This window comes from Arcobacter pernae (assembly GCF_049472135.1).
Taxonomy (GTDB): domain Bacteria; phylum Campylobacterota; class Campylobacteria; order Campylobacterales; family Arcobacteraceae; genus Arcobacter_B.
This window is the reverse complement of record NZ_JBMOVV010000007.1, coordinates 115,344-173,014: the sequence shown is the minus strand read 5'-3', so window position 1 is coordinate 173,014 and position 57,671 is coordinate 115,344. Positions and strand designations below refer to the sequence as shown.

The following is a 57,671-nucleotide window of genomic DNA, read 5'->3' as shown; positions in this document are numbered from 1 at the left end:
TGGATATACAAACTATGAAGATACTTTAAGAGATACTATAGATACATATGATACTTCATCTGATCCAAAACCATCATCTGATCAAGATATTTTCTATATGTTATCAGATGGTAACCCAACAAGAGGTGATGCAAATGGTGATGATGATATCTCTGGATTAATTCCTGAGTGGAAAAATTTTGCTGAGTCAAACTTTGATGATGTATACTCTATAGGTATTGGAACAAATGTTGATTTAGATGGAAACTATAGAGGTAGTTTAGATCAAATTGCAGATGTAGCAAATGGTCATGATACTTTCATTGTTGAGAATGTAAATGACTTAACAGATGAGATGTTAGCAACTATTGTAAATATCAATGGTGTACTAGTTATCAATAATGGTGGAAATGAACTTAACTTTAGTTTTGGTGCAGATGGCGCAGCAGATGGAAATGGACCTAAACTAGATGGAGGAAAAATCTCATTTACTTGGGGAGATGGTGATTTAAGTGATGGCACTGGTGTGGTTGTTAATAACAATGATGGAACAGGACCAAATATAGAATGGCTTGTTTATAATAATGGGAAAGTTTTATTAGGAAAAGATGTTAATACAGGTGAAATTTTAGTAAAACTTGAAGCAAATAATGTAAACAGTGATAACCCAACATATGAAGTAACACAATTTGTTCCAAATACAGGGATTAATAAACTTGAAGTTCCATTCCATGTAGTAGATGGAGATGGAGATGGTGCAACTGGATGTTTAAATATCGACATTGATGCAAATTTCCAAGCCTTTATTAAATTAACTGGTGATTCATCTGCTACAGAAGCAAATGGTGCACAGTTAGTGCATAATTTAGAGTTAGTAGACCAAAATGGTGACCCTATTAAATTAAGAGAAGGGCAAAAAGTAACTGTAGAGTTAGAATATACAAATGATTCAACTAGTGATGAAGACTTTACAGCTGCAAAAACAGTGCAAGTTGAAATAGTTGGTACGGTTGACGGTGCTAATAGTGTACAAGTTATCAATGAAGTAGTAAACGACTTATTTAAAGAAGGAACTGAGTCTTATACTCTTAGTATAAAATCTGTTAATACTAATGTAAATGGTTTAGGTAATATTGGGATTGACTCAGCAAATAATAGTGTGACAGGAACAATAGTAGATAATACTGATGTTGTAACTGCAAGTATTACAGGGGACTCGTCAGTAAATGAAGGTGAAAAGTCTTCTTACAAAGTTGAGTTAAAAGATGAAAATGACAATCCAGTAATTGCAAAAGAAGACATGGTGGTAACTTTAGAATACACATATGTAGATACAACTACAAATGAAGATATTACTGAAATTGCTACAGTTACTATACCAAAAGATTCAAGTAGTGTGGAGTTTGATATTCAAACTATTGCTGATACTTTATTTGAAGGAAATGAAGTATTTAAAGTAAGTATCTTATCTATTAGTAATACAGAAGATTATGAGCAGTTTGATATTAATAATACTCCTGTAACTACAGAGATTATTGATGATGAGACATTAAGTATGAATATAGATAGAGCATTAGTTGATGAAGATGCTCTTGTAAATACAAGTGATAATGATGGTTATAATACTGTTAAGACGTTTACTGGTTCTTATAATTTTAATACAAACCTTGATGTTGATGTTGCATTTAAAGCAGGACAAACAACAAACTTAACATCTAAAGGTGAAGTTATAACTCTTGAGTTATCAGCCGATAAAAACACATTAGTTGGAAAATCAGGAACAAGAGAAATCTTCGAGATTACATTAGATGAAGCAAATAATGAATATACAGTTATGCTAAAAGATGTAATTGATCATGGAGATATTACAAGTGAAGATTTAGAAACTTTATCTGTTTTACTTGAAGGAACAACTGTAGTTGGAAATGTTGAAGCTACTTTAAACATTGATATTGCAGATGATATTGTAACTGTTGATAATACAAATGCAGAAACTGTAAGTATTGATAATTCACAGTTTACAAATATGATTATAAATGGAAGTTTCGAAAATATTACAGGATTTAAAACTTCTGGAAGTGATGCTTTTGTAGAAAATAAAGACTTATCAAGTGGTTCATGGATTGGTCTTCAAGCTATGGAAGGATGGGAGTTATTAAGTAAATCATCGATGTGGATGGAACCACATGAACAAGCTCACGCAAGTATAGGTGCTGATGATGGTGAAAATTATATGGATTTAGGTGAAACAAACTCTAACGATTCAGATGTAGAAAACACTCATATTGGTCAAATTATAAGTGGTGTACAAGATGGTGTAACTTATGATTTAAGTTTTGCATTTAGAGATAAAGCATTTACTCAAGCAAATGAAGCTGATTCTGGAAAAATGCAAGTTATTTGGAATGGTGAAGTAATTGCTACAATTGATGGAGATAATAGTTCTTGGGAAACTATGAATCTTCAAGTAGTTGGTGGTTCAGGCGATAACTCTAATAGATTAGAGTTTAAAGAAATAGGTGAAGGTAATGATAACTGGGGTATGGCTTTAGATGATATTCAAATGTCAGCAACATCTATTCATTATACAGGAAGCCTTTCAGATAACTCTGGTTTAGAGGTAAACTTTGGAGCAGATGGAAAAGGTTCATATGAATTAGCTTCTAAAACTGGGTGGACATTAAGTTCTGATAAATCAACTTTAATAAAAGATGATGGTTCATTAAAAGTTTGGATGAATAGTTCAAATGGTGAGTATTTTGTTCAACAGTTAAAACCAACTACAATTGGAGATATTTCAGTTCCTGTAAAAATAACAGATGGTGACGGTGATAGTGTAACTACTAATATTAATATATCAGTAGAAAATAAAACACCTGAATTACCAGATTCAATTACTGTAAAATTACTTGATAGTGATAGTGTATTAGAAGGTGAAACTTTAGCTCATAGAGTTAAGTTATATGATGCAAATGGTAATGAAGTTGCAGTTCCAGAGGGTGAATATGTAGAAGTAACATTAACTTATACTGCAAGTGGTTCAAATGGAGCAGTTGAAGATGTAGATTACACTTCTCAAAATACTGTTAGAATTTATGGTGGAACTAGTGGAACTTATGTATTTAATGATACATTAACAGATAACTCATATGAAGGTAGTGAATCATATACTGTATCAGTATCTAATGTTACTTCTTCTAGTAGTGAAATAGAAAGTAAATTAAACGTAAGTAATCAAACAGTTACAGGAACAATAGTTGATGGAAACACACCTCCTGAAGCTGATGATAGACATATTGAAATTGAATGTAATAATAAAACATATTCAAGTGGTTTAGAGTCAGAATATTATGGAGTTAATGTACAAATTAGTAATTTAGAACAATTTAAATCAATTGTATCTTCAAATAATCCAGATGCAACATTTACAGCAACGACTATTAATTATGGTCAAGGTTCAGGAAGTGTTAGTCAAGGTACTAATTTACAAGAGTTCTTGAAATCTGATGCTTCATCTTTAAGTAATGATCCAGGAAATACATCTGATGGTGGTATTTTCATGGCAGGAAAAGTTTATTTAGAAGCAGGAACTTATAACTTTAAAGTACTAGGTGATGATGGTTATGATATTATAATAAATGGTCAAAGTGTTGCTACTTATGATGTTAATCAACCACCTCAAGAAAGAGTACATGGAGAATTTACAATTTCAGAGTCAGGTTACCATGATATTGAAATGTTCTGGTGGGATCAAGGTGGAGAATATGTATTTAAACCTGAAATTTCTTCAGATGGTGGAACTACATATGAGATTCTTGATTCATCTATGTTATTTACAGAACAAAGTACAACTCCTACTGCTCAAACAGTTGAGTTTACATTAGAAGATTTTGTTTCAGATATTGAAGATGATGCAAACTCTACTACTGTAAAAATTAAAATTGTTTCTTTACCTGAAGATGGTGTATTAACTGTAAATGGAAATGCAGTAGAAATTGGAGATATTTATGACGAAACAGCTCAAATAGTTTATACTCCAAATGCTAATCAAGAGGATACACTTTATGGTACGACAGCAAATAGTGGAACATTAGATGAGTGGGGAACTATTAGTAATGGTGTTCTTACAACAGATGATGGAAATGCGGTAATTAAAGCTTACAGTGATGGTATTTTAAGTGAAGTTGGTTTTGCAAGTCAAAATAATAATTACCACCATGATGGTTTAGGTTTAGGTGTTGTTGGTTCAACTGATAATGATCAAATAGAATTAAATGGAAATGAAAAGTTAGTAATTGAGTTTAAAGAAACAGTTACAAATGCTGAGTTTGGATTAGCAAGTTTAGGAAATAATTTTGCACCAGGTGATTCAGCAGATGCTAAAGCTCATTGGATTGCATATAAAAATGGTGTAAAAGTAGATGAAGGTTATGTAAAACAAAGTACTGATGATTCAAATCCTACAACTAATTCATTTGAAGTAAAAGTAGAGTTTGATTCTATTGAATTTACAACAATAGCAAATGTAAATTCTAATTTCTCTGTACAATATATGAATGTAGACTATAAAGTAGATGATTCATTTGATTATATAGCAATTGATTCTAATGGAGTTGAATCAAATGAAGCAACTGTAACATTTGATATGAATACAAAAGCTTGTACTTTAAAAAATATTGCTCCAGATGCAGTTGATGATACGAAGTCATTAAATGAAAATAGTGCAATTAATATAAATGTATTAAGTAATGATACAGATGTAGATGGTGATGTTTTAACAGTAACATCAGTTACTCAGCCAGCTTATGGAACAGTTGTAATTAATAGTGATGGAACAGTTAAATATACACCAACAGCTGATTATGTAGGAAATGATAGTTTCACATATACTATTGTTGATGAACATGGTGCAACTGATACTGCAACAGTAACACTTACAGTAAATAAAGTTAATGAAGCACCAACTATTACAAATGGGTATGCAGTAGTTTCTGAAGAGGCATTAGTTGATGGAATTAAAGATACACAAGGAAATCCAGATAGTACAAATTCAAAAGTTTATACTGGAAAACTTTCTGTAAATGATGTAAATATTGAAGATAGTTTAAGTCTTACATTAAGAGCACCAATTGAAGTATTAAAAGCAACAAATGGACAGGCTATTTCTTGGTATGGTGAAGGTACGAATACATTAATTGGAAAAGTAGGAACTCAAGATGTCCTAAAAGTTACTATTGATGATGCTGGTAACTATAAAGTAGAGTTATTTGAGAATGTTAAACACCCTGTACAAAATGTTGAAGATGTATTATCATTAAACTTTAAAGTTGATGTAACTGATGGTTCTTTAACTACAACAGGAAATTTAAGAGTTGATATTGAAGATGATTCAGGTGTTGCAAATATGTCAGAACAAACTATTATTGTTGAAAAAGACACTGTATTTATTAAAAATTTAGATGCAGGATTTGTAAATTCACAATTCCATAATGGAACAAGTCAAGTTTCAACACATAATACAGATTCTGATAACTATGTAGACTCTATGTATTGGGGTAGTCCAGTTAATGGTTCTCAAAAGTCAGGTTATACTTTAGTAGATAATAGTTTATATACATCAAGTACAGGTTCTCAAGTAGATACAAATGGTATCTTTAAACTTGCAGACTTTTCACATGAAAATTGGGCTATTTATGCAAATTCATCTACTTTAGATAAAACAACAGTTACTATGAGTATGGATGTAATAATAAATGGTAAATCAGTTTCAGTTAGCTTTGATGTTTTACTTGAACATACAGAAACACCAAATTCAAATGATGTAATGGCATCAAGAGATATTATTACACTACCAGATGGTGATATTCATGTAAATGTAGATGGAAAAGATTTTGCCTTTACTGTAGAAGGGTTTAGAAACTCAAATGGTGAGTATGTAAAAGAGATTTACACAAATGAAGCAGCAAGTAATAATTTTGAAATTTATGCAAGTATTAAGCCTGCTACAGCTCTTCCAGAAGTATCAGGAACTATAAATTATGCAGCAGGTGCAGATGGATTAGAGTCAATTACTTGGGGAGATTTAACAAGTCAATATGGTACTATGACTGTAGATGCAAATGGAAATTATAAATTTGTTGTTAACCAAAATACAAAAGATAATATTGCTGCTAACCAAAATATAGTTGAAGAGTTTACATATACAATAACTGACAAAGATGGAGATACTTCAACAAGTAGTGTTAAAATAAATATCAGTGGAACGCAATCTTCAAATACAATACCAGATGCAGTTGATGATAGATTAGCTGTATGGGAGAGTATAGCAACAAATATTGATGTGTTAGCAAATGATACTGATGCAGATGGAGATACATTAAGAATTACAAATGTTGACTCAAATGTAATGTTAAATGGAAAAGTTGTAGGAACAGCAGAAATTGTAACTATAAATGGCGTAGATAAAGTAAGATTTACTCCAAACCAAAACTTTGATTTAGTAAAAGATGAAAGAGAAACTATAGAAATTAACTATCAAATTACAGATGGAAATGGCGGTTATGATAGTGCAACTGCTTTAGTTGATGTTGTAGGAGTTGATGATGAAGCTGATAGTCCAAATCTTTCAATGCAAGTTTGTTATGTAGAGACTATTAAATATGGTTCAAATTCTTCAGGATACTATGTAATGGGATCATACAGTAGTGATGGTTCTTGGTATGGAGATGACTCTTATAATAGTGGTAGTTATTCATATGGTGATGATAGTTATGGTGGAGGTTACTTCTCATGGGGTGGAAACACTGGATATTGTTATAATACATACAAATATAAAATATCAGTTCAGAGTTCATTAAATGATACTGATGGAAGTGAAACACTTTCACAAGTAACATTATCAAATATTCCAAATGGAATGAATCTTTATATAAATAATGTTCAAATTCATCCAAATGCAGATGGAACATATACTGTTCCAAATAATGTAGATGTTTATGGACTTATAAATAGAGTTCCATCAACTTATGAATTTAACTCTATTAGAGCATCTGTTACTGCTCATGAGACGAATGATGGAATTTACAGAGGTTCTATTGATGGTGAAGATATGACAATTACTGTTGATAGATTTGCTAATAAAACAGCACAATTAATTGATGGTGTGGTTGAGGGAGTTGAATATGAAACTTCATCAGGAGTGAAAGGTATCACTGATAAAGATGGTAACTTCAGTTATAAAGAAGGTGATTCAATCACATTTAAAATTGGTGGTGTTATCTTAGGTGTAGCAACAGCCGAAGATGTAGCAAGTGGAAAAACTTTCTTACAAGACATTGCAGATGTTGAAAGAACTGATTTAAATGATGAGTACTTAGAAAATTTAGCAACTTTCTTACAGTCATTAGATGTAAATGCTGATGCTTATGATGGTATTGTAATTACAGAAGAAATTAGAACTGCTTTAGAAAATGTTTCTATTGATTTAAGAACAGCTTCTGAAGAAGAAGTAAAAGCATTAGTTGAATCTGTTGGAAAAGAGTATGTAAGTGAAAAAGATGCAATGCAACACGTAAAAGATATGCTTGTTGAATATACTGATTTAACAGAGGAAGAGTTTGAAGAACATATTTCAGATGATTTAACACTTGCAGTTCTTGGAAATAAACCTTTAAGCAATATAGAGTATGTTACTACATCAGGAATCAAAGGTATGACAAATGATAAAGGTGAGTTTGTATTCAATGAAGAAGATGATATTACATTTATTAAAGATGGAGAAGTATTAGCAACTGTTGAAACATCTGTAATTGGAGAAGATAATTTAATTACTGTTGAAGAGTTAAATGAATTTAATATAGCTTCAAATACAGAATTATTAGGTCAAGATATTGATTTAGAAGTTTTAGTACCAGTAGGAGATAACTCTGATAATGAAATCTCTTCAAATATCAATGATGTAGATATTGACATTGATGAAGTAATTGAAAGTGCAAGTGAAGAATTAAAAATCTTTAAAGAAGGTGATAATAGTATATCTCTTGAAAATAGTGATGAATTATGGTCAAATGAAGGAACTAAAGAGATTGATGGAGAGAAATATAGTGTGTACAAAGGTACAAGTACATCTACATCTAATATCAAAGTTCTAATTGATGAAGATGTTTCTATTGAACCTGATTTATAGAAAATAAAGGAAAAGCAGAAATGCTTTTCCTTTAATCTTTTAAATAAAAACCTTCAAATTTTATATCTATTTTTAAATCAATAAATTTTTTTACTGCTAGTTCAAAGCCATTAAAAGCGGCTTGTTTATACCAATATATATAATCATTTTCGTTTTCACATAATTTTTTTTCAATCATAAGTGCTATAAAATATTGAGATTTGGGATAATCTTTTGATTGAATAAATAGTTCGTATGCTTTTTTGTAGTTTTGTCTAACACCTTTTCCTTTAAAGTATAAAACACCTAAACTAGAAATTGATGGAGCATATTTTTTTGTTGCAGTTTTTTTATAGGTTAAATATGATTTAACCATATCTTGTTTTGTTAAAACTCCATCTTCATAAAAAAGAGCTAATGTTTCATTTGCATAATAGTTCATGGAAGATAGTTCAAAACAGAGCTTAAAATCATTTATCTCTTTATTGTTTATAGTAAAGTATTTGCAAACATATTTATAATCGTTAGGTACTTTAAAATCATCTGATAGAATAGTTTTTATTTCGTTAATAGTAGCTCTTTTTTGATAGTCTTTTTCAAGCATACGTAAAATTAGATATTTATATTTAGTATTTTTAACATTAGAAATATTTGGGAAAACAAATTCATGACAGTAAATCTTTCTTATTAAACTATCCTCATTTTTGAGATTAAAAATATTTTGTTTTGTAAGAACAAAATATAAACAACAAGCTAAAGAGTATATCTCAGAGTATAAACCTCTTAATCCTTTATAAACTTCAGGGGCAGTATAGATTTTGTGCCCCTTGTGAACTACAGAACTATTTAATGATAAATTATTACTTATTCCCCAGTCAATTAAAAAAAAGTTTTTATCCTTTTCAAGTATATTAAAAGGAGTGATATCATTATGAAGACGATTGTTTTTATACATAAACTCTATTTGATCTAAAATATTTAATAGAAATTTCTTAATTTCTTCTTCTGAAAAAATTCTATTGTTTAAAACTTGGTAGTTTAAATCAGGATTTTCTATATAATCAAAAACAAAATAAATATACTCCTTCTCTTTTTTTGCTTCATAGAATTTGATAGCATTTTTATAATTATTCATAATTTTTAAAGACTCTATTTCATTTTTGATTTTATTAAAATTTTCGATATATCTTGATATCTTTTTTATTGCATAAAGTTTTTCATCTTTTTTTACAAGATACACATCACTAAAGGCACCTTTAGCAATCTGTTTTATTATTGAATAGTTGGATATTTTCATGTGAAGTCTTTAAAATATATTTTTTATTTATTAATATTAGGATATTCTAAATTATCTTAAAAATTATCATTAAAGAAGTAAAATGAGACAAACAAAGCTAGAAGATTTTTTAGAATTAGAAGAACACAATAAAGAGCTTGAAAAAAGAATAAAAGTAGAACTTGAAAAAAATAGAAAAAAAGATGAACTACTTTTTAGGCAAGCAAAAATGGCTTCTATGGGAGAGATGTTAGCTAATATTTCTCATCAATGGAGACAACCTCTTATGGAAATATCTTCTTTATTTATACCATTAGAAGCAAAATTAAAAATGAATTTGCCAATTGATAATAAAGAACTTCAACACTCAATAACACAACTAAATGAAATAACAAAATATATGTCATCAACTATCGATGATTTTAAAAACTTTTTCTCAAAAGATAAAGAAAAAATGAAGTTTGAGATACTTCAACAAATCAACTCAACTATAAATATAATAAATGGTGGACTTAAATCACATAATATAAATCTTGATATTATTATTAAAAAGAACCCAACTATACTTGCATATAAAAATGAGTATTCACAAGCTTTAATAAATATAATAAATAATGCAAAAGATGCTTTAGTTCAAAGAAAAATTAAAAATCCAAAAATTGATATTATTATAGAAGAAAAAGAAGGTCTTGTAGTTACTTCAATTCATGATAATGCCGGTGGAATAAATGTAAGACCAATTGAAAAAGTATTTGATCCTTTTTTTACTTATGAAAAGACAAATGGCTCTGGAATAGGGCTTTTTATGTCTAAACTTATAATCGAAAATAACATGAATGGAAAGTTAGAAGTTGAAAATAAAAAAGATGGGGCTTTGTTTATTATTTCCATTCCAAAGCTATAGAAATATTGCTTCAAATTCTATTTAAATAAATTTAGATATAATCACGACTTACAAGAAAACTTCATTTTACAAAATAGGATAATTATGTCAAAACAACTATTGCAAAAACAAGCTGATACGATTAGATTCTTAGCTGCTGATATGGTTCAAAAAGCAAACTCAGGACACCCAGGTGCACCAATGGGTCTAGCTGATATTGCTACAGTTTTAAGTAATCACTTAAATTTAAATCCAGCGAACGAAAAATGGTTAAACAGAGATAGATTAGTATTCTCTGGTGGTCACGCAACTGGATTAGTATACTCTTTATTACATTTATGGGGATTTGATGTATCTGTAAATGATATGAAAAACTTCAGACAAACTCACTCTAAAACACCTGGTCACCCAGAGTATGGTCACACTCATGGTGTTGAAATTACAACTGGTCCTTTAGGTCAAGGTATTGCAAATGCTGTTGGTTTTGCAATGGCTGCTAAATATGCACAAAACACTTTAGGAAAAGAAGTAATTAATCATAAAGTTTACTGTTTATGTGGAGATGGAGATTTACAAGAAGGTATTTCTTACGAAGCGTGTTCAACTGCAGGTCACTTAAACTTAGATAACTTAGTAATCATTTATGATTCAAACTCAATTACAATTGAAGGTGATACTTCTATTGCTTGGTCTGAAAATGTTAAAAAGAGATTCCAAGGTATTGATTTTGAAGTAATCGAGATTGATGGACATAACTTTGATCAAATCGATAAAGCTTTAGTTACTGCAAAAGATGCTACTAAACCTGTATTAGTTATTGCTAAAACTGCAATTGCTAAGGGATCTGCAACTATGGAAGGTTCACACCATTCTCATGGAGCTCCATTAGGTCATGATGATATTAAAGCATCAAAAGAAAAAGCTGGGTTTGATCCAGAAGAGACATTCTTTGTTCCTGCTGATGTAAAAGGTGCATTTGATAAATTAATTAAAGGTTCTATTGCTGAGAATGAGTGGAATGACTCTTTATCTGCTGAAGCAAAAGCTAAAATTGAAGAATTACAAAACCCTAATTTTGATGCAGTTGAATACCCAACTTTTGAAGCTGACTCAAGTGTTGCTACAAGAGATTCAAATGGTAAAATCTTAAATGCAATTGCAAAAGCAGTTCCAGGATTCTTAGGTGGTTCAGCAGACTTAGGACCATCAAATAAAACTGAATTAAAAGATATGGGTGATTTCCCAATGGGTAGAAACATTCACTTTGGTATTAGAGAGCATGCAATGGCAGCAATTTCAAATGCTATGAATTTATACGGATTATTTAGAGTTTACTCTGCAACATTCTTTGTATTCTCAGATTACTTAAAACCAAGTGCAAGAATTGCAGCATTAGCTGGTATTCCTCAACACTTTATTTGGACACATGACTCTATTGGAGTAGGTGAAGATGGACCAACTCACCAACCAATTGAGCATTTATCACAGTTTAGAGCATTACCTAACTTCTATACATTCAGACCTGCTGATGCAACTGAAAATGTAGATGCTTGGAAAACAGCTTTAAAAATGTCAGCTCCAACTGCATTTGTTTGTTCAAGACAAGGATTAAGAGTATTAAAAGACGAGAAAGCATTTGGTGAAGTTTCAAATGGTGCTTACTTACTTAAGAAAAGAGATAATGCAAACATTACAATCATGGCTTCTGGTTCTGAGGTTATGTTAGCATTACAAACTGCTTGTAAATTAGAAGAAGAAGGAATTTTTGCAAATGTTGTTTCTGTTCCTTGTTATGACTTATTTGTAGAGCAAGATAAAGAGTATATTGATCAAGTTATTGATAAAAATACTAAAGTATATGCTGTTGAAGCTGCAAGAGGATTAGAGTACTACAGATTTGCTGATGTTGTATTTGGAATGGATACATTCGGTGCATCAGGACCTGCTGGTGACTTATTCGAAGAGTTTGGATTTACAATTGACAAACTAAAAGCTAACATCGTAGCTGACTTTAAAAACTAATTTTATAAGATGGGCAGAATGCCCATCTTACTTTCTTTAAACTTCCCTTTTTTATTATTGTTATTTTATTGCTAGATATTACTTGTAAAATATATGAAATTTTACAAAAGGATTTTTCATGCCTCATTTACAGTTTGAAATCAACAAAAAAGTTTGTAAAGAAACAAAAGAAGAGTTTGCCCAGCAAATAAGAGATACTTTTAGTGATGTTATGGATACAGGGCAAGACCATATTGCTATTTCTTTAAGAGAGTATGAAAAATACGCTTTAACAATAGGAAGAGCAAATCCAAAAGATGATATTTGTTTGATGAATTTAGATATAAGAGAAGGTCGAACAATAGAGCAAAGAAGGGAACTAGCTCTTCGATTTATGGAGATTGTTAAAGTAAACTTTCAAGTAGATACAAAAAATCAGTACATCACTTTTACTGAACATAAAGGGGAAGATTTTCATTTAGTTGAAAAGTTTTTAGCTTCTTGGGAGAGTGGAGAAGACCCCTTAGTTTAAAAGAGCATTACTGCTCTTTTGATAAGATATTTATTATTTCAAAAGGTGATATTTTATTTTTTAAAGCTAACTCTTTTATAGACTTATTAGCTTCATAATTTATACTAGCATCCTCTAATTTCTTTTTCGCACTCTCAAAGTTATTTGTAAATAGTACAGAAGTTTTTTCTATTGGTTTATTAAAGACAGAATCAAATACTATTCTTTTTGGGCTTGGCTCATTTGATGTTGTAAGAATAAATCCTAAAACAATTATAGAAATAATTCCACCTACTGTAAAAAAAACTTTATTTGAAAAATAGTTTTTCATAGATTTCCAGTTAAATAAAACATGAAAAAATACAATGGCTACAAAAACTAATCCTAAAATTTCATGCATTGATTTTGTGTAGTTATCTAAAATATGAAAATACATCATTACACCTGTTGTTCCTATTACTAAAAACAAAAAAGTTGTAAAAGATGTTGCTAATTCTCTTTTCTTATGGGTTTTCATTTATGCTCCTTTTAAAAATGATTATAAAGTAGCTTTTTTAATAGTGTTTAAATTTTAGTTTAACACAGGATTAATAAAATACAAAATGTCTATATATTGACTAAAAGTCTATATTTTTATATAATCATCTAAAAAAATAAGGGATATTAATGGCAATAGGATTTATAGGACTTGGTAATTTAGGTCAAGCAATTGCTACAAGACTTACGCAAATGGGTGAAGAACTTGTAGTTTATAATAGAACAAAATCAAAAGTTGAAGATTTAGGATATGAAGTAGTTGATACTCCAAAAGATATTTTAAAAAAATGTGATGTAGTTTTTTTATGTCTTTTTGATTCTCCTGCTGTTGATAATATTTTAAATGGAGAAAATGGACTTTTATGTGATGAAGTAAAAGGTAAAACAATTATTGATTTATCAACAAATCACTATGAAGATGTTCTAAAATTTCATGATGATGTACAAAATGCAGGTGGAAAATATCTTGAAAATCCAGTATTTGGAAGTGTAGCACCAGCACTTGCAGGAGCTTTAACTTTAGTAGCTTCAGGAAAAGAAGAAGTGTTTAATGAAGTAAAACCACTTTTAGAAAAGTTTGGAAAAGAGATTTTCTTTTTAGGTAAACCAGCAGCTGCTACAAAAATGAAACTTATTAATAACCTTTGTTTAGGTTCGTTTATGGCAACAATTGCTGAGTGTACATCTTTAGCTCAGGATTGTGATATAGATAAATCAAAAGCTTTAGATATTTTAGGTGTAGGTGGTGGAACATCACTTGTTTTAAATGCTAAAAAACAAAAATTAATAGATGAAGATTTTTCAGCACATTTCTCAAATGATGCTATAAATAAAGATTTACATTTATTACAAGATTTAGCATACTCAATGAAAAAACCACTTTATAGTGCAGCTATGCCAAAAGAGTTATTTTCAAAAATGAAAATGATGGGTAAAGGTGATGAAGATTTCTCTTCAATCTATCAACTTTTTAAATCATAATAGTAAAGCCTAAGCTTTACTATTTATCTTCTTTTAGCCACTTATAAATTGTAGCTCTTGAAATATCTAAAACTTCACAAAGGTAGCTTACTACATTTCTAATAGAGAAAATACCTTCTTTATTTAAATAGATAATCAACTCTTTTTTCTCTTTTATTTTTAAATCACTAAGTTGCAAATCATACTTTTTTAAAAACTTGTTGATTGTATTGTGAGTGTGTTCTTTCCAGTCTTGTGAAAAAATAGCTTGAGGTTGAGTATTTTTATCTTCTATATTTAGAAGCATTTTTAACGAGTCATACATTTTTTCAAAAACTTCTACTTTAAAGTTTATACAAATTATACCTATTGGTTTATTGTTTATGTCCCTTAGTAAAGTTGAGACACTTTTTAATTTTGTTCCATCAATATTTGTTTTATTATATGGTCCCACAATATCTTCTTTTATACACTCAAAATCTTTTACATCATTTAGCATATTATCACCAATTTCTCTTTTTGAAAAAGGGTTTACAATATGTACTAATTTTTGAGTTTCTAAATCATGAAGTACAACTTCTACATTTGGATAAAAAAGCTTTCCAATTGAATCACATAAAGGGGTAAATGTCTCTAAAATTTTATTCATAAAATTATAATACTATAAAGATGTTTAAAATACAAAGTGTCTATATTGTAATTTAAATTGACAAAGTGTCTACAATAAAGTATAATTTCATTTTTTAAGGAATTATAATGTTAAAAGGAATTATTACACTATTAGTTTTTCAATTTTTAGGTGAGTGTATTGCAAAGTTATTTGATTTATTAGTACCAGGACCTGTTATAGGAATGGTTTTATTACTTATTTTTTTAATTATAAGAAAAAGCAGTTTTCCTAGTTTAGATAATGCTGTTTTTATTCATTTAAGATACTTACCAATGCTTTTTATACCTGCTGCTATGGGTATCATAACTCAGATTGATATTATTTCAAAAGAGTTTTGGGCTATTAGTATTGCACTATTTTTAGGAACAATTATAGCATTAGCATTTTGTGCTAAGCTAATGGATTATTTAACAATCAGACAAGAGAGTAAAAAATGAATATAGATGCTTTAATAGAATATATTTCAAACTCAACGCTTATTTGGTTGATTTTAACACTTGGGTCTTTTAAATTAGGAATTATTATCTATGAAAAGTTTAATAAACACACTTTACTTCAACCAATAATTATTTCGTATATTGTTATTATGAGTGTTTTATTTATAACTGGCGTTTCATATGAAGAGTATTTTAGAGGTGTTGAGATAATTCACTTCTTTTTAGGACCAGCAACTGTTGCTTTAGCTTTACCTTTATATAATAATTTAAAATATATAAAGTCTTTGTTTTTACCAATTATGATAACACTTATAGTAGCAGGTGTTTTTTCAATATTAATTGCTGTTTTATTATTGTGGGTATTAGATGCAAATATGCCAACTATTTTATCAATGACAACTAAGTCAATTACAGCACCAATTGCTATTATTACAAGTGAACAAATAGGTGCTATTCCATCACTTGCTGTTGGCTTTGTGATTATTACAGGAATTATAGGAGCACTTTTAGGAACTTTTATTTTTAAGATTATAAAGATAAAACATGATACTTCAAAAGGTTTTGCTCTTGGAGTTGTATCTCATGGAATAGGAACTGCAAGAGCAGTTGAGATAAGCCAAAAAGCAGCAGCCTTCTCAGCTTTAGCGATGGGGTTAAGTGGAATATTCACAGCAGTATTTTTACCACTTATAATTCAGTTCTTAAAGGGATAAATTATGTTGAACTTAAAAATAAAAGATATTTATATAGGCTGTGAAAAAGAGTATAAAAGAAAAAATAAAACATATAAAAGTTCGTATGAAAAAGAACCAATATTTAATAGTACTTATGTAAATATTTTGGGATTAGAAGATGATATGCAAAGTGATAAGCAAAGTCATGGTGGCCAAGATAAGGCTTTGTGTATTTTCACCCAAGGTTCTTATGATTTCTTTAAAGAAAAGTATAATATTGCTTTAAGTACATGTGCTTTGGGAGAGAATATTACCCTATTTGATTGTGAAGATAAAGATTTTTGTATTGGTGATAGATTCTCTTGTGGTGAGGCTATTTTTGAGATTACTCAACCAAGAGAGCCTTGTTGGAAAATATCACATATTTTAGGAATAAAAGAGTTAACAGCTTTAATTGCAAAAGAAGGACGAACAGGTTTTTATTTAAGAGTAATAAAAGAGGGCGAAATAAATAAAAATGATGAGTTCAAACTAGTTAGTAGAAAACACGAAAATATGAATATTGAGTTTGTAAATAAGTGTTATTATAATACAAAAGAGAATCAAGAAAATATAAAAGATATTTTAGAGTGTGAAGAATTATCTTCATCTTATAAAAAAGCATTAGAAAAAAGGTATAAAAATAAAGAGCATGGTTTAGAAAATTATCAGAAAGATAAAGAGTAAACTCTTACTCTTTACTTGCTATCTTAACACAGTTTCTTCCTGATTCTTTTGCTTCATATAAAGCGTTATCAACATATGATAAGGATTTATTGATTGAGTCATTTTTTACTTCATAAATACCAAAACTTGAAGTAACTTTGATGTCATTGTGGAATTTATGATTTTCTATTTTTTCTCTTAATTTCTCAGCTAAAACAACTGCTTCTTCTTCCGAAGTAAAAGGAACAATTACTAAGAACTCTTCACCACCCCATCTTCCAATAAAGTCAGTCTCTCTTATATTGGTTTTAAGTAGCTGTGAGAACTCTTTAAGTATCTCATCTCCACATAAGTGACCATGAGTGTCATTTATCTTTTTAAAGAAGTCTATATCAATTAAAATTAAAGATAAAGGTTTTTTATATCTCTTTTTATTTTTAAACTCCATATCTAAAATCATATCTAGTTTTGTTCTATTATATAAAGAAGTTAATTTGTCTGTTTGAGAAATTTTTTCAAGCCTTTTATTCATATTTTTTAATTTCATATTAGCTCTATATATGATTAGAAGGATTATTATTAAAGCAACGGCAACAACATATAAAACAATTTTTACTAATAGTTGCATGTTTAATTTATCTTCTTTAATAATAGTTAGCCATCTATTTAATAAAGCCTCTTTTTCATGTGGTTTTACAGAGTTTATAGCTTTATTTAAAATAGTTTGTAAATGTGGCTCACCTTTTCTAATTGCAATTCTTGAATTACTTGTAAGGCTTATTTTTCCAGAGATTTTTACATCATTTATTCCTGAATTTTGAAGATTATAAGCAAGAGCTGGAAAAGAGTCTATAAAAGCATAAACTTTGTCACTCTTAACTTTTTCAATTCCTTCTAAACTAGTATTTACTTGAACTAGTTTAATTTGTGGGTATCTATATCTTATTAATTCCCAAATAGAGTGTTCTTTTATTACAGCAACAGTTTTACCATTTAATGACTCAATAGAATCAATAAACATTTCATTCTGTTTTGTTGCAATTACATTTGAAAACTCAAAATACTCTTGTGTAAAGATAAGATATTTATCTCTACTTTTTGTTTGAACAGTATTTGGGATAATATCACATTGCCCTTTTTGTATAAAACTTAAAGACTCACTCCATGATGAAGTTTCAACTAGTTCAAAACTAATTCCACTATTTTTTGAAAGTTCATCTAAGAAGTTTGCAATGATTCCAACAAATTTACCATTATGGTCTATATATTCATATGGTAAATAGTTAGGATCAACACACATTTTAATTTTTTCTTTTTTATTTAAATAAGCAATTTCTTCTTGTGTAAATAAATAGCCTTTACTTTTTATCTTCTCTAGTTTTGCTTTTTTAAACCATTTTTTTTCTAGTTTCTCTATCTCTTCAGGAGGAATTTGTTTTTGAACTTTTTCAATAATACTTTTTAAAATATCATTTTCTTTATTTACAGTTATATAAAAACTAAGCTCTTTATCATCATGATTTTCCATAGTTTTTAAGTTTGTAAATAGGTGTCTATTTATATTGTAATCAAGTACAGTTTTTAAACCATATGAAGCATCAGCTTTTTTCATGGCAACTGCTTCAATCATACTATAAGTATTAGTTGTAGGGTAAATATTGATTTTAGGATAGTTGTTTTTTACTCTATCGTAACTATGGTAGCCTTTAACCAAAGCCATAGTTTCACCTTCAAGCTCTTTGAAAGTATGTACTTCTTTATGATCTAACCTTGTAACCATAGCAAGTGGTGAACTAGCATAAGGATTTGAAGTAAAAAGAAATCTTTCTTCTCTTTTTTTTGATTTTAGAACATTTAGCATTAAATCAAGTTCATTATTTTCAAGCATATTTAAAAAGTTGTCCCAATTTCCTTGAACATATTGAATTTCAATTGCAAGCTTATTAGCAATTAAATTCATATAATCAATAGAAAAACCTTTTTCTAATCCATTTTCATTAAAATTGTATGGAGGAAGATTTGAATCGTTTTGAACTTTTAAAACTTTTTTATTTTGTAAATAGGCTAGTTCTTCTTTTGTAAAACTAATATCTTCTTTAAAATATACAATTAATTCACCAGTTTTTTTATTGTTTACATCTAAAATATCTTTTTTATAGTATTGTTTAGTTGGTTGAATATGATTTGATAAAGGGCTATTTTTTAACAAATACATCTGTTCATTTTTTTTATATGAACTATAAAGATATCTTCTATCTTGTTTTATTTCAAAGGCAACAATATTTTCATAGTTTTCAAAATATAGTTTAAATAAATCTTTAATCTGATTTTCATTTTTTTGATAATTTGAAGTTAAAAAATTTAGTTGATAAGCAAGAGTATCAATATTTTCTTTTGTATTGTTTTTTAATAATGTTAGGTTATTAGCATAAGCAAATGTAAAAAATGTAAGAAATATAATTAGTAAGTTTCGAAGTTTTTTCACTTTTGTTGCTTTCCTTAATTTTATTATATTTTAGTAAATCGTTACTTAAATTTCATATAATTATAAATGACATATCAAGATATATTGATATGTTAAGAAAAAAATGTTATAGTTTCAAAAATCAAAGGAGAGAAAATGGATGTTTTTTTAAAATCTGTTTCAGCATTAAATGATGAAACAAGAGTTAAATTAATTAAGTTTATAAATATTCATGGTTCTTGCTGTGTATGTGACTTAGAACACTCTTTTGATATGATTCAATCAAGATTATCTAGGCATTTAAAAATTTTAAAAGAGGCAGGTTTTTTAAGGGTTGATAGAAAAGGTAGATGGGCTTATTATTCAGTTCGAACACCTTTAGATGAATTTAGAAAACATGCAATAAAAGAGATTATGACTTTAGATATTCAATTACCAAATTTAGTAAAGGCTTGTAGTTAATGAAAGAAACACTTTTTGTTTATGGAACACTTATGCCAAACTGTCCAAATGGTCATGTTTTAGAAAATATAGTAGGTAAATTTGTTCCAGCAACTGTAAAAGGAAAACTAATAGATGCAGGTTGGTCAGCATCAATGGGTTATCCAGGAATTAATTTAGAAGCTGGAAATGATACTATTCATGGATACTTATTTTACTCAGATAATCTAATAGATAATTGGGATTATTTAGATGAGTTTGAAGGTGATGAGTTTTTAAGAAAAGAAGTAACGGTTGAAAGATATGATGAGTTAGAAGTAGATACTTACATCTATACTTTAAAACCAGAAGTTGAGGAAATGGAAGAGTAACCAAGGTGTTACTCTTTTTTTATAGAATAATATATCAATATATCTTGATATATGAAAGTAAATAGTTTAGGATTTATATGTTTTTAGCAAGTAGTATATTTATAATTACACTTATTTTTGTAATATGGCAACCAAAAAATCTTCAAATTGGAACAACTGCTGTTATTGGTGCAATAGTTGCACTTTTATTAGGTGTTGTTTCACTCTCTGATGTTTGGGTTGTAACTGATATAGTTTGGGATGCAACTTTATCTTTTATTGGTATTATTATTTTATCTATGGTTTTAGATGAGATTGGTTTCTTTGAATGGTGTGCATTAAAAATGGCAAAGTTCTCAAATGGTAGTGGAATAAAGATGTTTGTTTATTCTATTTTACTTGGAGCTTTTGTTTCAGCACTTTTTGCAAATGATGGGGCGGCACTTATTTTAACTCCTATTTTATTAGCTAAGATGAGAATTTTGCAGTTAAATATGAAATCAATTATTGCATTTTTATTAGCAGGTGGATTTATTTCTGATAGTGCTTCTTTACCTCTTGTTTTCTCAAACCTTACAAATATCGTAACTGCAAACTATTTTGATATAGGTTTTGCTGATTATATGGCAAATATGATTATTCCTTATATTGTAAGTATTATTGCTTCAATTTTATTTTTATGGTTGATTTTAAGAAAAGATATTCCAAAGCAAGTTGATATTTCACTTTTAAAAGAACCTAGTTCTGCTATAAAAGATGAAAGAATGTTTAAACTTTCATGGGTATTTTTAGCTTTACTTTTAGTTGGATATTTTATAGGAGATGCTTATGATTTACCAGTGGCTGTTTTTGCTCTTGGTGGGGGAGTTATATTTTTACTTATAGCAACTGCTTTAAAATCAGTAGAGCCAAAACATATTATTAAAGAAGCGCCTTGGCAAGTTGTATGGTTTAGTATAGGTTTATATATTGTTGTTTATGGACTTAAAAATGAAGGTTTAACTGACTATTTAACAGTTCTTCTTCATGACTTTGCCACAAGAGGTGATACTTTTGCTATTGTATCAACAGGGTTTTTATCAGCATTTTTAAGTGCTATTATGAACAATATGCCAACAGTTATGATTATGGATATAGCTTTAGATAACATGGGTGAAAATGTTAATCATGCTTTAGCTTATGCAAATATTATTGGTTGTAACTTAGGGCCTAAAATGACACCTTTTGGTTCACTAGCAACTCTTCTTTGGCTTCATGTTTTAGCTAAAAAAGGTGTGAATATCTCGTTTGCTCAATATAGTAAGTTTGGTCTAATCATAACACCACCTGTGTTATTGATAGTATTATTAGCACTAGCTATTTTTTAAATTTTAATATAAAGGAAGATAAATATTATGGAAAAAAAAGTTTTAATTTTATGTACAGGAAATTCGTGTAGAAGTATTATTGCAGAAGCATTAATTAACGCAAAGTTAGATGGTATTAGTTCTGATTCAAGTGGTGTAAGAGCAAGTGGAAGAGTAAACCCAAATGCACAAGAGTTATTAACTCAAAAAGGAATTTGGAAAGATGAGTATCACTCAAAAACTATTGATAAAGTAATTGACAATGATTATGATTTAGTAGTAACTGTTTGTGACCATGCAAATGAGACTTGTCCAATGTTCCCAAAGGCTACTAAAGTTATTCATGTTGGATTTGAAGACCCAGATGGAAAAGGTTTTGACGCATTTGAAGATACATATGCTGAAATTGAGAAAGTGCTATTACCAAAAGTTGTTGAGGCTTTAAAATAATGAAAACATTAAAAATATACGACCCTGCTATGTGTTGTCCTACAGGAGTTTGTGGTACTGATGTGGATACAAAGTTAGTTCAACTAGCAAATTTTTTAAAATCACTTGATAAATCAAAATTTGATGTACAAAGGTATGGGTTAACAACTGAACCAGCAGAATATGTAAGCAATAAAGAAGTTGCTAGAATTCTAAATGAAGAGGGTGTTGATAAGTTGCCTTTATTTTTTATTGATGATGAATTAGTTTTCAAAGGTGAGTATCCACAAATTCCAGAACTAAGTTCAAAACTAGGCCTTGCTTCTTTTGTAGCAAAATTCTAAGATAGTCAAAAATGGAAAAATTAATAAATAAAATACCAAAATTCCTTTTCTTTACAGGAAAAGGAGGGGTTGGTAAAACTTCAATGTCTTGTACTATTAGTGTTAGTTTAGCTCTTAAGGGAAAAAAAGTACTTTTAATCTCAACTGACCCTGCATCAAATCTTGATGAGGTTTTAGAAACACCTTTAAACTCAAGTGCTACAAAAGTAAAAAGTATTGAAAATCTTTATGCTATGAACATAAACCCAGTAATTGCTGCAAAAGAGTATAAAGAGAAAATCGTAGGACCTTATAGAGGAATTTTACCAAAAGAAGCAATACAGCAAATGGAAGAGCAGTTAAGTGGTGCTTGTACTGTTGAGATTGCAGGCTTTAATGAGTTTTCTAAATATGTTGGAGATGAAAGTATTATAAATGAGTACGACCATATAGTTTTAGATACAGCACCAACAGGACATACTTTAAGACTTTTAGAACTTCCAAGTGCTTGGAATGATTTTATTGAGCATAATAGTAGTGGTAGTTCTTGTTTAGGTCCTGTTTCTGGTCTTAGTGATTATAAAGATTTATATGATAGTGTGGTTGAAAATCTAAAAGATGAGAGTAAAACTCTACTTATTTTAGTTTCAAGAGCTGAGAGATTATCTTTTATTGAGGCTTCAAATGCAAGTGTTGAGCTAAAAAATCAAGGCTTAACAAATCAACATCTAATCATAAATGGAGTGTTTACTTCAAATGATAATGATGAGATTGCAAAGGCTTTTGAGGAAAAATCTAAAAAAGCTTTAGAGTCTTTACCAACTAATCTTAAAAATTTAGAAAAAACACAAATAGGTTTTTACCCAAATGGTGTAGTTGGAATACAAAGCTTAAAAGCAATAGGTCAAAATGAAGTAGCAAAAGAGTTTGAAAACACATGTAAAGAGTTAAATGAACACTTAAAAACAACACTTGATAATACTTTAGAGTTTAATGAGCTTTTAGAAAATATTGAGGCTGATAAAAAAGGTTTAATTATGACTATGGGTAAAGGTGGAGTTGGAAAAACTACAATGGCTTCATTAATAGCTTCTCAACTAGCTAAAAGAGGGCATAAAGTAACTTTATCTACAACAGACCCAGCAGCTCACTTAGAGTATATAAACCAAGAAAATGAAAATCTTAAAATTGAGAGGATTGATCCAAAAGTTGAAATAAAAAGGCATGTTGATAATGTAATAGCTAAAAATGAAGGTATTTTAAGCGATGATGATATGAATCTTTTAAAAGAAGAGTTAAGCTCGCCTTGTATTGAAGAGATTGCAGTGTTTGAAGCCTTTGCAAATACAGTTGATAGGGCAAAAGATAGATTTATTGTTTTAGATACAGCACCTACTGGACATACTTTACTTTTATTAGATGCTTCAAAAGCTTATCATCAAGAAGTACTAAAAAACACAAAAGATGATATGAGTGACGCTCTTAAAAATCTACTTCCTAGAATAAAAGATGAAAAGTTTACTAAGATTTTACTAACAAGTTTAGCAGAAGCTACACCAACACATGAAGCACAAGATTTACAAGAGGATTTACAAAGAGCCCAAATAAAACCTTATGCTTGGCTTGTAAATAGATGTTTTAGTCTAACAAACAGTTCAAATAATCTTATTTGTCAAAAAGGTTTAAATGAATTAACTTATATAAATAAGATTAAAAATGAACTCTCAAATAAAACAGTTCTAATTCCTTGGGTTAAAGAGGAAATTACAAGTACACAAGACTTAGAAAATCTTATAAAAATCAAAAAGTAAAGAGTTGTACTCTTGACTTTTTGATTTGATTTATCTATACTTTCAAAATAAAATTAAAAGTGCAGAGTTTAACTCTTTACTTTAAGGAATAAAAATGAAAGTTATAGATGATAAAAACTACTATAAAATGAGTGAACTTGTAAACCAAACAGGTTTAAGTAATCACACAATCTCTTTTTATCACAAAAAGGGTTTACTTCCAAATACTTTAAATACTTCTAAAAATATGAAGTATTATCCAGAAATCACAATTACAGTTTTAAATATGATTAAATATTTCAAAGATAACCTTAGCTTTTCAATAGATTATATAAAAGAGCTATTTGATTACTATAATATAAACTTTGATGATAGAGCAGATTTAATACTTCAATCTATTCAAATGATTTCAAGTGAGATAAAAAATCCAGTTTCACAAAAAGACTTAGAAGAGTTTAGTTTAGAAGAAGCGATAGCTTTAGATTTAGTAGATAAAAAAGATATTTATTTTAAAACAGAAGTTGAAGTAATCAAGACTTTTAATGAGTTAAGAAAATATGATATTTCAACTCAGCTTATAAATGAGTATGTAACTACAAGCAAAAAACTTGCACTACTAGAAAGAGAACTTAGTTCTAAGGTTTTAGAGAAAACTGGGTTTTTACCTGAGATTTTAGTTTTGGATATTTTAAATTCATTTAAACCATATATCTTCAATAGGTCAACTATTGAAGAGTTTAAAAAGGATGCATAATGGCAAATTTATCAAAAGGAATTAGCAATTTAATACTGATTAAATTTGCTTTTTTATTCGTGGTTTTTGGCAATGTAATTGTTGATGTTTCTCATAAAGTTCTACTTCAAAATATTGCTTTTAAGATATTTGATGGAAGTTTACAAGTTGTTTGGATTTCAATTATTAATGCTTTAATTTTAATACCTTTTTTACTTTTATTTACAGTAAGTGGTTTTTTATCTGATAAGTATAATAAGAAAAATATCCTAATTTATGGGGCTATTTCATCTTTTACTTTATCTGTTCTTATGATTTTTTCTTATCTTAGCGGTAACTTTTATTTAGCTATGGTAAATCTAGTTTTATTAGCTGCACAAAGTGCTATTTATTCTCCTGCAAAATTTGGAATTATTATTGATATTTGGGGTAAAAAGAACCTAGCACGTGGAAACTCAGCATTACAAGCAGTTTCAATTATTGCTATTTTATTTGCAATTGCAAGTGGCTCATATGTTTTTGAATCATATTATGTAAGTAATGCCTTAGATACTTTACAAACAAAAGAAGAGCTTTTAAGAGCTACATTGACTCTTACTTATTATATAGCTCCTGTGGCATTTTTAGAAATGCTTGTATCTTTACTAATTTTAAGAAGATTAAACACTTCTCATAAAAGTAATGAGAGTTTAACTTTAGATAAAACAGAACTTTTAAAAGGAAAACTTTTAGCAAAAAATATAAAAGCAATTACATCAAATAAAGTAATCTTTTTATCAGTAATTGGACTATCAGTTTTTTGGGGAGTTTCACAAGCTTTAATGGCAGTTTTCCCTTCATATGCTAAACAGTATTTAGATGTAACAGATGTGTTTGTAATAAATGGAGTTTTAGCAGCATCAGGAATTGGTATAGCAATTGGGTCAATTGTTTACTCAAAAATATCAAAGCATTATATTGAAGTTGGGACTATTCCTCTAGCTGCCTTTGGTATGGCTTTTATGATTTATATTTCAACTATTGTTGAATCACCTTTTATGTTAAGTATGGCATTTTTAGTATTTGGTATTTTTGGTGGTATGTTTGTAGTTCCTTTAAATGCCTTGATTCAATTTAACGCAAGAAAAAGAGTTTTAGGAACTATATTAGCAGGTAATAACTGGTTTCATTCAGTTGCAATGTTCTTAATGCTTTGTTTAACAACTGTTGTATCTTTATATGATTTAGACCCTTTAAATACAATCTTTTTAATTCTTTTAATAACAATTATAGGAACTGTATATACTGTAGTTAAGTTACCACAATCAATGCTTCTTTTATTTGTAAAAGGTGTGGTTGGTTTAAAATATAAACTTGAAGTAAATGGGGTTAAAAACATCCCTTCAAATGGTGGAGTATTACTTCTTGGAAACCATGTTTCATGGATTGATTGGGCTGTTATTTTAATGTCAGCACCAAGGGAAGTTAGATTTGTAATGCACAAACCAATATATGATAAGTGGTATCTAAACTGGTTACTTAAAATATTTAATGCAATCCCAATTTCAAATGCTTCTAGTAAATCTACAATGCAAGAAATTGCAAAACAGTTAGATGAAGGACATGTTGTTGTTTTATTTCCAGAAGGAGCTATTACTAGAAATGGTCACTTAGGAGAGTTTAAAAAAGGTTTTGAAAAAATCTTAGAAATGACTCAAAGTGATGTAAATGTAATCTCTTTTTACATTAGAGGTCTTTGGGAGTCTATGTTCAGCAGAGCTAGTAAAAAATATAAGAAGTCATATAAAACAAAGAGTGTGACGGTATCTTTTTCAAAACCAATAAAAAAAGATAAAGCAAATGTAATAAGAATAAAAAATGAAGTAATAGCTTTATCTACAAAAGCATGGGATGAACATATCCAAAACCTAGATACTATTAGTGAAACTATTTTTGATAGATTAAAACAAGTTGGAAGTGATTTTATTTTTGCTGATTCAACTGGTTTAGAGTTAAGCGGTAATAAGTTTTTGACTGTATCTATTTTATTTAAAGATTTACTAAAACCAAGACTTAAAGAACAAAATATAGGTCTTTTACTTCCTTCAACAGCAGCAGGTGCTTTTATAAATACATCAATTTTAATGATGGGTAAAACAGCTGTAAATTTAAACTATACAGCTCAAATAGACTCACTTAAAAAAGCTGTTTTAAAAGCAGAAGTTAAAACTGTTGTTGCTTCAAAGAAGTTTGTGGAAAAACTTGAAGGAAAAGGTATAGATTTAAAAGAGCTTTTAGAGCAAGTAGAAGTGATTTACGTGGAAGATTTAAAACCTCAAATCTCAAAAGTAAAAGCACTGAGTACTCTTCTTAGTGTGAAGTTTTTACCAAGCTTTATTTTAAAAGCTTTACATGTAAAAAAGATAAAAAAAGATGATACTGTAGTTATATTATTCTCTTCTGGAAGTGAAGGAGAGCCAAAAGGAATTGAACTTACAAGTGATAATATTTTAGGAAATTCACAACAAATTGCATCAATTTTAAATTCAGATGAAGAAGATATTATAGTTGGTTCTCTTCCAATTTTCCATGCTTTTGGTATTACCGTTACTACATTTTTACCATTGATTGAGGGAATTAAATGTGTTGCCCATCCAGATCCAACAGATGGTTTAGGTATAGGAAAACTTGTATCTAAATATAATGCAACAATTATGACAGGAACATCTACATTTTTTAGATTATATACAAAGAATACAAAGGTTCATCCTTTGATGTTTAATAGTCTAAGATTAGTTGTTGCAGGTGCTGAGAAGTTAAGAGCTGATGTTAGAGAAGATTTTAAGAAGAAGTTTGGAAAAGATATTTTAGAAGGGTATGGAGTTACTGAAACAACACCTGTTGCTTCTTGTAATTTACCAAATGTTTTAGCTCCTGATTATAGTGTTCAAGTTGGTCAAAAAACTGGAAGTGTTGGTATGCCAATTCCTGGGACTAGTATAAAAATAGTTGACCCTGATACCTATGCTGAACTTGAAGTTGGAAGTGAAGGAATGATTGTAATTTCTGGTATTCAAGTAATGAAAGGTTACTTAAAAGATGAAAAGAAAACTTCAGAAGTTTTAATAAAAATTGGAAAAAGAACATACTATGTTACAGGAGATAAAGGAAGACTTGATGAACATGGTTTCTTAACTATTGTGGATAGATACTCAAGATTTGCAAAGCTTGGTGGAGAGATGGTAAGTATGGGTGCAATAGAAGAGGGTATATCTTCTATTATTGATTTACCTGAAGATAGTTTAGTTGACTATATTGCAACATCTATTGAAGATGAGAAAAAGGGTGAGAAGATTGTTTTACTTATCTCAGATGTAGATGAAGAGTTTGTAAATGAGTTAAAACAAAAAATAAATAGCTCTTTTGATAATAAACTTATGGTTCCAAGTGTGATTAAAATAGTTGATGATATTCCAAAACTAGGAACAGGGAAAAAAGACTTTAAAAAGGCTAAGAGTTTAGCAAAAAGTTTAGTTTAGAATAAAGCAGATTTCTGCTTTATTCTTTTATACACATAAGATTTAAAATCTCATCTTGTTGAGAACAAAAATTTCCATTTTTTTCAATAAGAATTAAATCCCTAGCAAGGTTTTTGTGAGTATGAATTTTTGCACTCTCAATATCAATACCAAAATCGTCAAAGATTTTAGCAATATATGCGAAAAGTCCTTTTTGGTCTTTTGCAATTAGTTGCATAGAGGCTAAATAAGCTGTATGATTACAGTTTACTGTAACATCATCTTTTTTAATAACAGGAGTTAAAAGCTTAGTTGTTTTAGACATATCAAAAGAGTCTTCTATGATTTTTTCTATATATGGAATATCCTCATCATCAACTCTTTCACTAAATGAAATATAGAAAGCTTTTTTATCATCAAAAAGTTTAAAGATATTCATTGATGCAATATTTAAAAACTCTAATTTACCAAGTAAATAACCTAGATTTAAAGGCACTTTCCTAATAATCCTAATCGTTAGATGTGTTGGTTTATTTACTACTTTATACGTATAATCTTTTACATTTAAAGCATGTAGAGCAATATCTAAAATATCTTCAGCTTTTAGTCTTAAGAACATTTGGTTTGAAGAGATATAGTTGATTTTCTTTTTCTTCATATTTGGAAGATTTTTATATCTATCAAGCTTTTTAATTGTATTTAATTTAGCAACTCTTCTTGCCCCTTCATTTAATAAATCTTCATTTTCAAAAGCTGGTAAAGATTGTAAATATAATTGTTTTAACAAAGATGATGTTGAGTTATTGAAAATATTTTTACCAACAGCTGAAATATCACAGTATGTAACTACATATAACATCTTTAGTGCAACTTCTGTTTTTACTAAACCTGTAAAGTTTAAGATAGTCTTTTCTGAATAGATATCTTCATGTGTAGCTACAAATGACATCATATTATGGTATCTAACTAGTCTTGCTCCTAACTGAGTTAACTTATCATCAAAACCAAACTCTTGTCCCATCTCTTTAAAAATTCTTTCACCTACTATATGATGATCTTGCGTTCTACCTTTTCCTATATCATGAAATAGTGCAACAAGTCTTACAATAGCTTTTTGAGCAGCACTAAGTGAATTAAAAATTGATTTTATATATTTATCTTCAATATTATGTGCAAACTTTAAAGTTTTTAGTGAGTGAACATCTGTTGGATGTTGATGATAACCATCAAATTGTGGTTGGTCAATTATTGTTTTTGTCCAAGGAATAACAACTTCAAAAAGTCCAGCATTATATAGAAGTTTCATAACTGGATAAAGGCTTGGTTTAAACAAAATAGTTTTGATATTCTTTTTTAACTCTTTAGATTGAGTCTTTGGTAGTTTTGTTTTACTTGCATAGTAAATATAAGATCTATCAAATCTAGTAACTTCATCAGGTAGTGAGATTAACTCTTTGATTAGTCCATTTAAAGTTTTAGGCTTTGCACTAAATGAAGTATATAAAGTATTACCTACAATATAAAGATTTTTTTTAAATCTACACTCTTTTAGTTTTGCAATATTCTCTTTTTTGAAAATAGTAGCTCTTGTAAACTTTTTTACCATTGTTGCAGAGAAACTATGTATTGTATGCAAACTATTTAATAGTTTTGACATACATTGTCTCTCTTTTGTATATCTTGGCTTATTTTCAAATCCAAGTTTAGAACTTAAATCAGGTAAAATATCAAAAGTTACTTGGTCTTGTTTTTTTCTTGCAATATTATGTAAAGCATTTCTTACTCTAAAAACAAACTCTAAGGCTTGTCTATATTTTTTATATTCATCTTCTGTATATTCAATATCAATTAAGTGTTTAGTATTATTAACACCATATAAAACATTTGACATCCAAAACATCATATTAGATTCTCTAACACCTCCAAAGCCATCTTTGATATTTGGTTGCATTTTTAAAGGATATTTTAAAAGTCTTTCTTTATGCTCTTCTAGTTTTTCTAAGATAAACTCTTTTTGATTTGTTTTTCTAACTTTAGTAAGTACTTTTTCATATGAGAACCAAAGATATTTTGAACCATAAATTAATCTTGATTCTATTATTGAACTTTTAATAGTAATATCTTCTTTTACACTATCTTCTATCTCTGAAAGTTCATGAACTCTTGAACCTAGTTTTAGTCCACAATCCCATGCTAAGGTTACAAACTCTTCCATAATTTCTCTTAAGTTATAACCTTTAATATCCTCATATAAAATCATAATATCAATATCAGAATAGATACATAATTCTTCTCTTCCATATGAGCCTAGAGCTATTAATGAAATAGGTACAGAAGTACTCATAGGTTGATACGAACCAAAGTTTTTTCTTAGAATATATTTATAAAGTTGGATTAAAAATTTGTCAGTGTGTTTTGTGTGTTTAATAAAAAAGTCTTTACCACCAGTACTTTCAAAGGTAGTATCAATTGAGTTTACATAGGTTTTGAAATAGGTTTTAAAAACTTTTGAAATCTCAAAATCACTAGCACCATTTGAGATTAACTCTTCAATTTGTATATTTAATTCACTCATAATAACTCTTTGTGTGTATCGATTTTTTTCCTCAGAGTAATTCTATTTAATCCAAGGTTTTTAGCTACTTGAACTTGTGATTTATATTTTTTTGTAGAGGCTTTTATCAAAGGCACTTCAAAAAGGTAAATTAAGTCTTTATATACATTGTCACCCTCTAAGTGTTCACTTAAATATCTCTCTAAAAACATAAGTATTTCTTCTTCTCCAATTGTCTCAAAAAGGTAAGAAAAATAGATAGATTTTCTTAAACTATGAGCATTGTTTGAAGTATTTACAATTAGTTTCGAAGTAGCAATTGTTTGCATATCTAAAGTAGTACTAGCCTCTTTTGAGAATTTTTGTACTAATAATTTTGTATCATTTTCTCTTTTTGATAAGTCTGGTATTTCAAGGTTAATAGAAAAAATATCTTTTAGTTTTTGATTTAATACATCACTGTTAGAAATAGCAATAACTCTGATAGAATTATCTTCAATCCATTTTAAAAGTAGACTTACATTTGTAACATCTTGGATTTTATCTATTATAATGGCATCATTTTTTATAGTAATAACATCATCAATAATATCTTGTTGTAGAGCTTTTGCATCATAGATTTCTGATTTAGGAAGTATGTATTTAGCGAGGGATTTTTTCCCTACCCCATTAGAACCTATAATTAGAGCATTTACATTAACAGCTTGTAGTAACTTGGCGGAATTTAGAATCTCTTTTGAGATTTCATCTTGTGCTATATATTCTTGCATATTATTTAACCTTATCAATAATAGAGATATTATACAAAATTTGTCTATTAAGTCTATTATACTGTATATTTTTACTCTAATTTAATAAAAACTGTCTAATAATTAAACAGTTTGATAAATAATTTACATAAATAAGCTCTATAATAAATAGCTAAAATATGATATAATAATAAAATAATGCTAAATAAAAGAGCTTCTTTAATGAAAAAAAATTCTTACAGATTATTTACGATTTTAATCTATTTTCTTGTGTCTATAGTAGCTTTTACTATAACAACTAACTATATTTTTGAGAAAGAAAATAAACTTTTACATAAAAAATATAATACAATCAGTAATAGTTTAGATGACAAAATATATTCATTAATTCAAAAAAAGAAAAATGCAACTTTAGCCTTGACAATAACATTGGCAAATAATGCTGAGGTTTCAGATCTTATTAATAATAAACAATATAGTAAAAATAGTTTAAATAATCTCTCTTTATTATTAAGAAAAGAGACTGATTTTAAAAATGTTTGGTTTCAACTAATAGATAAAAATGGCATCTCTTTATATCGTTCTTGGTCTGATAAAAAAGGGGATAATATTTCAAAAGTTAGAACTGATTTAAAACAAATGCTTAAAGAACCTAAAATAAAAAGTACTATTAGTGTTGGAAAATATGATATAACTTTTAAGGCTATGGTGCCTATTTATAAGGATGGAAAACTTGAAGGTATTATCGAGTCAATCACACATTTTAATTCAATTTCAAGAGCAATTAGAAAAAGTGACTTATTTGAACCTGTAATAGTTGTAGAGAAAAAATATACTGAACAATTAAGAAAAAATGCCTTTACTAAAATATTTGTTGATAATCACTATGTGGCAAATTTATCAGCAAAAAAAGAGATTTTAAGTTACTTGCAGACTAACAAAGTTCAAAGCTTTTTAGATATAAAAGGTTATATGGTTAAAGATAATTATTTGATAATAAGTACGCCTATAATATATGAAAATAATAAATTAGCAACATTTTTAAGTTTTAAAAGTTTGGACAAAATTGATACTTATTATATTGAAGAGTATAAACAAAATGCTTTTTTATATTTAAGCTTTTTTATTATCCTTCTTGGTTTAATACTTTATAGTGCAAGTCATTACTTATATTCAAAAGAGTTGAAAAAATTATATATAAGATTAAATGAAAATCAAGATAAATTACATAATTTAAATAGTTCTTTACAAAAAACAGTAGAAGAAGAGGTTTCTAAAAATTATGAAAAAAATAAGATACTCTTCCAGCAAAGTAAAATGGCAGCAATGGGAGAGATGATTGGAAATATAGCCCATCAATGGAGGCAACCTTTATCAGTTATTACAACTGCAGCAACTGGAATAAAAATGCAAAAAGAAGTTGGTATTTTAAGTGATGAAGAGCATAAAAAGTCACTTGATATGATAGTGAATTCTGCAAACTATCTATCTAATACAATTGATGATTTTAGAAACTTCTTTTCTCCTAATAAAGATAAAAACAGATTTAAATCACAAGATTTGATAAATAGAGTATTTAGTTTAATAAAAAGCAATTTCCAAAATAAAGATATAAAAATTATTACTAATATTGAAGATATAGAGATTTACACTTATGAGAATGAACTTTTACAAGTGCTAATTAATCTTTTAAATAACTCTAGAGATGAGCTTATCTTAAGAAATAGCATAAAAGAAAGATTTGTTTTTGTTGATTTATTTTTAGAAGAAAAGAATCTTACTATTAGTATAAAAGATAATGCTGGTGGAATAAGTGAAGAAATCATTGATAGAATCTTTGAACCATATTTTACAACTAAACATAAATCTCAAGGTACTGGCATAGGATTATTTATGTGTGAAGAGATAATATGTAAACACATGCATGGAAAGATAGAAGTTTTTAATGATGAGTTTATTTATAAAAATATAGATTGTAAGGGTGCTAGATTTAAAGTAAGCATACCTCTATAAAGAGGATTACTTACTTTTTTTATTTGAAAAGTATACGAAAATTGTAAGAGAGATTAAAATTAATGCAATTCCTGCTATTAAGTAGAATGCATTTATCATCTCATCATAACCGTTTAAGGCTATTTTAAATACCACAATTAAAGCTTCTATAGATAATGCAATAATAATCGTACTTAAGAATTTTACTAAAAGTTTTGTCTCAACTCTGGAGTTTTTAGAATAGGATTTAAAAAATACTTCTTGTTCTAAAATTGTTTTTGCTAAGTCAAAAATAGCGATACCTAAAGTTAATGCAATTATTGGTTTAAACATAACTTCTAAAGAGATTTCAGTTTTTACAAATAAATAATAAAGAAAATCAAATAAAGAAAATCCTATTGTAATCATCGCAAGTATTGCCATTGAGAAACCAGCGAAGATGTAAAAACCTTTTGTTAAAGCATGAAAAGGTTTATTTAGTTCTAAAAGATTTAATTTCTCAAGTAAAATATCAATTCTAAAATCTAAGAAGATTATTTCATCACCTTCTTTAACAGTAACAGTCATACAGTTGCTTCTTGTTGCACTACTTATATAAGGTGTAGAAAATGCCATATTATTCTCTTTGAATTCAAGTTTAGAAATAATTGATGACCTATCTTTGTCTTTTGCACTTGTATCAACTTTATCTCTGTAAATATTTGCAGAGGTTTGGATTTTAGTTTGTTTATTTGTGATATAAACTAGTTCAAGAGAAGGAAAAAGTGTGAATAATTGTTTAAAGTTATCTTTTTCTAAACTTTTTACATGTCCAAGGTTTCTAATACTTTCTTGAATAAAAAATTCAATATCATCTTTATGTTGCTTATAGGTTTCAATAAACTCTTTCATCTAAAAATCCTAAATATAATTTTTCTTTTATTATACAATTTTAAAATAAATAATCTAAATTTATATGTATAGCTTTTATACAGCTGTTTAAATTTTGAGATTATTTATAAAATTTATAATGAACAGAAAATATATATTAAGAAAAAAATATGTACAACTATATAAAATATATACAAAATCAATTTTTATTAAATAATTATATTATGTTATAGTAAGAGGCTACGTTAAACAAGGAGAGTTTAATATGATTGATAAAATAATAGAGAATAGACTTATTCAGATACATTTTCAGCCAATTGTATCTATTAGAACAAAGTCTATTTTTGCCTTTGAAGCTTTGTGTAGATGTTCATATAATGATCAAGTAATACCTCCTGATTTATTATTTAAACTTGCTAAACAAAATGATTTACTTTTAGAGTTAGATATTTTAGCTAGAAAGAAGGCAATTGAAAAATTTTTGGAATATTATAAAAAGAATAATGACTTAATTTTATTCTTGAATTTTGAATCTTCTTTATTAAATGACTTAGAATCTTTTGAAAAAATAAATAGTTTTTTAGAAGATATAATTGATTTAAAAATACCTTTTAGAAACTTTGTTTTAGAAATAAAAGAAGATGAAATCTCAAATATTGAAGTGTTAAATAAGTTTTGCAAAATGTATAAAGATTTAGGCTTTTTAATTGCATTAGATGATTTTGGAACAGGAAGTTCTACATTTCATAGAATAAATATTATAAAGCCTGATATCATAAAAATTGATAGGTCGCTATTTGTTGACCATGAAAATCAAATAAATAAAGAGATAGTAAAAGCTATCTCAAAAATGAGTCATAATTTAGGAATTAGGGTTTTAGCAGAAGGGGTTGAAGATGAAGAAACAATTTGTAGTTCATTAAGAGCTTCAATAAATCTATATCAAGGATATTTCTTTTCAAAACCAAAATATGAAATTGATGATGTATCAATTAGTTTGATTGAAAATAAAATAGGCGAAATAGCAAAAGTCTTTAAACAAAATAATATTAATTCACTAAATCAAAAAAGAGAAGCAATTGATACTTACAATAAGATGGCTAAAGATATTATAGATAAAATTGATTCCATAGATAATTTTTATGAGAGTATAAAAAATCACGCATCAGCTTATGAAAATATAGAGGCTGTATATTTAATAGATGCAAAAAACTCAAAACAGATATATGACACAGTAATTTTAAAAAATATAAATGATAGGTTTAAAGCAACAAAAGATGGTTTTGAACACTATTTAAAAGAGTATTACTATATAACTTTAGAATCAAAGCAAGGTATATTCCTAAGTCAAAAGTACATCTCTTACGCTACAGGAAGCCTTTGTAAGACTTTTGCAAAGAGATTTACATTATCAAATGAAAACTATATTTTATGTATAGATATAGTTTTATAATTCTTATAAATTATACTGTTGAATAAATATTTGCATAAATGTATATAAAATATACAGCATATATGTTTACACTTTTGTCGGTTTGTTTTATAATGACTGTAGATAAATTGACAAAGGAGTCTTATGGAAAATTTTACTGATGTAAAGTATATACTAGATGGTTTCCTGTTTGTATTCTCAGGAGTTCTAGTAATGTGGATGGCAGCTGGTTTTGCCATGTTAGAAGCTGGTTTAACAAGAACAAAAAATAACGTTACTGTTTTAACAAAAAATATTGGGTTATTTGCAATATCTTGTATTATGTTCTACTTTGTAGGTTACAATGCAATGTATGGTGATGGAAACGCATTTATTGGTTCTATCTCAATGTTTAGTGGTGAAAATGCACCTGATGCAGCATATCCTGCATTTTCAGACTTTTTCTTCCAAGTAATGTTCGTTGCTACTGCTGCATCAGTAATTTCAGGTACAGTAGCTGAGAGAATGAAGTTATGGCCATTCTTAATCTTTGTTGTTGTGTTATCATCTTTAATTTACCCAATTCAAGGTCACTGGACATGGGGAGGAACTGAATTAGGTGGTTTAATTGCTGGTTTCTCTGACTTCGCTGGTTCTACAATTGTTCACTCTGTTGGTGGATGGGCTGCATTAGCTGGTGTTTTAATTCTTGGTGCGAGAAAAGGTAAATATGGTAAAAACGGTCAAGTAAGACCAATCCCTGGTTCAAACTTAACATTAGCAACTTTAGGTACATTCATTTTATGGATGGGATGGTTCGGATTCAACGGTGGTTCTCAATTAGCATTAGGTTCTAAAGCTGATATTGATGGAATTGCAATGGTTGTAGCTGATACAAATATGGCTGCTTGTGCTGGTGCTATTGCTGCGGCACTTTTAACTCAACTAATTTACAAAAAAGTTGATTTAACTATGGTTTTAAATGGTGCTTTAGCAGGACTTGTTTCTGTAACTGCTGGTCCTGATTTAGGTATGTTAGTTTCATTTGTTGAAGGTATTGTTGGTGGTGCTTTAGTAGTATTTGCTGTTCCTTTCTTTGACAAGTTAAGAATTGATGATCCTGTTGGTGCTTTATCTGTTCACTTAGTAGCAGGTATCTGGGGAACAATTGCTGTTGGTATCTTTAATCCAGATGTGACTATCTTAGCACAACTTAAAGGTATTGTTGTAATTGGTGCATTTGTATTCATAACTTCATTCATTGTATGGAAAATCTTAGACATTACAATTGGACTTAGAGTTGATGAAGAGACTGAAGTTAATGGTCTTGATATTCATGAAACAGGACTTGAAGCTTACCCAGAGTTCAAAAGAGCTTAAGGAGTATTATAGATGAAAAAGATTGATGTAATTATAAAACCGTTTAAATTAGAAGATGTAAAAGATGCTTTAGTTGAAGCAGGAATTACAGGTATGACTGTAACTGATGTAAAAGGTTACGGTAGACAACAAGGTCACTCTGAATTATACAGAGGGGCTGAGTATGTGGTAGACTTTTTACCAAAGATTAAAATCGAAATGGTTGTAGCAGAAGATATGGTTGATGTAGCAATTAAAGCAATCACTGAATCTGCTAAAACTGGAAAAATTGGAGATGGTAAAATCTTCGTTTCTTCACTTGATGATGTTGTTAGAATCAGAACTGAAGAAAGAGGCGCTGACGCTATCTAATAATAGATTAGAAACTATACAATACAATCCAAGATACATATTTTTTCTTGGATTGTATATTTTTTATACATAAACCTTCTGTACAAATATTTTTTATACCTATATAATAAAAGAAAACAAACAAAGGAATCTTTTATGGGTGTAGAAGTATCTTACGTGATTGACACGCTATATGCAATCTTCGCAATGACTTTAATTATTTTCATGGTACCAGGGTTCGCAATGTTAGAAGCTGGTATTGTTAGAACAAAAAACGTTACGGCTGTATTAACTATTAATACTCTGATTTATGCTATTGCTTCATTAGCATTCTTACTGATTGGTTATTCAATTGCTTTCGGTGATTTTGGAAGTGATTCTATGAGTAAATGGGCAGCATTTTTATTCCAAATGGCATTTGTTGGAAAAGTTGTAAATATTATGAGTGGTGGGGTTAGTGAAAGAGCAAAAATTATTCCATTAGCATTATTTACAATTATTATGGCATCAGTTATTTACCCTTTAGTTGTAAATGTAACTTGGGGAGCAAACATATTAGAAGGTACTGCTTTAGCTTTATCTATGTATGACTTAGCTGGTTCAACTGTAATTCATTCAACTGGTGGATGGGCATTATTAGCAGCTATTCTAATTATAGGTGCAAGAAAAGGAAGATATACAGAAAGTGGTGGGATTAGAGTAATTCCAGCTTCAAATATTCCTTTAGTAACTTTAGGTGCATTTTTACTATGGATTGGATGGTTCGGATTTAATGGTGGTTCTGTTGGATCAATTGCTTCAAAAGAAGGGGCTGATGCTGTAGCTTTAACTATTATGAACACAAATACTGCTGGTCTTGCTGGTGCAATTATGGTTGCGATTATTATGCAAATTAGATATGGTAAACTTGATTTAACAATGATTCTAAATGGTGCTTTAGGTGGATTAGTTGCTATTACAGCAGGGCCTGATTTATATGATATTTATACTCCAATTTTAATTGGTGCTATTGGTGGAGCATTAGTTGTATTTGGTGTATCTTTCTTTGATAAAATCAGAATTGATGATCCTGTTGGTGCTTTATCTGTTCACTTAGTAAATGGTATTTGGGGAACACTAGCAGTTGGTATTTTCGCTTCAAATGGAGATGATATAACATTTATGGGACAATTAAAAGGTGTAATTGTTGTTGCAATCTTTGCCTTTGTAGTTTCATATGTAATTTTATATGTAATAAATAAAGTAATGCCACTAAGAGCACACAAAGATGAAGAAGTACAAGGTCTTGATGTTGAAGAGTGTGGTGTTGAAGCATATCCAGAGTTTAAAAGAGCATTTTAGAATAGTGTAAACTATTCTAAAATTTAGTTTGATTTTGTTATTAAAAGTCATAAAAAAGACTAGATAATTTAAATTTAAAAAAATTTTGTTAAAATATACGAACTTAAAAAAGGATTAATAGTGAAAAAAATTGAAGCTGTAATTAAACCGTTTAAATTAGAAGATGTAAAAGATGCTTTAACTGAGGCAGGAATTACTGGTATGACTGTTTCTGATGTAAAAGGTTATGGTAGACAACAAGGTCATTCAGAACTTTATAGAGGTGCTGAATATGTTGTTGACTTTTTACCAAAAATTAAACTAGAACTAATTGTTTCAGAAGAAGATGTTGATTCAACAATTTCTGTTATTACTGAAGCTGCAAAAACTGGAAAAATCGGAGATGGTAAAATCTTCGTTTCACCAATTGAAAAAATCGTAAGAATTAGAACTGGTGAAGAAGATGAGGAAGCAATTTAATGAGTAGTGTTACTACTTTTGAAATTAATGAACCTTTAGATATGCACCTTCACTTACGTGATGGTGATATGCTAAAGCTAGTAGGTCCACTAACATCTAACACGTTTAGTGGAGCTTTAATAATGCCTAACTTAGTACCACCAGTAACTACTAAAGAAGCATTATTAGCTTATAAACAAAGAATTAAAGAAGCATGTGAAGGTGATACTTTTGAACCTTACTGTACTCTTTTCTTTCAAAATGATTATTCATATGAATTCTTAGAAGATATTAAAGATGATATTATTGGAATTAAACTTTACCCTGCAGGAATTACTACAAACTCAGAAACAGGTGTTTCATCTATGGATGTAGAAGTATTAAGACCTACACTTGAATCAATGAGTAAGCTTGGGATTCCTTTATGTGTTCATGGTGAAACAAATGGTTTTGTTATGGATAGAGAAAAAGAGTTTATGCCAATCTATGAGTCAATTGCAAGTGCATTCCCTGATTTAACTATTATTATGGAGCATATTACTACAAAAGATGCTGTTGAACTAATGGATAAGTATGATAATTTATATGCAACTGTAACACTTCATCACTTATTAATTACACTTGATGATGTAGCAGGTGGAATGTTACAACCACATCTTTTCTGTAAACCTATTGCAAAAAGATATGAAGATAAAAATGCATTATTAGATGCAGCTTTAAAAGCACATCCAAAACTTATGTTTGGTTCAGATTCTGCACCACACCCAAAACATAAGAAAGAGTGTTGTGGTTGTGCAGCTGGTGTATTTACTTCACCTATTGCATTACAAGTTTTAACTGAGTTATTTGATAAATATCAAGCTTTAGATAATTTAAATGCTTTTGTATCTTTAAATGCACAAAAGATTTATAACTTTAAACCATTAACTAAAAAAATAAAATTAGTTAAAAAAGATTTTGTTGTACCTGAAATTTATGAGTACAAAAATGAAAATGTTGTACCAATGTATGCAGGTGAAACTTTAGCTTGGAGTATTGAAGAGTAAAAAAGAAGGGTTAATATTTCCCTCTTTTTTTCTCATCCTCTTTTTCTTTAAGAAGTCTTCTGATGTTCTCAGCAGTTTCTTGAGCTTTTGTGATTCTTTCTTCTCTCATTGATCTTAATATATCAAGTGTTTCTTGTTTTTCTTTATCAAGGTTTGTTTGTATTTGAATAGCTTTTCTATTATTTGAGATACCAGATACAGTTAAAAACTTCTCTTTTTTATTGATATAAACTTTTGTTGAGGCTGATGTTGCATTTTTATTAAATACAATAACATCATTTTCTTTTAAATTTAAAATCTCTTCTGCTGTTAATTCTGTTTCTGCCATAATAGCTTCAATCTTCATTTTAGCACCAGAAATAAGAGTTGTAATATCTCTTTTTCTACTTGATTTTCTATTTTTACCCTCAGAGAATACTTTCTCAACAACTTTACCTAATAGAGGCTCAATATATGAAATAGGGTAACAAATAGATAAGAAACCTGACTCTTCATCAATAGTAACTTCAAGTACAACAAGTAATACAATTTCATGGTCAGAAATAATCTGGATTGCATTTGCATTTGTATCTTTTGATTCAACTTTGAAGTTTAATGTTGATACATCATCCCAAGTCTTGTATAGATTTTTTATTACTAATTCATAGAAATGATCAAGTATTTCAACTTCTATTTCAGTTAATTCTCTATCTAAGTTATCACTAGTATTTACAGCACCTGAACCTAATAGCTCAGCGATTATTTTATGTGAAATACCAGGGTTTGACTCTATTACAATTCTTCCTTCCATTGGTTTAATAGAAAGAGTGTTTAAAGACGTAATTTGAGGAATAGATAAAATAAACTCTCCATATGTCATTTGTTCAATTGAATAAAGTTTAATATCTACAATTTTTCGCAGCATCGCTGATAAATCAGTAATAAAGTCCCTAAGCATTTTATCATGCATTGTTGAGAAGGCTTTAAATTGCTCTGGTGAAATCCTATTTGGTTTCTTGAAATCGTAAATTGAGTAGTTCTTTTCTTTTGATACAACTTTATCGGAAGGAGTAGCATTATCAATATCTTCCCCTTGCTCGGCAATATCTAAAAGCGCATCAATTTCATCTTGACTTAAAAATTCAGCCATACTATCCTCTTATCTCAAATTCAACATCAATTGCACCAAGCTCTTTTATCATTTTTAAGGTATCAATTATTTCTGTCATTGGTAGTTTCATAACCTTCATAGCTCTTACTAAATCAGAAACTGTTGGTTGCTTTCTAGTGTCAATTCTTGCATTGTTAATATCTACAACAGGCTTATCAACGATTTTTACACCATCACCAACATCAACACCTTTATTTAGTTTTTCATCTCTCCATTGATTGTCATTTAAAGGAGTTTGTTTGATTCTAATTGTAAATGAATCTCTTGCAATAGTAACTGGGTCAATTACAATATCTCCTCCTGTAATAACAGATTGTCTATTCATATCAATGATTATTTTTTTCTTGAAGCTTGAATCAAGTTCTATTCCTTCAACAATTGCAATAAATTTAACAATAGACATTTCAGGTGGTTTTATAACATCAATAGTTCTTGTATCAATTGCTGATGCAATCTTTCTTCCAAATCTTTTATTGATTTTTGTTTGTATTAAATCTGCATTTTTGGCTGAACTTTTTAAAAGACTCAATCTAATTGAATCTTCATCTTTTAAACTAAAATCAACTTCATTTTCAACAGTTGCTCCATCATAAATAAAACCAGTTGTTTCATTTTGAGAATCTGCAACAATAGTTCCTTGTGCAAGGGCATAAACCTTACCATCAACACCTTTTAGTTGTGTAATAAGAAGTTCACCTTTATCAACTGATTTTGCATCACCAATTGTAGATACTTTAACTTTTATTTTATCACCTTGTCTTGAAAATGGAGGAAGTTTTCCAGTAACCATTACTGCTGCTATATTTTTAGAGTTGATTGATCCAGCAGGGATTTTTATATATGAGTTTCTAAGTAGGTTTTGTAAACTTTGCATGGTGAATTTTGACTTGTCACCAGTTCCTGCAAGTCCAACAACTAAACCATACCCAATAAGTTGGTTTTCTCTAATTCCAATTATATTTGATATATCTTTAATAGTTTGCGAATATAACGATGAGATAAATAATACTACTAAAAAAAAATACTTCAAAATAAACACCCTCTAATTAAGTATAATTATTTTATCAAAAATTTAATAAAAAAAGGTATAATCTATACAATAAAAATGATTGTATTATAGGGTTTTAGTTTGAATGTATATATTTATGGCAACAGCGGGTTTAAAAAAGAAATTCATGAGACTTTAGAACATGCTAATATTAAATTTAAACTTGATGCAGATAGTGTCATAAAAGATATTAATAGTTTAGATGAATTAAAAAATATAATACAACATAATCCTAATGATATATATTTGATTGATGATGAAAAAATCATTAAAAAAGATGGATTAACAAAAAAACTAAAATTTTTAACCCCTAAAGATGGAATAGAAGAGGAGTTTCTTTTAGATAATGGAATTGCAGACTTGTCAGTCGATTCTTTAAAAGAGATTCCTAAATATATCATTCAAAAACATGAACAGCAAAAAACTTATGTAACAGAAGATATTCAAAATTCAATAGCAAATATTGTTGATGATGCTTATAGCAAAGAAGAAAACAATAATATTGACATGCAAATCAATGAAGAAAAAAATGAGAAAGATGATATAGATTTTTCAGATAGTTTTGAGTTAGATGCTGAATTAGCATCCTTGCTTGAAAGAGATGAATCTTCAGATGTTGAAATTATTGAAGAAGAACCAAGTTTAGAGTTAGAAGTAGAAGATGAGTTTGATTTAAATGATGATAACTTGATGTCGGAAAAAGAGCTTGAAAGTCTTATGAATTTTGAAGATGATATGGGATTAAATAATAGTTCTTTTGACTATGATGAAGAATCAAATAAACAAACTGATGATATGGTTGATTTTGAAAAAGATTTTGATAGTGATGAAAATGAAATAGATTCACTTATTAACGATTTAGAAAATGATGATATAATAAATCAATTAGATAATGAATTGGACTTTGAGCCAATAGAAGAAGATATTGAAGAGGATCATGAAAACTTAGATGAACTACTTAATGATGAGAGTTTTGAAAGTTTTGATACAAGTGAATTTGATAGTATATCTTTAGATGAACCAATAAAAGGAGAGAAGATGAGTGATGAATTCTCAGAATTAGATTCATTAAATGAAAATGATATTCTAAGTGCAATTGAGAACTTAGATGATATTAAACCTTTTGAGAGTAAAAGTATTGAAAAAGATCTTTCATCTTCTTCAATTAGTAAAAATGAAGAAAGTATTGAAGTTAATAGTTCAAGTGCACAAGATATTGCTCAACTGATTACTAAACTATTAAATAATAAAACATTAGAGATTACAATTAAAATAAAAGATTAAATATGGATTTAATGCTAATTGCAGAAAATACTGTAAAAATCATTCTAATTTTAGGAATGCCTTCATTAATTGTTAGTATGATTATTGGTCTTATTATTTCTGTATTTCAAGCAGTTACTCAAGTAAGTGATGCTTCTTTATCATTTGTTCCTAAAATGATTTTTGTTTCAGCTTTTATTTTAGTTACATTACCATGGGTTGGAGATCATATCTTCACTTATACTAAAGACTTGTGGGATCTAATGCTTATTTTTGGGAATTAGATTATGATAGATAAATTATATAATTTAAAGCAAACTCAAACAGATCAAAAACTAATGGAAAAGGGTCAATTACAAGTTAAGATTGATACCCTTCAAGCTGAAATAATGTTCACACAAAATAAAATTGATACAGCAACTCTTCACAAATTTGGTTCAATCTCAGACTTTACAGTTTTAGCAATGCATAAAAATACTATGAGACAACATATTTCAAAACTTGAAGAAGAGAAAAAAGAGTTAGAGCAAATAATGGAACAAGTTGTAGAAGAAGTTATTGAACTTCAAAAAGAGACTGAACAGTTTGCCTACATCTTAGAAGAAGAAAAAAGAGAAGCTTTAAGAAAATTACTTTTAGCAGAGCAAGAAGCTTCAGAAGAGTATATTCAAAGTAAATACATAACAGGTTAGGAGTGTTTTTGATTAGATTTTTTATAGTATTAATGTTTTCTTTTTTAACATTAAATGCCCAACAAGCAAATGATAGTAGTTCTTTAACTAAACAAAAATTAGAAATAAAAGAGTTAAAGAAAGAACTAAATCTTTTTTATAATCAAAAAGAAAAAGAGTATCAAGAAAGAAAAAAAGAGTTAGAAACTATTTTAGCAAAGATTGAATCTGAAAAAAAAGCAATTCAAGATCTTTACAATAAAAATGAACAAACATTAAGAGATATTAATCAAACAGTTGAGAGTAAAACAACTAAAATATTTAATAAAATGAAACCAAAAATTGCAGCACAAATCTTTGATGAAATGATTGCTGAGGGAAAACTTGAAGATGTTTTTGATATAATCATTAGACTAAAAGAAAAAAATATTACACTATTATTTAAATCATTAAGTGTTCAAAATGCAGCACAATTAACAGAAAAGCTAGAAAATTTTAATATAAAAGAAGAAAAGGGAGAGTAATGGCAGAAGAAACAGAAGACCAATCAAAAAGTTCAGGTGGTGGAAAAGGATTAATGATTGTGCTTATAGCACTTGTAGTTGTATTACTTCTTGCTGTTGTTGGTGGAGCATATTTTCTATATTCTCAAGGAGTATTATCTCCTAAAGATCCTCAAGCTCAAGAAGAAACTACTGCAAAAAAAGAGGAAGCAGGTGATTCTAAAGAGACATTCAAAGCTGAAATTAATGATTTAGTTTTAAATATTACTAATTCAAAAGGTAGAGAAAAACTAATGAAATTATCTTTTGCAATTAAGAGTGTAGAACCTAGTATAGCAGCATTAGTAGAGAACTATAGAGCAGAAATCATTGATGTTGTGATTAGACAAATAAGTGCTAGAAGTTCAGAAGAATTATTAACTGTTGGTGGAAAAGCTTTATTAAAAGAAGAGTTAATTGAAGAGATTAATTCTGTATTAAATGAAGTAACTTCTTCAAATGAAGATATTAAAGCAAATCATATTAAACAGATTTTATTTACGACTTTTGTAATTAAGTAAAAACAATGATAGTTGCTGTAAAGAGAAATAGAAAACAAAAGCTTATAAAGCTTTTATCAATAGTAGTCGTAGTTTTAATGTTCGCAGGCTACTATTTACATATGAGCAATGAAATGCAAAAACAGCAAGAAGCTGAATTAAAAGCAAAACAAGCAGCTTTACAAGAAGAAAAAGCTAAAGAGAATGAAAAGAAAAAAGTAGAAGGCATTATTTTCAATGAAGTTGAAAAAGCAGTAAGTTTAATAGGTCAAGAAAATGTAAGACATGTTAAGATTATTGAAAATAGACTTATCTTAATCTGTGAACTAAATACAAATCTTGAACCTTTAATGGTTAGATACGGAACTATGGCTTTAGTTAAAAATACTTTAAATGAAGTAATTATTGCAATTGATATACAATATATTTTGAAGAGTAGATTAAATGCATAAATTTATTTATCCAGTATTAATTGCCTTTCTTTTTAATGCTTGTAGTACAAGTGAACCTGAAATAAAATTTGAAGAACCAAAAATACAAGTACCAAAACCACAGCCTGAACCTAAAAAGAATAAAGGCTCACTTTATTCTATGGAAGGAACTTCTTTGTTTGCTGATAAAAAAGACCTTCAAGTTGGGGATATTATACAAATAAATATTGATGAAAATTTAACATCAAATACTAACAATAAAAGAGAACTTTCTAATGATAGAAATAGTAGTTTAGGTGGAGGAATATTAGCAGGAACAGGAACAAATACTTTAGGTGCTACTGCTGGTAAATTAGCTAATAAATTTAATAGAAATTTAGGAGTTGATTTCTCTACTCAAAGTACTAACTCAGACTCAGGTGAGGTTAAAACAAGTTTTGCTGAGAGTTTTTCTACGTCGATTTCTGCAATAATTCAACAAACTTATCAAAATGGGAACTATTATATTAAAGGCTCTAAAGAGTTGTTGATTGATGGACAAAAACAAGTTATAATAATTACAGGTGTGATAAGACCATATGATATTAGTTCAGAAAATTCGATTAGCTCAAATCAAATAGCTAATTTAAAACTAATGTACGATAAAGAGGGTACGGAAGCTGATATTATGGAAACTCCATGGGGTATTAAGCTTATGAGAGCGATATGGCCTTTTTAATCTAATTTTAAGAAATGTAATGCAATAATTAGACAATATACTACAAAGGAGTCTCTATGCTTAATACATTAAATGTTTCACAAACTGGTTTAACAGCTGCTAAAATAGCTGTTGAGAATGTTTCTAATAATATAGCTAATGAGAATACTCCTGGTTATAAAAAAAGAGTTGTTGATATAAAAGAGCTTGAGCAGACTGACACTAGATTTACAGGTCGTGGTGTTGGTGCTGACAATGCATATAGGGTTACAAACCAATATATGTTTGATAGGCTTATGACTGAAAATACAAGAGAGCAAGGATATACTAAGCTTTCAAGTATTTTAGGAAGTGTTGAAACAGCTTTTAAAGAGACTGATAATAGTGGTTTTTCTTCAGACTTAAATAGATATTTCCAAGCGGTTGAAAATTTAAGATCTAATCCGAATTCTGAAGTATATAAAAATGGACTTATTAATGAAGGTAAACTTTTAGTAGAGTCTTTACAAAATTTATATACAGGTATTGAAAGAGCGCAAGAGTTAGAAGAGCAAGAGCTTCAATCTAATGTAGATAAAGTAAATGATATTTTACAAGAGATTGGTCAAATCAATGAAAAACTAGGTAAACAAAGTGAAGCTACTAATGATTTATTAGATAGAAGAGATTACCTAGAAGAACAATTATCTTCGTATGTTGATATTAATGTTGATAGATCTTTTGGTGAATATGAGCTTAAAATTGCTGGTAACGTAGCAGTTAGATATAACACAAATGTTAGAGATATTAGTGTTGAAGAAGAACATAAAGCTCAAATAGATAGATTTGCAGATAATGCAGGTACAGGAAGTAGTTTAACATTTATTGATAATACAACAGGTGCTGTAACTAATACTCCTGAGTTAGGTGATAAAATCACTTATAAACTTAATAACGACCAAGAAGTGACAATTACAGTTGGTAGTTCTCAATATACTGATAAAGATGGAAATGCAGTTGATATTGATTTTGATGAAGATGGAACTCCTGATGTTGTTGATGCAGACAATTATGTAAGAGCTTTGGCTTATGCAATAAATGACAATCCTAGTACAAAAGGATTAATTACTGCATATAATGGTAACTACAGAGTTGATGATGATGGAAATAAAATTGATATTGATGGTGAAGATAAATTCTTATTAATTGAATCAGATAGCCCAGGAGTTAATGGTAAATTTGAAGGTAGAATTACAATTACTGAAAGTAATGATGTTGATGGTGATGGTAATTTAGATGAAGTAAGAAATAGTTTTTATAAAGATGAACTTCAAAGTAGTGAAGCAGTAAGTAGAACTTATGTTGCAATCTATGATAAAGAAGTTGACTTAAAATCTGGTGTTTTAAAAGTTCAAACAGATAATATCAGTTCTGATTCACCAAACAATAAACTAGAGGTTTATAAAGAAAAACTTGATAAGTTTGCAAAAGTTCTTGCAGATGTTACAGATAAATATATAAGAACAGGTGTTGATACTTATAAGTTTGGTGAAAAAGCTATTGATGAACTTGATAGTACTGTAGGAGATACAGTAAAACTAGGACTTTTCTCAGGTACAAGTGTAAGTACATTGAAGTTTAATGAAACAGCTATTAATGATTTAGATCAAAAAGATTTAGATTACTTAGCAGAGCTTCAATGGAAAAAAGATTTATCTTTTACAGATGGAGCACAAGACCCAACTCATAATGATAGAACTTCTTTTTCAGAGTTCTTTCAAGAGATTAGAGCAATTGTTTCAGAGGATAAAGAGAGTACAGATTTTGTTTTAGATACTCAAAAAGATATTAAAGCAGCTTTAACATCTTCATATAATGAACTTGTAAAAGTTGATAAAGACGAAGAGATGGTTAATTTAGTTAAGTTTCAAGCAGCTTACACAGCTAATGCTAAAATTGTAACTATAATTGATGAAATGTTACAGACTTTATTAGGTCTTAAAAGGTAATAAGGAGTAAGTTATGGCTGATGGTATTTTAGGACTAGGAACAGGACAATCTACTGCATTAAATCAAGATTTAATTGATAAATTAAAAGCAGCAGAAAGAAAAGCTAGAGTTGAACCCTTAGAAACAAATTTAGAAGATATTGTAAAAGAGAAAGAGACTTTCGCAACTATTAATTCTAAAGTAAATGAGTTACTAGAAACAGTAAAACCTTTTGACTTATTTGTTACTAGTGGATCAAATGCTTTTGAAGAAAAATCTGCTACAACATCTGGTGATTCAGTAGTATTTAATGCTACAGATTCTAAAAATGTAAATGTAGGTATTACAACTGTAAATGTACAAAGTTTAGCACAAAAAGATGTTTATCAATCAGATGCAATTGATGCAGCAACAAAAGATGCTTTAGGTGATATAGGAGCATTAAATATAGAGATTGATGGAACTGTTCATACTTTTAATACGGTTGATTATGCAACTTATGATGAACTAGCAACTGCAATTAATGAAAAAGTTGGAATTCATGCTTCTTTAGACCAAGTAGGTACAGATTCATATAGATTGGTTTTAAAAAGTGAAGAGTCTGGTTTAGCTAATGCTTTAACTATATCAGGAGCTGCTAGTCAGGCTTTAGGTTATACAACAGATGGAACTACTGTAAATGCTGCTAACCATACATTAACTGCACAAGATATGAGTTTAGAAGTTGATGGTGTTGCTTATACTTCAGCTGAAAATAAAATTACTGTTGATGGTTTAGATATTACAGCTACAAAACTTGGAGAATCTTCAATTAATGTTAGTAAAGATACTTCTTACATTGAAACACAGATCAAAGATTTTATCACTAAATTCAATGAATTAGTTGATTTAGTTAATGAAGAAATAGATAGTGCTGATAGTTCAATCTCTGATAAATCATCTTTAAGAACTCTACTTTCTCAAGTTAAGGAAAAACTATTTGGAGAGTATGGAGAAAATTCTGATAAATCTTTATTTAACTATGGTTTTGAGTTAGATAAAACAGGAAAAATTTCATTAGATACTGTTGCTTTTAATGAGGTTCTAACTAACAATCCAGAAGAGTTAAAAGAGTTATTTGTTGGTACTGCTGCTAAAGAAGGTTTTGGTACACAATTAAAAGCAGCTTTAGATGAAATGAACTTTACAGGTGGATTACTTGATACTTATGAAAAAGGTATTGATTCAAGAGAAGAAACACTTGAAAAAGAAAAAGAAAAAGCTGTAGAGGCATTGGATGATAAATACAGCCAATTAGCAAATCAATTTGCAGCATATACTGCACTTATTACACAATTTGAATCATCTTTCTCTGGACTTAAAATGATGATCCAACAATCTACTACTTCAGGATAATAAAAAGAGAAAATTATTTTTTCTCTTTTTGTTTAAAATTAAGCTAATATATAATATACTTATTACTAGATGAAAAACGGAGATACTTTATGGGATTAGATATATATAATCAACAAAATGCAGTTTCAGATGATCCTTATGTACTGATACTTAAATTATACGAAGGTATAATTAAATATCTTTCATTTGTAAAAAATGCAATGGAAGAGGGTGATATTGAAGCTAAGTTTACATATATAAATAAGACAATTGCTATTTTTGATGAATTAAGAAATGTACTAGATTTTGATGGTGGTGATGTTGCTTATTATTTAGATGGATTATATCTTTATCAAATTGAGACACTTTTTTCTGCTGGTATTGACGATAATATAAATGCTGTAAATCAAGTAATGAAAGTAGCACAAGGGTTAATAGAAGCATGGAAAGAAGAGACAGGTCTGTAAGGGCCTTAGAAGAATTAATCAGAATTGATTCCCTAGATTCTTATGAAAAAGCAGATGCTCTTGTATCTTGGTATGAAGAGTATATAGGTCAAAATAGCATAGAAGATTTTGACTTAGAGCTTGAACAATTAAAACAGTTGGAAGAACTGTTCTTCAAAAGTATAAACTTTTTAAAAAGACAAAAATCACAAGCAAAAACAGATTTAGATGAAGCAAGAAAAATGAGAAAGTTTTTAAATAATTAAGCTTTCAATTTCTATTTTTTCTTTATATAAATAAGCTCTAATATTTTTAGGTATTTTTTTTACTCTACACTTTTCTTTAAACTTTTTATCCATAGTTATTTTAAAATTTGGACATATAAAAATATAGTTATTTGTAATGCTAATTGCAACTTTATGGGATATAATAATCTCTTTTTGTTTTAAAATCTCATTTCTTGAAGCTTTAGATAAAATATATCCTCTCCTTTTTAAACTTTTATCTATAATTCTAATATTTAGATTATCATCATTTGTATTTTTAAAAACTTCTAAATCTTTTAATTTCTGTAGGCAATCACTATTTTTATTTAAAGAGTTAATGTCTTTTTGTAAGTATTCAAAAGAGTTTATTACTCCGTCTTTAAACTCTTTTAAAAATTTATCACTAAAGTTATGTCTAAAATAGTTTCTTTTGTATTTTGTATCACTATTTGTCTCATCAATAAAATATTTAAAATCATTTGCTATTAAATACTCTTGAAGTTCATCTTTTGTGATATTTAGAAGAGGTTTATATATTTTATAAAACTCTTTTTCTTCCCAACTATTAAAGCCTATTAGCTCACTTAATCCTGCACCTTTTGAAAGTTGCATCATAAACCATTCTAGCTTATCATTTAGTTGATGTGCAGTAATTAAAGTAGTATAGCTGTGTTTTCTGATAAGCTCTTCAAAAAAGTTATATCTTATATCTCTTGCTTTTTTTTCAAAGTTAGAACCCTCTAAAAAGACTTCTTTTATAAAAATCTGTTTATTATATTTAAGGGAGAGTTCTTTTGCGTAAGATACTTCTTCTTTTGATTGTTCTCTTAAATTATAATCAACAATGGCTATATCAAAAGGGATATTGTTTTCAAGAAGAAGGAAAAATAGTGCACTGGAGTCTACTCCTGCTGAAAAAGCAAGAAGGTTTTTAGACTCTTTTATTGCACTAAAGTTTAAGTTCATGTTATTTAATAACAGTTGCTAGTAGTTTATCACCTACAAGTTCAGTGATTTTTACAGTATAGATTTTTCCAAATTCTAACTGTTTTTGTTCACCTTTTTCATCTGTTAATTCATTGTCATTGATGTAGATCTCTCCATCAATATCAGGAGCCCATACAGTTTTTCTAGCACTTAATAAGTACTCATGCTCTTCACTCTCACCATCAACATATACTTCAAAAGTTTGACCTACTTCTTTTTCAAGTGATTCTTGAGTTGTTTGGGCAATGATTTCACCTAAAATATCTGCTCTTTCATCTATGATTTCTTGTTCAACTTTTGCATCTGATTTTGAAGCTGTTGTTCCTTCTTCATCAGAGTAAGAGAATACATTTGCTCTATCAAACTTATACTCTTCAATATATTTTGCTAAAGCTTCAAAATCTTCTTGTGTTTCACCTGGGTGACCAGCTATAAATGTAGTTCTTACAAAAGAGTTTGGTTTTGATTTCATATGATCCATAAGCTCAATTAGTTTTTCAACACCTTTTCCTCTTTTCATAATTTTTAACATTGAAGGAGTGATATGTTGAAGTGGCATATCAAAGTAGTTTACAAATACTTTAGAATCAGCAATTTTGTCAATAAGTGATAATGTAGTTGTTGATGGGTAAAGGTATAAAATTCTAGCAGTTTTTATCCCTTCTATTTTTTCAACAGCTTCAACTAACTGCTCTAAACCATCTTTGTGTCCTAAATCTCTTAAGAATGAAGATGAGTCTTGAGATACAAAAGAAAAGTCAGTAAATCCTTGTTGAACTAGAGATGTTACTTCTTTTACTAGTGATTCAAGTGTTCTTGAGTGAAGTTTTCCTTTGAAACTAGGAATAGCACAGAATGAACAGGCTTGGTTACATCCTTCACTTAATTTTACGTAAGCATGGTAGTTAGAACCAGTGATAACTCTATCATTTGTTTCACTTGCTAAGAATACTTCATTTGTGAAGTTTGATCTTTTAGCATTTACAAGTTCATCAATTCTATCATAGTCACCAACTCCTGTAAATACATCGATTTCAGGTAGTTCTTTTTGTAGCTCTTCTTTGTATCTTTCACTTAAACAACCAGCCATAACTAGAACTGATTCTTCTTTTCTTTCATCATGTAAATTTAAAATCGTATTAATACTCTCTTCTTTTGCCGAGTCAATAAAACCACATGTATTTACAATAATAACATCTGCTGTTGAAGAATCATTTGTAAGTGTATAATCTTTTAATTTTCCAAGCATTACTTCTGAGTCAACAAGGTTTTTTGTACAACCAAGTGAAACAAGATGTAATGATTTATCAGGATTTTTAGTAGTAAATTTCATTTAATATTTAAACCTTAATTTTTTCGCAATTTTAGCATAAAAGCTTTTTTTTGTAAAATATTTGTTTTATAACCAAATATTATCAAGAAGTCTTGTATTCCCAAATCTAGCAACTACTAGAATTACTGTATTTTTAAGCTCAATAGTTTCTATTTCATTAAATTCTCTATCAACTATTGCTACATACTCCACATCAAGACTTGACATAACCTCATAGATTTTCTCTTTTACTTTTTTTACATCAAGTTCACCTTTTGCTATAAGTGAAGCAGCACTATAAAGTGACTTTGAAATAAGTAATGCATCTTTTCTTTGAATTTCATCTAAATATACATTTCTTGAACTCATAGCAAGTCCATCTTTTTCTCTCACTATATCACAAGGTACTATGTTTATTGGTAAGAAAAGGTTTTTAACCATTTGTTGAATAAGCGATAGTTGTTGTGCATCTTTTTTACCAAAGTATGCATTTGTTGGTTGAGTTAATCCAAATAGTTTTAAAACTACTTGTAAAACACCATCAAAATGACCTGGTCTTGTTTTGCCTTCTAACATATAGCTTTTATTTGGAGCTTTTATTAAAATCTCTTCACTTCCATACATAGTAGAAATTTCAGGCATGAAAAGATAGTCAACTTTACACATCTCACAGATTTTTTTGTCTGCTTCGTCTTTTCTTGGGTATGCGTCTAAATCTTCTCCTGGAAGAAATTGCGTAGGGTTAACAAAGATAGATACTATAACTATTTCATTTTCTTCTCTTGCTTTTTTGATTAAAGAGATATGTCCATCATGTAAAGCTCCCATTGTTGGTACAAAACCAACTGTTGAGTTAATATTTTTTCTAACTTCTTGTAACTGCTCAATAGTTTTTAAAACTTTCAATTATGTTTCCTTAATTAAATTTCTTATTTTCCATCATAGTTTGGGTTTAGTTTTAGTAGAACTAAGTCTGCTAAGATATTTCCAAGAAGTGTTAAAAATGCTCCGATGATTAATATTCCCATAATTACAGGATAGTCATGAGCTAAAGCACTTTGGAAAAATAAAAGTCCCATTCCATCAATAGAAAAAATTGTTTCAAGTATTACTGAACCACCAATAATTCCTGGAAGTGATAATCCAAGTAGTGTAATAACTGGTGGATATAGATTTGGTAAGATATAGTATCTTAGAATTTGTTTGTTATTTAAACCTCTTGCTTTTGCAAAGAAAATATAATCAGACTTTAAAATCTCAATAGTAAGCGATCTAATATATAAAGTCAAACTTCCAATTCCACTAAATATTATGATAGAAATAGGAAGTATTAAGTGCCATGCAAAATCTAAATAGTAAGTTAAACTTCCATCATCTGGTACGGAGTGTAAACCTGCTATTGGTAAAACTTCAAAGTTTATAGCAAAAATTAAAACTAAAAGCAAGGCTAAATAGAAAGATGGCATAGAAAAACTAAGAAGTGATAACTGTCCTGTGAATCTATCAAAAAAACTATTTTTATTTAATGCTGCTTTTATTCCAAGATAAAGTGAAATAAAAAAGATAAAAACCATTGAGATTATATTTATTGTAAGTGTGATTGGAATTCTACTTAATATCTCTTCTTTTACTTGTGAACCACTAGCAAAAGAAATACCAAAATCAAGTTGAACCATAGCTATAAGCCATGAAAAATACTGTACATATAAAGGCTTATCTAGTCCATAAATAGCTTTTAGTTGAGCAATTGACTCTTCTGTAATATTAGGGTTTAACTGCCCACTTGCAAAAAAAGAGTTTGGCGCTGCATTTATAGCTATAAATGAAATCAAACTAATTATAAAAAGCATAACTAATAAATACAATAGCTTTTTTAATAATAGTTGCATCTAGTTTTTAACCTTTTTCATTTTATTTTGGGCTATTCTACCATTTTTTATCTGTGATTTATATCTTAAGATTTTTCCATCCAATAATGAGGAATACCATCTTCAATATGTTCATTTTTTATTGCTTTAAAACCAAAGCTTTCGTAAAATTTTTTTAGATATGACTGGGCTTCAATAATTACATTTTTTTCAGGCCATTGTTTATTTATTAGTTTTAGAGCTTCTGAAATAAGTTCAATAGCATAACCTTTTTTTCTAGAGTTTTTTTCTACTAAAACTCTACCAAATGATATTTTCTCGTCACTTTTTTCTAAAACTCGCAAATATGCAACTATGTTTGAGTCTTCTTTTATAAACATGTGAATAGCTTCTAAGTCTTTGTCGTCAATATCGTTGTAAATACAGTTTTGTTCAACAACAAAAACTTCTGCTCTAATTTTCAAAATATTATAAATCTCAGTATTTGTTAATTCATTAAAATTTTTTATTTCTATTTTCATTTAATAATCTCTTTTTTTCCCTTTTTTTATTTCTTGCCACTCATTTTCTATACGTATTCTCATAGAATGAAGCATTTTTAATAACTCTTTTTTTTCTTCTTTATCAAAATCTATCAAAGAGATTTTAGAACTATGGTTTTCTTCTTTTTCTAAAAAAGAGTAAATATCTTTACCTTTTTGAGTACAAAATAGTTTGAACTCTTTTTTGTTGTCTTGTGTTTGGACTTTTTCAAGGTAGCCTTGCTCTATTAGTTTTTTTACAGCCTTAGCGGTAGTTGTTCTATCTACTTTTAGTAATTGTGAGAGTTTTTCTTGAATAATTCCTGGGTTCTCATAAACTCTTACTAAATATAAGTATTGATTTTTTCCTAGTTGTATATCTTTGAACTCAATATCGCTAATAGTGGCTAAACACCTAGAGATCATTCCTATCTCTCTTAATATCTCTTTCATTTTAGTTCCTTTTGATATATTTTATACTAATAATATTGAAAATTCAATAATATTATAGAATATTCAATAAAAGATGATTTTGAGATAATCAAAAAAGATAAAAGTATTAAGTATTAGTTATTAAGAGAGAGTGTATTTTAACTTCTCTCTTAATAATTTTGATTAGATGTTATTATGGGTTATTTTAGTTGTAGGTCTTTATTAAAGTTTGGTGAGTAACTTCCATATAAAATACAATCATTACAATTTGTTCTAAATAAGATATTATTAGCAATCATTGATGCTTCATATGCTTGATCAGTTGATTCATTTACAATCTGAGCAACTACAGCAGTAACTAACATACCAATTAATCCGCCACCACTATCACCAGAAGATTTGATAAATTTAGTTTCTTTATTCCAAAGTATTTTTCCACTATGTAAATCTACTAATTTAGCTTCTAATTCTATTTCCGTTTTACTAGATAAAACAGCATAGTTATTACCGTATTTTTTAACATTTATATATAATACTGAATCTGCTCCAAAAATCTCTTTTAATTTTTCTAAAGAAACATTTCTAATTTCTTTTGCTTCATATACTCCATTGTGTTTAAATGTTTCATTTACTAAAGCAGGAGGGAAAACATAATAACCAGCTTCACTTAAAGGTAAAATTGAGTTAGCTAGTGTAGCCGAACTACCTTTTATATCTAAAGATTCATTTGTTGGTAATACAACTAAAATAGATTTAGGTTTATTTTTAGTAAAAGAACTATAATCATATAACTCTTGATTTTTAGCACAACCTGATAAGAAAATCATAATAGTAATTGAAAATAGGGTAATAAAAATATTTTTCATTACTTCACTCCTTTATTTTTTAAAAAAGTAATATACTGTTTTGATTCAGGAAACATTTCTATCTCTTTATCTAAATTCATTATTGATTTAGAATTATTCCCAATTTTAGAGTATAAAAGTCCTAATTGTGCATACATTCCAGGAGCAATTTTTTTCTTATTAGCATAACTATCTTGAATGATTTTTTCTAAATTAGAGATTTGAGTGTTTATATCACCTTCTTCATTTAATGATTCATATACAGAATCAATATAAGCTCTATCCCAATGATAAATAGTTTGATTAGCATTACTACCACAACCAGTTAATAAAATTACAAAACTACCTATTATAAGAGTATTAATAAAATATTTCACTTCACACTACTTTCTTAATGAACTTTTTTTGTTAAGTTATTTACTGCTTCATTAATTGCTAGACTTAAAACTTTATCATTTAAAGTTGCATCATAGCCAGCTGTTCCACCAAATCCTATAATCTCTCTATTTGATAATGCAAATTCTCCCGCACCTTGTGAAGAATATACTACAGCAGTAGTATTAACATCAATAACATTTAAATTAACTTTTGCGTAAGCTACTTGTTTTTTACCTTTTCCAAGTATTCCAAAAAACTGGTGATCACCTACTGTTTTTCTACCAAATTCTACTACATCACCAGATATAACATATTTAGCACCTTTTATATTTTGATTTACTTTTGAAAAATTACTTTCTTGTTTTAATGCAGTTAGATTTGTTCTATCAAGTACTAAGAAATGACCACTTTGTTGTAAACTTGTAGTTAAAATTGTTTGTGCTTGGTTTCCTAATCTATCTTGACCATTTGAAAATATACCATTGTTGTATGCAGATCTATTATCAAATCTACCAATTGAAACCATCATCTTTTCACCACTATATAGAGTTCTTTCAACTTTATTTTCTGGTACTTTTATAGATTGTGAACTTTCTGTTGCACAACCACTAAATAATGTAATTAAAGATGTAGCTATTAAAGCAACTTTTAGTTTTGACATCATTTTGTCTCCTTGTGTTATTTTATTATT

The 57,671-nt window shown here is 28.5% G+C and carries 52 protein-coding genes (1 of these 52 only partly in view); 34 read left to right on the top strand and 18 right to left on the bottom strand.

The window, feature by feature from the left end:
• Positions 1-8,164, top strand: part of the annotated coding region (locus ACH5BF_RS09825) for a cadherin-like domain-containing protein (protein WP_423274067.1) (this coding region is incomplete at its 5' end). 1,492 nt of the annotated region lie to the left of the window's left edge; 8,164 of its 9,656 annotated nt are in view.
• A 31-nt stretch (positions 8,165-8,195) separates the two neighbouring features.
• Here the strand turns inward: ACH5BF_RS09825 and ACH5BF_RS09820 are convergent.
• The gene (locus tag ACH5BF_RS09820; protein ID WP_423274066.1) at positions 8,196-9,440 is read right to left on the bottom strand and encodes a Sel1-like repeat-containing protein kinase family protein; all 1,245 of its coding nucleotides are present in this window, start codon (positions 9,438-9,440) and stop codon (positions 8,196-8,198) included.
• An 82-nt stretch (positions 9,441-9,522) separates the two neighbouring features.
• Here ACH5BF_RS09820 and ACH5BF_RS09815 point away from each other — a divergent pair, with 82 nt between their 5' ends.
• The 3 genes from ACH5BF_RS09815 to ACH5BF_RS09805 all read left to right on the top strand — a co-directional run bounded on the left by ACH5BF_RS09815 (position 9,523) and on the right by ACH5BF_RS09805 (position 12,835).
• The gene (locus ACH5BF_RS09815) at positions 9,523-10,323 is read left to right on the top strand and encodes a sensor histidine kinase (RefSeq protein ID WP_423274065.1); all 801 of its coding nucleotides are present in this window, start codon (positions 9,523-9,525) and stop codon (positions 10,321-10,323) included.
• An 84-nt stretch (positions 10,324-10,407) separates the two neighbouring features.
• Positions 10,408-12,324 (top strand): transketolase, encoded by a 1,917-nt coding sequence (tkt, locus tag ACH5BF_RS09810; protein ID WP_423274064.1) that lies wholly within the window; start codon positions 10,408-10,410, stop codon positions 12,322-12,324.
• A gap of 118 nt (positions 12,325-12,442) precedes the next feature.
• Positions 12,443-12,835: a tautomerase gene (locus ACH5BF_RS09805; RefSeq protein WP_423274063.1), complete on the top strand. Its 393-nt coding sequence runs from the start codon at positions 12,443-12,445 to the stop codon at positions 12,833-12,835.
• Between the two features lie 7 nt (positions 12,836-12,842).
• Here the strand turns inward: ACH5BF_RS09805 and ACH5BF_RS09800 are convergent, their stop codons facing one another.
• A complete protein-coding gene (locus ACH5BF_RS09800) occupies positions 12,843-13,331 on the bottom strand; it encodes a DUF4405 domain-containing protein (RefSeq protein ID WP_423274062.1) in 489 nt (162 codons plus the stop codon).
• Positions 13,332-13,480: 149 nt separating this feature from the next.
• Here ACH5BF_RS09800 and ACH5BF_RS09795 point away from each other — a divergent pair, with 149 nt between their 5' ends.
• Positions 13,481-14,332: an NAD(P)-dependent oxidoreductase gene (locus tag ACH5BF_RS09795; RefSeq protein ID WP_423274061.1), complete on the top strand. Its 852-nt coding sequence runs from the start codon at positions 13,481-13,483 to the stop codon at positions 14,330-14,332.
• Positions 14,333-14,351: 19 nt separating this feature from the next.
• Here the strand turns inward: ACH5BF_RS09795 and ACH5BF_RS09790 are convergent, their stop codons facing one another.
• On the bottom strand, positions 14,352-14,960 hold the full coding sequence (locus ACH5BF_RS09790) for a helix-turn-helix transcriptional regulator (protein ID WP_423274060.1): 609 nt from the start codon (positions 14,958-14,960) through the stop codon (positions 14,352-14,354).
• A gap of 107 nt (positions 14,961-15,067) precedes the next feature.
• Between ACH5BF_RS09790 and ACH5BF_RS09785 the strand changes: the two genes are divergently transcribed.
• From ACH5BF_RS09785 to ACH5BF_RS09775, 3 genes are read left to right on the top strand one after another with little or no spacing between them, the layout of a single operon-like run.
• Positions 15,068-15,418, top strand: a complete 351-nt coding sequence (locus tag ACH5BF_RS09785; protein WP_423274059.1) for a CidA/LrgA family protein — start codon at positions 15,068-15,070, stop codon at positions 15,416-15,418.
• Positions 15,415-16,131, top strand: coding sequence for an LrgB family protein (locus ACH5BF_RS09780; protein WP_423274058.1), 717 nt, complete (start codon positions 15,415-15,417; stop codon positions 16,129-16,131). Before ACH5BF_RS09785 ends, ACH5BF_RS09780 begins: the two co-directional genes overlap by 4 nt.
• A 3-nt stretch (positions 16,132-16,134) precedes the next feature.
• Complete coding sequence (locus ACH5BF_RS09775; protein ID WP_423274057.1) at positions 16,135-16,818, top strand: MOSC domain-containing protein; 684 nt, start codon at positions 16,135-16,137, stop codon at positions 16,816-16,818.
• 4 nt (positions 16,819-16,822) lie between these two features.
• Here the strand turns inward: ACH5BF_RS09775 and ACH5BF_RS09770 are convergent, their stop codons facing one another.
• Positions 16,823-19,282: a transporter substrate-binding domain-containing diguanylate cyclase gene (locus tag ACH5BF_RS09770; protein ID WP_423274056.1), complete on the bottom strand. Its 2,460-nt coding sequence runs from the start codon at positions 19,280-19,282 to the stop codon at positions 16,823-16,825.
• 135 nt (positions 19,283-19,417) lie between these two features.
• On the opposite strand from ACH5BF_RS09770, the gene ACH5BF_RS09765 reads away from it, so the two are divergent.
• From ACH5BF_RS09765 to ACH5BF_RS09730, 8 genes are all read left to right on the top strand, one after another.
• The gene (locus tag ACH5BF_RS09765; protein ID WP_423274055.1) at positions 19,418-19,723 is read left to right on the top strand and encodes an ArsR/SmtB family transcription factor; all 306 of its coding nucleotides are present in this window, start codon (positions 19,418-19,420) and stop codon (positions 19,721-19,723) included.
• The gene (locus tag ACH5BF_RS09760; RefSeq protein WP_423274054.1) at positions 19,723-20,073 is read left to right on the top strand and encodes a gamma-glutamylcyclotransferase family protein; all 351 of its coding nucleotides are present in this window, start codon (positions 19,723-19,725) and stop codon (positions 20,071-20,073) included. Before ACH5BF_RS09765 ends, ACH5BF_RS09760 begins: the two co-directional genes overlap by 1 nt.
• Positions 20,074-20,150: 77 nt before the next feature.
• A complete protein-coding gene (locus tag ACH5BF_RS09755) occupies positions 20,151-21,419 on the top strand; it encodes an arsenic transporter (RefSeq protein ID WP_423274053.1) in 1,269 nt (422 codons plus the stop codon).
• Positions 21,420-21,446: 27 nt separating this feature from the next.
• On the top strand, positions 21,447-21,848 hold the full coding sequence (locus tag ACH5BF_RS09750; RefSeq protein WP_423274052.1) for an arsenate reductase ArsC: 402 nt from the start codon (positions 21,447-21,449) through the stop codon (positions 21,846-21,848).
• Positions 21,848-22,171, top strand: a complete 324-nt coding sequence (arsD, locus tag ACH5BF_RS09745) for an arsenite efflux transporter metallochaperone ArsD (RefSeq protein ID WP_423274051.1) — start codon at positions 21,848-21,850, stop codon at positions 22,169-22,171. The genes ACH5BF_RS09750 and arsD overlap by 1 nt, the downstream gene beginning before the upstream one ends.
• An 11-nt stretch (positions 22,172-22,182) precedes the next feature.
• Positions 22,183-23,961: an arsenical pump-driving ATPase gene (gene arsA, locus ACH5BF_RS09740; protein ID WP_423274050.1), complete on the top strand. Its 1,779-nt coding sequence runs from the start codon at positions 22,183-22,185 to the stop codon at positions 23,959-23,961.
• Positions 23,962-24,055: 94 nt separating this feature from the next.
• Positions 24,056-24,694, top strand: a complete 639-nt coding sequence (locus ACH5BF_RS09735) for a MerR family transcriptional regulator (protein ID WP_423274049.1) — start codon at positions 24,056-24,058, stop codon at positions 24,692-24,694.
• A complete protein-coding gene (locus tag ACH5BF_RS09730; RefSeq protein WP_423274048.1) occupies positions 24,694-28,191 on the top strand; it encodes an acyl-[ACP]--phospholipid O-acyltransferase in 3,498 nt (1,165 codons plus the stop codon). Before ACH5BF_RS09735 ends, ACH5BF_RS09730 begins: the two co-directional genes overlap by 1 nt.
• 19 nt (positions 28,192-28,210) lie before the next feature.
• Here ACH5BF_RS09730 and ACH5BF_RS09725 read toward each other — a convergent pair whose 3' ends face one another.
• Both ACH5BF_RS09725 and ACH5BF_RS09720 read right to left on the bottom strand, forming a co-directional pair.
• Complete coding sequence (locus ACH5BF_RS09725) at positions 28,211-30,745, bottom strand: [protein-PII] uridylyltransferase family protein (RefSeq protein ID WP_423274047.1); 2,535 nt, start codon at positions 30,743-30,745, stop codon at positions 28,211-28,213.
• Entirely contained in the window at positions 30,742-31,494 is a 753-nt protein-coding gene (locus ACH5BF_RS09720; protein WP_423274046.1) for a Fis family transcriptional regulator, read from the bottom strand. The genes ACH5BF_RS09725 and ACH5BF_RS09720 overlap by 4 nt, the downstream gene beginning before the upstream one ends.
• Positions 31,495-31,695: 201 nt before the next feature.
• On the opposite strand from ACH5BF_RS09720, the gene ACH5BF_RS09715 reads away from it, so the two are divergent.
• The gene (locus ACH5BF_RS09715; protein WP_423274045.1) at positions 31,696-33,486 is read left to right on the top strand and encodes a sensor histidine kinase; all 1,791 of its coding nucleotides are present in this window, start codon (positions 31,696-31,698) and stop codon (positions 33,484-33,486) included.
• A gap of 6 nt (positions 33,487-33,492) precedes the next feature.
• Here the strand turns inward: ACH5BF_RS09715 and ACH5BF_RS09710 are convergent, their stop codons facing one another.
• Positions 33,493-34,356 carry a hypothetical protein gene (locus tag ACH5BF_RS09710; protein WP_423274044.1) on the bottom strand — a complete coding sequence of 288 codons (864 nt, stop codon included), beginning with the start codon at positions 34,354-34,356 and terminating at the stop codon, positions 33,493-33,495.
• Positions 34,357-34,600: 244 nt separating this feature from the next.
• On the opposite strand from ACH5BF_RS09710, the gene ACH5BF_RS09705 reads away from it, so the two are divergent.
• The 6 genes from ACH5BF_RS09705 to pyrC all read left to right on the top strand — a co-directional run bounded on the left by ACH5BF_RS09705 (position 34,601) and on the right by pyrC (position 40,281).
• The gene (locus ACH5BF_RS09705) at positions 34,601-35,788 is read left to right on the top strand and encodes an EAL domain-containing protein (protein WP_423274043.1); all 1,188 of its coding nucleotides are present in this window, start codon (positions 34,601-34,603) and stop codon (positions 35,786-35,788) included.
• A gap of 123 nt (positions 35,789-35,911) precedes the next feature.
• Positions 35,912-37,126 (top strand): ammonium transporter family protein, encoded by a 1,215-nt coding sequence (locus ACH5BF_RS09700; RefSeq protein WP_423274042.1) that lies wholly within the window; start codon positions 35,912-35,914, stop codon positions 37,124-37,126.
• A 12-nt stretch (positions 37,127-37,138) separates the two neighbouring features.
• Positions 37,139-37,477, top strand: coding sequence for a P-II family nitrogen regulator (locus tag ACH5BF_RS09695; protein ID WP_423274041.1), 339 nt, complete (start codon positions 37,139-37,141; stop codon positions 37,475-37,477).
• A 135-nt stretch (positions 37,478-37,612) separates the two neighbouring features.
• Positions 37,613-38,797: an ammonium transporter family protein gene (locus tag ACH5BF_RS09690; protein ID WP_423274040.1), complete on the top strand. Its 1,185-nt coding sequence runs from the start codon at positions 37,613-37,615 to the stop codon at positions 38,795-38,797.
• Positions 38,798-38,917: 120 nt separating this feature from the next.
• Entirely contained in the window at positions 38,918-39,256 is a 339-nt protein-coding gene (locus ACH5BF_RS09685) for a P-II family nitrogen regulator (RefSeq protein ID WP_254576450.1), read from the top strand.
• Positions 39,256-40,281 (top strand): dihydroorotase, encoded by a 1,026-nt coding sequence (gene pyrC / locus ACH5BF_RS09680; RefSeq protein WP_423274039.1) that lies wholly within the window; start codon positions 39,256-39,258, stop codon positions 40,279-40,281. The genes ACH5BF_RS09685 and pyrC overlap by 1 nt, the downstream gene beginning before the upstream one ends.
• Before the next feature lie 10 nt (positions 40,282-40,291).
• Here pyrC and fliM read toward each other — a convergent pair whose 3' ends face one another.
• Complete coding sequence (fliM, locus tag ACH5BF_RS09675) at positions 40,292-41,410, bottom strand: flagellar motor switch protein FliM (RefSeq protein WP_423274038.1); 1,119 nt, start codon at positions 41,408-41,410, stop codon at positions 40,292-40,294.
• Between the two features lies 1 nt (position 41,411).
• A complete protein-coding gene (locus ACH5BF_RS09670) occupies positions 41,412-42,470 on the bottom strand; it encodes a flagellar basal body P-ring protein FlgI (RefSeq protein ID WP_423274037.1) in 1,059 nt (352 codons plus the stop codon).
• A gap of 90 nt (positions 42,471-42,560) precedes the next feature.
• Here ACH5BF_RS09670 and ACH5BF_RS09665 point away from each other — a divergent pair, with 90 nt between their 5' ends.
• The 11 genes from ACH5BF_RS09665 (at position 42,561) to ACH5BF_RS09615 (ending at position 50,637) form a co-directional block, all read left to right on the top strand.
• Complete coding sequence (locus ACH5BF_RS09665; RefSeq protein ID WP_423274036.1) at positions 42,561-43,763, top strand: hypothetical protein; 1,203 nt, start codon at positions 42,561-42,563, stop codon at positions 43,761-43,763.
• A 2-nt stretch (positions 43,764-43,765) separates the two neighbouring features.
• Positions 43,766-44,026, top strand: a complete 261-nt coding sequence (locus ACH5BF_RS09660; protein ID WP_423274035.1) for a flagellar biosynthetic protein FliQ — start codon at positions 43,766-43,768, stop codon at positions 44,024-44,026.
• Between the two features lie 3 nt (positions 44,027-44,029).
• Positions 44,030-44,434 carry a hypothetical protein gene (locus ACH5BF_RS09655; RefSeq protein WP_423274034.1) on the top strand — a complete coding sequence of 135 codons (405 nt, stop codon included), beginning with the start codon at positions 44,030-44,032 and terminating at the stop codon, positions 44,432-44,434.
• Between the two features lie 2 nt (positions 44,435-44,436).
• A complete protein-coding gene (locus ACH5BF_RS09650) occupies positions 44,437-44,937 on the top strand; it encodes a MotE family protein (RefSeq protein ID WP_423274033.1) in 501 nt (166 codons plus the stop codon).
• Positions 44,937-45,476 (top strand): flagellar basal body-associated FliL family protein, encoded by a 540-nt coding sequence (locus ACH5BF_RS09645; protein ID WP_423274032.1) that lies wholly within the window; start codon positions 44,937-44,939, stop codon positions 45,474-45,476. The genes ACH5BF_RS09650 and ACH5BF_RS09645 overlap by 1 nt, the downstream gene beginning before the upstream one ends.
• 5 nt (positions 45,477-45,481) lie before the next feature.
• Positions 45,482-45,907, top strand: coding sequence for a hypothetical protein (locus ACH5BF_RS09640; RefSeq protein WP_423274031.1), 426 nt, complete (start codon positions 45,482-45,484; stop codon positions 45,905-45,907).
• Positions 45,900-46,604: a flagellar basal body L-ring protein FlgH gene (locus tag ACH5BF_RS09635; protein WP_423274030.1), complete on the top strand. Its 705-nt coding sequence runs from the start codon at positions 45,900-45,902 to the stop codon at positions 46,602-46,604. The genes ACH5BF_RS09640 and ACH5BF_RS09635 overlap by 8 nt, the downstream gene beginning before the upstream one ends.
• Before the next feature lie 56 nt (positions 46,605-46,660).
• Positions 46,661-48,571, top strand: a complete 1,911-nt coding sequence (locus ACH5BF_RS09630) for a flagellar hook-associated protein FlgK (RefSeq protein WP_423274029.1) — start codon at positions 46,661-46,663, stop codon at positions 48,569-48,571.
• 13 nt (positions 48,572-48,584) lie between these two features.
• The gene (fliD, locus tag ACH5BF_RS09625) at positions 48,585-49,946 is read left to right on the top strand and encodes a flagellar filament capping protein FliD (RefSeq protein ID WP_423274028.1); all 1,362 of its coding nucleotides are present in this window, start codon (positions 48,585-48,587) and stop codon (positions 49,944-49,946) included.
• An 89-nt stretch (positions 49,947-50,035) separates the two neighbouring features.
• Positions 50,036-50,392: a flagellar export chaperone FliS gene (fliS, locus tag ACH5BF_RS09620; RefSeq protein WP_423274027.1), complete on the top strand. Its 357-nt coding sequence runs from the start codon at positions 50,036-50,038 to the stop codon at positions 50,390-50,392.
• A complete protein-coding gene (locus ACH5BF_RS09615) occupies positions 50,368-50,637 on the top strand; it encodes a hypothetical protein (RefSeq protein WP_423274026.1) in 270 nt (89 codons plus the stop codon). Before fliS ends, ACH5BF_RS09615 begins: the two co-directional genes overlap by 25 nt.
• Here the strand turns inward: ACH5BF_RS09615 and tilS are convergent.
• The 9 genes from tilS to ACH5BF_RS09570 all read right to left on the bottom strand — a co-directional run bounded on the left by tilS (position 50,626) and on the right by ACH5BF_RS09570 (position 57,644).
• Positions 50,626-51,603 (bottom strand): tRNA lysidine(34) synthetase TilS, encoded by a 978-nt coding sequence (gene tilS / locus ACH5BF_RS09610; protein WP_423274025.1) that lies wholly within the window; start codon positions 51,601-51,603, stop codon positions 50,626-50,628. The genes ACH5BF_RS09615 and tilS overlap by 12 nt on opposite strands.
• A 1-nt stretch (position 51,604) precedes the next feature.
• On the bottom strand, positions 51,605-52,957 hold the full coding sequence (rimO, locus tag ACH5BF_RS09605; protein WP_423274024.1) for a 30S ribosomal protein S12 methylthiotransferase RimO: 1,353 nt from the start codon (positions 52,955-52,957) through the stop codon (positions 51,605-51,607).
• Positions 52,958-53,023: 66 nt separating this feature from the next.
• Positions 53,024-53,842 (bottom strand): pantoate--beta-alanine ligase, encoded by an 819-nt coding sequence (gene panC, locus ACH5BF_RS09600; RefSeq protein ID WP_423274023.1) that lies wholly within the window; start codon positions 53,840-53,842, stop codon positions 53,024-53,026.
• Between the two features lie 23 nt (positions 53,843-53,865).
• A complete protein-coding gene (locus tag ACH5BF_RS09595; RefSeq protein WP_423274022.1) occupies positions 53,866-54,825 on the bottom strand; it encodes an ABC transporter permease in 960 nt (319 codons plus the stop codon).
• 65 nt (positions 54,826-54,890) lie between these two features.
• A complete protein-coding gene (locus tag ACH5BF_RS09590; protein WP_423274021.1) occupies positions 54,891-55,325 on the bottom strand; it encodes a GNAT family N-acetyltransferase in 435 nt (144 codons plus the stop codon).
• The gene (locus ACH5BF_RS09585; protein ID WP_423274020.1) at positions 55,326-55,778 is read right to left on the bottom strand and encodes a MarR family winged helix-turn-helix transcriptional regulator; all 453 of its coding nucleotides are present in this window, start codon (positions 55,776-55,778) and stop codon (positions 55,326-55,328) included.
• Between the two features lie 179 nt (positions 55,779-55,957).
• Positions 55,958-56,623, bottom strand: a complete 666-nt coding sequence (locus ACH5BF_RS09580; RefSeq protein WP_423274019.1) for a DUF799 domain-containing protein — start codon at positions 56,621-56,623, stop codon at positions 55,958-55,960.
• Positions 56,623-56,979 (bottom strand): DUF4810 domain-containing protein, encoded by a 357-nt coding sequence (locus ACH5BF_RS09575; RefSeq protein WP_423274018.1) that lies wholly within the window; start codon positions 56,977-56,979, stop codon positions 56,623-56,625. Before ACH5BF_RS09575 ends, ACH5BF_RS09580 begins: the two co-directional genes overlap by 1 nt.
• A 14-nt stretch (positions 56,980-56,993) precedes the next feature.
• Positions 56,994-57,644: a CsgG/HfaB family protein gene (locus ACH5BF_RS09570; protein WP_423274017.1), complete on the bottom strand. Its 651-nt coding sequence runs from the start codon at positions 57,642-57,644 to the stop codon at positions 56,994-56,996.
• Between the last annotated feature and the right edge of the window lie 27 nt (positions 57,645-57,671).

Excerpts from the sequence above, each read along its gene's own strand:
- ACH5BF_RS09820 (WP_423274066.1), bottom strand. The coding sequence starts at position 9,440 with ATGAAAATATCCAACTATTCAATAATAAAACAGATTGCTAAAGGTGCC.
- ACH5BF_RS09815 (WP_423274065.1), top strand. The coding sequence starts at position 9,523 with ATGAGACAAACAAAGCTAGAAGATTTTTTAGAATTAGAAGAACACAAT.
- tkt (WP_423274064.1), top strand. The coding sequence starts at position 10,408 with ATGTCAAAACAACTATTGCAAAAACAAGCTGATACGATTAGATTCTTA.
- ACH5BF_RS09805 (WP_423274063.1), top strand. The coding sequence starts at position 12,443 with ATGCCTCATTTACAGTTTGAAATCAACAAAAAAGTTTGTAAAGAAACA.
- ACH5BF_RS09800 (WP_423274062.1), bottom strand. The coding sequence starts at position 13,331 with ATGAAAACCCATAAGAAAAGAGAATTAGCAACATCTTTTACAACTTTT.
- ACH5BF_RS09795 (WP_423274061.1), top strand. The coding sequence starts at position 13,481 with ATGGCAATAGGATTTATAGGACTTGGTAATTTAGGTCAAGCAATTGCT.
- ACH5BF_RS09790 (WP_423274060.1), bottom strand. The coding sequence starts at position 14,960 with ATGAATAAAATTTTAGAGACATTTACCCCTTTATGTGATTCAATTGGA.
- ACH5BF_RS09785 (WP_423274059.1), top strand. The coding sequence starts at position 15,068 with ATGTTAAAAGGAATTATTACACTATTAGTTTTTCAATTTTTAGGTGAG.
- ACH5BF_RS09780 (WP_423274058.1), top strand. The coding sequence starts at position 15,415 with ATGAATATAGATGCTTTAATAGAATATATTTCAAACTCAACGCTTATT.
- ACH5BF_RS09775 (WP_423274057.1), top strand. The coding sequence starts at position 16,135 with ATGTTGAACTTAAAAATAAAAGATATTTATATAGGCTGTGAAAAAGAG.
- ACH5BF_RS09765 (WP_423274055.1), top strand. The coding sequence starts at position 19,418 with ATGGATGTTTTTTTAAAATCTGTTTCAGCATTAAATGATGAAACAAGA.
- ACH5BF_RS09760 (WP_423274054.1), top strand. The coding sequence starts at position 19,723 with ATGAAAGAAACACTTTTTGTTTATGGAACACTTATGCCAAACTGTCCA.
- ACH5BF_RS09755 (WP_423274053.1), top strand. The coding sequence starts at position 20,151 with ATGTTTTTAGCAAGTAGTATATTTATAATTACACTTATTTTTGTAATA.
- ACH5BF_RS09750 (WP_423274052.1), top strand. The coding sequence starts at position 21,447 with ATGGAAAAAAAAGTTTTAATTTTATGTACAGGAAATTCGTGTAGAAGT.
- arsD (WP_423274051.1), top strand. The coding sequence starts at position 21,848 with ATGAAAACATTAAAAATATACGACCCTGCTATGTGTTGTCCTACAGGA.
- arsA (WP_423274050.1), top strand. The coding sequence starts at position 22,183 with ATGGAAAAATTAATAAATAAAATACCAAAATTCCTTTTCTTTACAGGA.
- ACH5BF_RS09735 (WP_423274049.1), top strand. The coding sequence starts at position 24,056 with ATGAAAGTTATAGATGATAAAAACTACTATAAAATGAGTGAACTTGTA.
- ACH5BF_RS09730 (WP_423274048.1), top strand. The coding sequence starts at position 24,694 with ATGGCAAATTTATCAAAAGGAATTAGCAATTTAATACTGATTAAATTT.
- ACH5BF_RS09725 (WP_423274047.1), bottom strand. The coding sequence starts at position 30,745 with ATGAGTGAATTAAATATACAAATTGAAGAGTTAATCTCAAATGGTGCT.
- ACH5BF_RS09720 (WP_423274046.1), bottom strand. The coding sequence starts at position 31,494 with ATGCAAGAATATATAGCACAAGATGAAATCTCAAAAGAGATTCTAAAT.
- ACH5BF_RS09715 (WP_423274045.1), top strand. The coding sequence starts at position 31,696 with ATGAAAAAAAATTCTTACAGATTATTTACGATTTTAATCTATTTTCTT.
- ACH5BF_RS09710 (WP_423274044.1), bottom strand. The coding sequence starts at position 34,356 with ATGAAAGAGTTTATTGAAACCTATAAGCAACATAAAGATGATATTGAA.
- ACH5BF_RS09705 (WP_423274043.1), top strand. The coding sequence starts at position 34,601 with ATGATTGATAAAATAATAGAGAATAGACTTATTCAGATACATTTTCAG.
- ACH5BF_RS09700 (WP_423274042.1), top strand. The coding sequence starts at position 35,912 with ATGGAAAATTTTACTGATGTAAAGTATATACTAGATGGTTTCCTGTTT.
- ACH5BF_RS09695 (WP_423274041.1), top strand. The coding sequence starts at position 37,139 with ATGAAAAAGATTGATGTAATTATAAAACCGTTTAAATTAGAAGATGTA.
- ACH5BF_RS09690 (WP_423274040.1), top strand. The coding sequence starts at position 37,613 with ATGGGTGTAGAAGTATCTTACGTGATTGACACGCTATATGCAATCTTC.
- pyrC (WP_423274039.1), top strand. The coding sequence starts at position 39,256 with ATGAGTAGTGTTACTACTTTTGAAATTAATGAACCTTTAGATATGCAC.
- fliM (WP_423274038.1), bottom strand. The coding sequence starts at position 41,410 with ATGGCTGAATTTTTAAGTCAAGATGAAATTGATGCGCTTTTAGATATT.
- ACH5BF_RS09660 (WP_423274035.1), top strand. The coding sequence starts at position 43,766 with ATGGATTTAATGCTAATTGCAGAAAATACTGTAAAAATCATTCTAATT.
- ACH5BF_RS09655 (WP_423274034.1), top strand. The coding sequence starts at position 44,030 with ATGATAGATAAATTATATAATTTAAAGCAAACTCAAACAGATCAAAAA.
- ACH5BF_RS09645 (WP_423274032.1), top strand. The coding sequence starts at position 44,937 with ATGGCAGAAGAAACAGAAGACCAATCAAAAAGTTCAGGTGGTGGAAAA.
- ACH5BF_RS09640 (WP_423274031.1), top strand. The coding sequence starts at position 45,482 with ATGATAGTTGCTGTAAAGAGAAATAGAAAACAAAAGCTTATAAAGCTT.
- ACH5BF_RS09635 (WP_423274030.1), top strand. The coding sequence starts at position 45,900 with ATGCATAAATTTATTTATCCAGTATTAATTGCCTTTCTTTTTAATGCT.
- ACH5BF_RS09630 (WP_423274029.1), top strand. The coding sequence starts at position 46,661 with ATGCTTAATACATTAAATGTTTCACAAACTGGTTTAACAGCTGCTAAA.
- fliD (WP_423274028.1), top strand. The coding sequence starts at position 48,585 with ATGGCTGATGGTATTTTAGGACTAGGAACAGGACAATCTACTGCATTA.
- fliS (WP_423274027.1), top strand. The coding sequence starts at position 50,036 with ATGGGATTAGATATATATAATCAACAAAATGCAGTTTCAGATGATCCT.
- ACH5BF_RS09615 (WP_423274026.1), top strand. The coding sequence starts at position 50,368 with ATGGAAAGAAGAGACAGGTCTGTAAGGGCCTTAGAAGAATTAATCAGA.
- tilS (WP_423274025.1), bottom strand. The coding sequence starts at position 51,603 with ATGAACTTAAACTTTAGTGCAATAAAAGAGTCTAAAAACCTTCTTGCT.
- rimO (WP_423274024.1), bottom strand. The coding sequence starts at position 52,957 with ATGAAATTTACTACTAAAAATCCTGATAAATCATTACATCTTGTTTCA.
- ACH5BF_RS09595 (WP_423274022.1), bottom strand. The coding sequence starts at position 54,825 with ATGCAACTATTATTAAAAAAGCTATTGTATTTATTAGTTATGCTTTTT.
- ACH5BF_RS09590 (WP_423274021.1), bottom strand. The coding sequence starts at position 55,325 with ATGAAAATAGAAATAAAAAATTTTAATGAATTAACAAATACTGAGATT.
- ACH5BF_RS09585 (WP_423274020.1), bottom strand. The coding sequence starts at position 55,778 with ATGAAAGAGATATTAAGAGAGATAGGAATGATCTCTAGGTGTTTAGCC.
- ACH5BF_RS09580 (WP_423274019.1), bottom strand. The coding sequence starts at position 56,623 with ATGAAAAATATTTTTATTACCCTATTTTCAATTACTATTATGATTTTC.
- ACH5BF_RS09570 (WP_423274017.1), bottom strand. The coding sequence starts at position 57,644 with ATGATGTCAAAACTAAAAGTTGCTTTAATAGCTACATCTTTAATTACA.